The following is a 57,671-nucleotide window of genomic DNA, read 5'->3' as shown; positions in this document are numbered from 1 at the left end:
GGCCCCCCGCCGATGCTTCGCGGGCGCCTCGCGCGAGTACAGATGTCAACTTCAGGTTGACACTCCCGGGACTGTCAACCTAAGGTTGACACATGACGACGAATCCACCCGGCAAGGCATCCGTGCGTCTCGACGACCTCATCGAGGCCATCAAGAAGGTGCACAGCGACGCGCTCGACCAGCTCCAGGACGCGGTGATCGCGGCCGACCACCTGGGCGACGTGGCCGACCATCTGATCGGGCACTTCGTGGACCAGGCACGACGTTCGGGGGCTTCCTGGACGGACATCGGCAGGAGCATGGGCGTCACCCGGCAGGCCGCGCAGAAGCGGTTCGTGCCGAAGGCGGAGGTGGACCTCGACCCCAGCCAGGGGTTCGGCCGCTACACGCCCCGCGCCCGGAACGCGGTCATGGCCGCGCACAACGAGGCGAAGGCCGCGGGCAACACGGAGGGGCTCCCCGAGCACCTCGTCCTCGGCCTCCTCTCCGAGCCCGAGGGGCTCGCCGCGAAGGCGGTCACCATGCAGGGCGTAACCCTGGACGCCGTCCGCGAGGCCGCGACCGCGGCGCTCCCGCCGGCGGCCGACGAGGTCCCGGAACTCATCCCGTACGGCCCCGCCGCCAAGAAGGTCCTGGAGCTCACCTTCCGCGAGGCCCTCCGCCTCGGCCACAACTACGTCGGCACCGAACACATCCTCCTGGCCCTCCTGGAGTACGAGAACGGCAGCGGCGTCCTCAGCGGCATCGGCATCGACAAGACAGCGGCGGAGGCTTACCTCGCGCGCGTGTTGGAGGTCATCGCGGTGGGGGGACAGCAGCAGGACCAGCAGAAGAATCCGCAGGCGGATCAGTAGGCTCGGGAGATACGGACCCGAGCCACCGCCAAGCCCCGCACGTCGCGTCCGCGGCCATTGTCAGACCCTCCTGCGAGACTCGGAAGCATGACCGAGCGTTGGGCTCTCGCTCCGGCCGAGGACGGTGGTGCGGAGATCGCCGCCCTCGGCCCGGACGGGCTGCCCACGGGACCGGTCCGCCGGGAGGCGGACCTCGCGGAGGCCGTGCGGACGCGGCCGGACGTGAGCCGGTGGGTGTGGCGGTCGACGGCCGATGTCTACCCGCGACTGCTCGCCACGGGGGTGCGAGTGGAGCGGTGTTATGACGTGGAGGCCGCCGAGACCCTGCTGCTCGGACACGAGGGGCGGCTCGGCGAGCCCCGGTCGGCGGCCGCCGCGCTGGCGAGACTGCGCGGCGGCCCCGTGCCGCCGGACCCGCCGCAGCGTTCCGCCGAACCCGGTTCGCAGTCCTCCCTCTTCGAACCGCGCCCGGTGCACCTGCCGCTGTCGGATCTCCTCACGGTCTACGCCGACCAGCAGCGCCGCCACGACACGACCGCCCACCCGGAGCGGATGCGGCTGCTGACGGCCGCCGAGTCCGCGGGGATGCTGGTCGCCGCCGAGATGAACCAGTCGGGGCTGCCGTGGAGCGCGGACGTCCACCGGGGCGTGCTGCACGAACTGCTCGGCGAGCGGTACACCGGAGGCGGTGAGCCCCGGCGCCTCGCCGAGCTCACCGAGGAGGTGTCCGCCGCCTTCGGAAGACGGGTCAGACCCGATCTGCCGGCCGACGTCGTCAAGGCGTTCGCGCAGGCCGGGATCAAGGTCAAGTCCACCCGGCGGTGGGAGATCGAGTCGATCGACCATCCGGCCGTGAAGCCGCTGATCGAGCACAAGAAGCTGTACCGGATCTGGGTCGCCCACGGCTGGTCCTGGCTCCAGGACTGGGTGCGCGACGGGCGGTTCCGGCCCGAGTACCTGCCGGGCGGGACGGTCACCGGACGCTGGGTGACGAACGGCGGCGGCGCCCTCCAGATCCCCAAGGTGATCCGGCGTGCCGTCGTCGCCGACCCCGGCTGGCGGCTGGTCGTCGCCGACGCCGACCAGATGGAACCCCGCGTCCTCGCGGCCATCTCCCGCGACCCCGGTCTGATGGAGGTCGCGGGCCGCGAGAGCGACCTCTACCAGTCGGTGTCGGACCGGGCCTTCTCCGGCGACCGCGCGCAGGCCAAACTCGCCGTGCTCGGCGCCGTCTACGGCCAGACGTCCGGCGACGGGCTGAAGAACCTCGCCCTGCTCCGCCGCCGTTTCCCCAAGGCGGTGGCCTACGTCGACGACGCGGCCCGCGCGGGCGAGGAGGGGCGCCTCGTGCGCACCTGGCTGGGGCGGACCTGCCCTCCGGTGGCCGGGGCCGGCGACGACAGCGGGGAGGAGGCGGGCATCCCGCAGGACGAACCCGTCGACACCGCCGTCGACCAGGGCTGGGTGCCGGGCTACGCCTCCTCCGACTCCCGCGCCCGCGGCCGGTTCGCGCGCAACTTCGTCGTGCAGGGCAGCGCCGCCGACTGGGCCCTGCTGGTGCTGGCTGCCCTGCGCCGCACCTGCTCCCAGCTCGCCGCCGAGCTGGTCTTCTTCCAGCACGACGAGGTGATCGTGCACTGCCCCGCCGAGGAGGCCGACACCGTCGTGGCCGCCATCCGCGACGCGGCCGAGCTCGCGGGCCGCCTCACCTTCGGGGAGACGCCGGTGCGGTTTCCGTTCACGACGGCGGTCGTGCAGTGCTACGCGGACGCCAAGTAGCGCGTCCACGCGGCCTCCCGCGGCCTCCCGCGGCTTCGCCGCAAACGCCCTGCGGGACGGCACAGGAGGTCGGCGTCGCAGTCGGCGTCGGCGTCGGCGTCGGCGTCGACCCAGCGCCCTTCGGCAAGACGGTCGGCGTCGGCATCGGCGGCGTCGGCGGGCGCTACTTCGACAGCAGCTTCCGGAGTTCGCCCGCTACTGGGCTGTCCGTCTCCTCCAGGGCCTCCAGCGCCGACGTCCACTCCTGGTACGCCGCTTCGGCGTCGCCGCGTTCCCGCAGGAGCAGGCCTCGCTGGTGGCGGGCGAGGCCTCCCGTGTAGCGGTCGACGCGACGGTCGGCGCGGCACCGCAGCAGATCGCACTCGCGCGCGGCCCGTTCCCAGTGGCCGACGCCGCGCAGGGCGCGCACCAGGCCGAGCCGGGTCTGTGACTCGCCGTGCCAGTCGCCGTGGCCGCCCAGGATGCGCAGGCTCTCCTCGAAGTGCGGTACGGCGGCGGCCGGTTCGCCGAGCGTGAGGTGGGCGTAGCCGATGTTGCAGTGCGCGGAGTGCCGGATGATCACGTCCTGCACGGCCTCGCCGATGGCGAGGCTGCGCTTGTGCTGGTCGATGGCGGCCCGGGGATCAGTGTGCTCGTACAGGTTGCCGAGGTGGCTGTAGGTGATGGCCTTCATGTGCGGGTCGCCCAACTCCCGCGAGAACGTGAGACTTTGGAGCAGGGCCTCACTGGACTCGGCATAACGGCCGAGGCTTTCGAGGAGCATGCCCCGGTTGTTCAGCCCCCGTCGCATGCAGGACGGCACCCCGAGGCGGCACCAGATCGCGAGCGCCTCGTCGTTCAGGGTGAGGGCCTCGCCCACACGGCCCGTCAGGAAGTGCAGGCCCCCGAGGTCGCCGAGCGCGAACGCCTCCGCGGCCTCGTCACCGAGGAGCCGAGCCGATTCGAGCGCGGCCCGCTGGAGGACCTCCAACTCGGCCACGCGGCCACTGCGTTGGACGTACGGGTTGAGCTTGCGGGCCAGCAGGGGAACGTACGGCGAGGTCCGCGCGTACCGCTCCGCCAACGCAACCACGTTCGCCAGCTCCGTGTCGCCCCAGGCGAAGGCCTCCCGCCCGGAGCAGAACGGGGGCGTGGCCGCGACGTCGGCGGTGTGCCCGGCCGGCTGCGAGGTGGTCGGCCTGCCGCGGTCCTCCCGGTCGAGACCGGGTTCGAGGACCGCCTCCAGGGAACGGGCGGCGACACCTGCGTACCAGCGCAGGGCCCGCTCGGCGACGACCGCGTCATGACCGAGGGGCACGGAATCGCCATGACTGCCCGGAACGGCCGGACCGCCGCTGCCGGAGACCGGGGCGACCTCACCTCGGGAGGCGGCTCCGGCGGCCGGAGCGCCCGCGTTCGCGCGCGCGCCTGTGCCCACTCCCACTCCCGCTGTCGCGAGGACACACTCCGCCGCGCCCGCTATCTCCCGGGCGAAATCCCGTACGAGGTCGTGCGGCGCGTAGCGGCCATAGGCGGTCTCCTCCAGGAGGGCGACATCGACGAGGCGGTCGAGCGCGGCCTCGGCGCGGCGTTCGTCGGTGCCGGTGAGCCGGGCGAGGAGGGCGGCTCCGTAGGCGGGCAGGTCGAGCGCGCCGATACGGCACAGGGCGAGCGCCGCGTCCCGGTCGGCCTCACGCTCGGAGGCGCGCAGCGCGTCGTGCGCGACGGCGAGCGAACGGCGCACGCTCAGGTCGTCGTACTCCAGGTGATGCAACCGTCCTTCCGTGGCGGCCAGTTGACCGGCCAGAACGTCGGGGGTCAGGGCGCGGCGGGCGGCCAGGCGGGCCGCGACCACCCGGAGGGCGAGGGGCAGTCGGCCGGTCAGTTCGACGAGAGGGTGCCCGCCGTCGAGTCCGTCCCGGCGGCCGGAGACCGCGCGCAGCAGGGCCGCGCTGTCCTCGTCCGTCAGCGGGGTCAGCGGGAAACGGTCGGCGCCGTCCAGGGCGGTGAGCGGCGAGCGGCTCGTCACGATCACCGCGCAGCCCGCGCCCGCCGGCAGCAACGGCCGCACCTGGGCGGCGTGCGCCGCGTCGTCCAGCACCATGAGGGTGCGGGTGGGCGCGAGCATCGAGCGGAGCAACGCCGCCGCCGCGTCCGGGTGTTCGGGGATGCTCCGGGGTTCCGCGCCCAGGTCGCGCAGCAGCGCGGCGAGCGCCTGACCGGCGGTGAGCGGGGTCATGCCGGGGGTGGCGCCGTGCAGGTTGACGTAGAGCTGACCGTCGGTGAATCGTTCCCTCAGCCCGTGGGCGACGTGCAGCGCGAGCGCGCTCTTGCCGACGCCGGCCATCCCGCTGATCACCGCGACGCGGGGCATCCCGGCGGCGGGGTCGCCACCGGCAGGCCGGCCGTGCGAACCGTCCCGCGTGCCGTCGGCTGACCCGCCGGCGGCCGACCCGGTGGCTGATCCGGCAACCGTCCCGGCGATCGTCACGTCACCGGACGCGTCATCGGACGCCCCTCTGGACACGCCCGCGGACGTGCCTGCCGACATGCCCGCGGACCAGACTGCGGACGTGCCCGCGGACCGGACTGCGGATGGTGTGGCGACAGGCCCGGCGTCCTGGCGCGCCGGGGCCTCCGCACGCGTCAGGCGAACGGGGTGTTCCGGGTCCAGGATCTGGCGCAGCCGGTCGCGGGCGTCTTCGCGACCGGTGAAGTACGCCGGGGGCGGAGGGAGTTGGGCGGGGCGAGGCGGCGAAGACGCGGCCCGGTCGGCTCGGTCGCTCCGGCCTTCGGCGCCTACCCGGGTCCCGCCCCCACCCATGACTCGATCGCCTGCACGCGCCACACCCAGAGCCCGGTCGCCGGCACGCGCCCCGCCCAGGGCCCGACCACCGGCACGCGCCCCGCCCGGGGTCCAGTCGTTGTCCCGCAGGATCTCCAGGTGGGCCCTGCGCACCGCCGGGCCCGGCTCGATGCCGAGTTCGTCGAGCAGGCGGGCCCGCAGGTCGCGGTGGACGGCGAGGGCCTCGGCCTGGCGTCCTGTGCGGTGCAGGACGAGCATCAGAAGCCGGTGGAACGACTCGCGGAGCGGATGCTCGGCCGTGCGGGCGGCCAGCTCCGGTGCCAGCCGGTCGAGCCGGGAGGCCGTCGGGGCGAGGCACAGCTCCGCCTCGTACCGCCACTCCAGGACGAGCAGCCGGGCCTCCTCCAGACGCTGGACGAAGGCGTGTCCGCCGGTCTCGGGCGGCAGGCCGCTCAGCGGGGTGCCACGCCACAGCGCGAGCGCGGCGGTGGACTCGCTCAGCGCCCGCTCCCAGTCGCGCTCGGCGTGCGCGTCGCGCGCGACGGTGGCGTGCCGCTCGAAGACACGGACGTCCAACTCGCCCTCGCCGACCCGCAGGACGTAGCCCGGCGGTACGGCGCGCAGCCGTTCCGGATCGTCGAGGAGGCGGCGCAGCCGGGTCACATGGTTCTGCAGGGACGCCTGGGCGGAGGCGGGTGGCGCCCCGCCCCACAGCGCGTCCTTGAGCACGTCGACGGAGACGACCCGGCCCGGTTCGAGGAGCAGCGCGGCCAGCAGGGCGCGCGTCTTGCCGCTGCCGATCGAGCCGACCCCGCCGTCGGCGCCGTACAGGACCGGCGGCCCCAGCAGCCCGAACCGCAGCCCGTTCCGCATCTCGCCGCCCCACTGCCTTTCCGCCCGGCCGCTCCGGCCGCGCACCACGGCGGTTTCCCGCCCTCTCGGGGCGAGTTCACGCCGATCGACTGATCGTTCCCGTGGGAACCGTTGGCCTCATGTTAGCGATCCGTTGGCGCGGCCTGATCTGATCAGCACATCGGATCTGGCCCGACGGTGCGCGCGTACTACGCGTAACTCGGGGGAGTGTCGCCGCCGCGGCCGGATCCGGGGACGTGAGAGGCCCCGGTCGCGAGGTGATCGACCGGGGCCTCCGTCCGTACAGGAACCACAGGAGCCACAGGCGCCGCCAGGGCCTGTGAGCCGGGGTTCAGATGACCGGCGGGCGTCCGAGACGGGTCAGCCGCCACACGGTCCGCCAGCGCATCGGGCGCCGCTCTCCGCCGGACTGCCGCAGCCCCTCCGCGAATCCGCCGAACCAGGCCCTCAGCCCGCCGGCCGACCGCGTCCGCAGCAGTGTGAGCACGATCCAGATCCCCAGGTGCAGCGGGATCAGCGCCAGGGGCAGCCGACGGCGGGTGAGCCAGACCCGGTTGCGGGCGGTCACGCGGTAGTAGATGGCGTGCCGGGCGGGCGAGGTCTTCGGGTGCTGGAGGAGCAGTTCGGGCTCGTACAGCACGGTCCAGCCGGCGTCTATGGCCCGCCAGGCGAGGTCGGTCTCCTCGTGCGCGAAGAAGAACTCGGCGGGCCAGTCCCCGGTCTCGGCGAGCATCGGCATGGACAGCGCGTGACCGCCTCCGAGGAAGCCGGTGACCGGTCCGCCGCGCATCGGGTCCTTGGCCCCGACCCGCGGTACATGGCGGCGCTGCGTCTCCCCGTGCTCGTCGGCGATGCGGAAGCCGACGATGCCGAGCCGCGGCCGGGCCGCGTACAGGTCACGCACCTTGCGCAGCACGTCGCCGTCGATGAGGAGCCCGTCGTCATCGAGCTCGACGACCACGTCCACGTCCCCGAACTCACGGAGCCGGCTCAGACCGACATTCCGGCCACCGGGGCAACCGAGGTTGTCGTCCAGTTCGATGGCCGTCACCTCGCCCGGCAGGCCGAGGCGTTCGGCGAACTCCGGCAGTGGGCAGCCGTTGCCGACGATCACTATCCGGGTGGGCGCCACGTCCTGCTTGGCCACGGAAGTGAGCAGTGCGTCGACCTCGACGGGCCGATTGCCCATGGTCACCACGGCAACGGCGATCCGTGGCCCCTCCTCCGCCTGTGACACGACACCCACCCCATCCCGGCCGACAACTGTGCCGCGATGCTAGCCGTTCACCGGAATTCCCCCTCACGTACTCCGCCGTGTCCGTCGCGCGTACGTCCTGGTCTACGCCCATACGTCCATGATCAGGAGCGCCGATTCTCCTTGCGACGGACGAATTTCAGTCCCGACCAGTCCTCTCCCAGGGCCGCCACCTTCACGTCGACGACGCCGAGGGGCAGGAAGAGGTCCCGCAGATCGTTCTCCGTGATGTCGCTGCGGTGCCCGGCCGCTCGGCGGGGCCAGGCGATCCAGAGCATGGCCTCGTCGGACAGGTCCGTGACCAGCCCGGCCGCCTGTGTCACCAGTTCGGCGCGCTCCCGGAAGAAGGCGACGGTGACGTCCGCCCCCTTCGGGCCACCGTCCCCGACCTCGCAGTCCTCGGGCAGCCCGGGAATCTCCCAGCCCCGCGGCCCGTGGGCCAGCCGTACCCGGTGCCCCTCCTTGATGCCGATCTTCCGGGCGAGCGGAGTATCGGAGTCCCCGCCGCCCGCCACGCTGGATCCCGTCATCCCCGCAGGATGACACCGCGCGGGCCGCCCGGACACGGGACAGCGGGAAGCGCCGGCCCGTGCGGTGGAGCCCGCGGCTCGGCGCCCGCGGCTCGACCGCGGAGTGGAACCCGCGGCTCGACTACCGGTTGTCGGCGAGCGGGTTCATGCTGGTGGGAGCGGCCCGGTGCCCCCGGACTTCCCCGGCGACCCCCGGGGATGCCCGAGGCCTCCCGAGCCGGGGACAGCGGGCGCCCGGTCCACCGTCGGCGGGCGCCACCAGGTTCCGGAGGGCGCCATGAGCTCACCATCCGTCCCGCCACCCGCACCGCTCCCTCCGCTGGGGCCGGGGGCCACGGACAAGGGCCTCAAGGGCGGCGCCCTGGGCCTGTTCTCCAGCACGGTGATCGGACTGGCCTCCACCGCGCCCGCCTACAGCCTCGCCGCCACCCTCGGCGTCATCGTCGGAATCGTGGGCTTCCAGTCACCGATCGTGATCGTGCTGGCGTTCGTCCCGATGTTCCTGATCGCCTACGGCTACAAGGAGCTCAACCGGGCCGACCCCGACTGCGGCACCACGTTCACCTGGGCGGCCAGGGCCTTCGGCCCCCGTACCGGCTGGCTGGGCGGGTGGGGCATCGTCGCGGCCGACATCATCGTGATGGCCAACCTGGCCCAGATCGCCGGCGCGTACGGCTTCCAGCTCGTCGGCGCGGACGGGCTGGCGCAGAACACGTTCTGGGTCACCGTGGTCGGCGTCCTGTGGATCGCCGTGATGACCCTGATCTGCTACATCGGCATCGAGCTCTCGGCCAACCTGCAGAAGGCGCTGCTCTCCATCGAGATCGTGGTGCTGTGTCTGCTGGCGGTCACCGCTCTGGTCAAGGTGTACGGCGGTACGGCGCCGAACGTCTCGTCGGAGATCTCGTGGTCGTGGTTCAACCCCTTCGAGATCAACTCCTTCGACGACCTGACCAAGAGCATCCTCGCCGGTGTGTTCATCTACTGGGGCTGGGACACCGCGGTGTCCGTGAACGAGGAGACCGTCGACCGCGACCGCACCCCGGGCCGCGCCGCCGTCATCTCCACCGTCATCCTGCTGCTCGTCTACGTCATGGTCACCACGTCCGCGCAGGCGTTCGCCGGAGTGGGTCAGCACGGCATCGGCCTGGGCAACCCGGACAACTCCGGAGACGTCCTCTCCAGTCTCGGCGCCGAGGTCTTCGGTACCGGGAGCTGGGGCACGGTCGCCACCAAGCTCCTGATCGTGATGGTGCTGACCTCCGCGGCGGCCTCCACCCAGACGACCATCCTCCCGACGGCCCGCACCACCCTGTCGATGGCCGCCTTCAAGGCCATTCCGCAGCGCTTCGCCCGCATCCACCCCCGGTTCCTCACGCCGACCTGGTCCACCGTGGGCATGGGCCTGGCCTCGATCGCCTTCTACGTGATGCTGACCCGGGTGAGCGAGAACGTACTGGCCGACTCCATCGGCTCGGTCGGACTGATGATCGCCTTCTACTACGGTCTCACCGGCTTCGCCTGCGTCTGGTACTACCGCAGGGTGCTCACCCGCAGCCCGCGCGACCTCTGGACACGCGGGATCATGCCGGGCCTGGGTGGCGCCATGCTCCTCTACTTCTTCATCAACGCCTGCATCGTGTACGCCGCCGCCGACTACGGCAGCACTTCGTGGACCCTGCCGTTCCCGCCGCACTGGCAGCTCGGCGGCGTCTTCGTCACCGGCATCGGCGCACTCCTCGTCGGAGCCGTCCTGATGTTCCTGTACAGCGCGTTCCGGCCGAGCTACTTCCGCAAGGAGACGATCGCGGTCTCGTCCCACGACCCGAGCGGCCACTGACCCCCACATGGCGGAACCGCCGGCCTCCAGGAGGCGGGCGGTCGCGGGGGACGGTCCGGGAAAGCGGTGAACCGTCCCGGTGGCGCGGAGGAAGAGGCCACGGGGACGGTGTTCCGGAGGGGCGGCGTCAGGCCGGTGCGCCCACCGCGACGTCCGGCGAGCCGTCGGGCCGTACCTCGCCGTCCTCGTCGACGTCCGGCGGAATGGTCGACAGCGCGCTCGCGTGCAGGTCCTTCGTACGCAGCATGGTGAATCCGACGAGCGCGGCGATGAACCCGAGGATCGCGCTCAGGGTCATGGCGCCGTGGAAAGCGCTCATGAACGCGTCCTGCCCGGTGGCCAGCACCTTGTCGCGCAGGGGCCCCGCGGCCTTGGCGACGGCGTCGAGGGAGCCGGCGCCGATGCCGTGCGCGGCCTGCTCGGCGGCGTCGTTCCCCATCTGCTTGCCGACGGCGGAGGAGGTGAAGTCCAGGGACACTCTGTGCTGGAAGTACGCGCCGACGCCCGCGATACCGACCGCGATACCGACCTGCTGGAAGGTCTCGTTGATGCCGGAGGCGACACCGGCCTTGGCGGGTTCCGTGACGCCGATGGCCAGCGCGGCCCTGGCCGGGTTGAAGGCGCCCATGCCGAAGCCCGCGATGACCAGCGCCGGGACGAGCACGGTCCAGGACGAGTCGGCCTTGGTCAGGTTCAGGAACAGGATGCCGACGCCCATGACCAGGGTCGAACCGCCCAGCAGCACCCGGAAGGGGACCTTGCCGATGAGGCCGCCGCCGAGGGCGCCGGCCACGAACATCGCGCCCGTCAGCGGCAGGAACCGCAGACCCGTGCCCCAGGCGTCCACGTGCAGCGTGTTCTCCAGGTAGCTGGTCTCGAAGAACACCGACGGCAGGGCTCCGGCGTTGCCGATCATGGCGACGAGGGAGACGCCCACGAAGGTGGGGCTCCGGAAGAACGCGGGGTCGATCAGCGCCCGCTCGCCCAGCCGCCGCTCGATGACCACGAAGAGAGCCAGGAAGAGCACGCTGCCGGCGTACAGGCCGAGCGTGGTGCCGCTGGTCCAGCCCTCGACGGGCCCGCGGATGGTGGCGAAGACCAGTGCTCCGAGCGCGACGCCGAAGGTGGCGAGACCGGCCCAGTCGGTGGGGTGGGCCCGCCTGTTGAGCGACTCGCGGACGCGCAGCGCGCCGACGAGGAGGGCGATCACACCGACCGGCACGTTGACGTAGAAGATCCAGCGCCAGGACAGCGCGTTGATCAGCGAGCCGCCGATGAGCGGGCCGGTGGCGACGGCGAGACCGACGGCGGCACCGAACGCGGTGAAGGCGGTCGCCCGCTCCTTGCCGTGGAACTCGTGGCTGAGCATGGCCGGGCCTACCGCGAACATGATGGCGGCGCCGACGCCCTGGATGGCACGGAACCAGCTCAGTTGCCCGGCTCCGTCGGCCAGACCACAGGCCAGGGAGGCGGCGGTGAAGACGGCGAAGCCGACCTGGAAGACCCTCTTGCGGCCGATCCGGTCGGCGAGCGAGCCCGCGGCCACCAGGAAGATCGCCAGCGTGAGGGCGTAGGCGTCGAACACCCACTGCAGGTCGGCGAAGCTGCTTCCCAGGGAGCGGTGGATCTGCGGGAGCGCGATCGACACCACGCTCAGATCGAGCATCAGCATGAACGAGCCCAACGCGACGATCCCGAGTGTCCACCACCTCGCGGGCGATAACGCGCGTTCTACGGACATGCGAGAACCTTTCAATCAACGGGACTCTAGATGATGGAAATCTAGATGATTGGAAAGTCATGCGTCAACGGTCGTGACGGTCAGTAGCAACCAACGGGTTGATCCACCGTTGGCCAACCATCAGCTGTGAGCCGATCACCTGGAGTGACGGTCGCGGGCACAGCGAAAGCCCGCGGCGCCGTTCATGGCGGTGCCGCGGGCTTCTTCGAGGATGTGCGCGTCAGTCGGAACGCGTGCGTCAGTCGGAGCAGACGGACGCGGGCCAGCGGCCCGCCATCAGCACGCCGAGCATCTTGCGCAGCGCCTCGCGCTCATCCTCCGCGAGTACGCCGAAGAAGGCCGACTCGACCTCCGTGGCCACCCGGTCGGCCGTCGCGAGCGCCTCGCGTCCGGACTCGGTGAGGATCAGGTTGTAGCGCCGCCGGTCGGCCGGGTTGCGCCGGCGCTCGACATGCTGGTTGCGCTCCATCTCGTCGATCACGGTGACGACCGTGGTGGGATCGAGGTTGAGCAGCCGGCTCAGGTCCTGCTGGGAGAGTTCGGGGCCGTCGGCGAGTGCGGCCAGCACGAAGAAGTCGCGGATGCGCATACCGACCGCACTCAGCGCCTTCTCCACATCCTCCACCAGCACCAGCCCCGCCTTGTGCAGCAGATAGCCGGGACGCTCGGCGATGAGGAAGTCCTTCCGGGGGTTCACCCCGTACCGCTCGGCGCTGCCGCTGCCGCTGCGCACCATGAGCCGACTCCTTCGATCGTGGCAAGTCTCCACCATCGAAGATACAACGATCCCCCGACGAGGAACCCACCCACAGGGGGAATCCCCCGGCCCCGGCGCCGTCCCCAACAGGTTCCAGGCCGAAGGGAATTCACCCGTCTCGAATCGGCACAGTGGTCAATCCCTGGATTGGGGGCACTGTCGGGGGTGAGCTCCACGGGGACGTTGGCTGCATGACGATCCATCACCCCCGCACCAACAGCTCACGGAACTCCCTGCCCCTCGCGGTCGCCCCACCCCGGATGGGGGCGGCGACGACCGCAGCTGATTCAGGGCGACTCAGTGGTCTCAGCCGTCGCTCCGGTGGAAGGTGACGCTGCGGGGGGCTCCTCATGCCGCTTGACCCACGCCTCCCAAAGGCCCGGCGGAACCTTCGTCGTCAAGCCTCCGCCCGTGGTGAACGCGAGTCCCTGGCTGTACCCACCACCGCCACAGCCGTCGGACTGACGGGCGAGCTTCACGTCGGCGGTCGCGTCGATGACGGGGCCGGTGGCGCCCTTGCGGGTGACCCGGAAACGGACCGGGGCGGTGTCCGGATCCACGTCGTCCGGCAGCGGGAGGTGCACCTTCGTGATGTCCTCCTGCGGCAGCTTCCCCTTCACGCACTCGCCTCGCCTGCACAGCTCGTAGGAGGCGCCGGCGAGGTTGCCGTATCCCCCGTGCGGGAACATCAAGCCGACACCGGACACGACGCCCACCCCAGCGCAGGGCACAGGGCGGGTGCACGCGGACACAGCCGCGAACAGGCCGAGCACGACGAGCACCACACGCAGCCGTACGGCCGGTCTCACCATCTGTCGACCCTCCCAAGAGCGCCTGCTCGGCACTGAGTACAGCTACGGGAAGCATCCTGCTGCACCGTCAGACACCGCCGCCCGTGAGCGGTCGTAGGGTGGTGCGGAACCGTCCCGGTCGGTCCCGGCGGATCAGTTCCGGGTCGATACGGCGGCCCACCAGTGGCAGTGAGCCCACCACGGCCATCGCCACCACGCCTGCCGTGGCGAGCGCGGAAGAGGCCCAGCACCAGATCACCGGCCGCTCCTCACGTATCGCTCACGCGAGTCCGTCCAGGGCGCCTCAACCGGTTCACCAGGATGCGAGCCGGAGGGAGGCGGAGCCCCTGGCAGCGCGTAGCCGCGCCGCCGCGAAAGTGAAGGGCGCCCCGGATGTCCCCGGGGCGCCCTTCGTGGTGGCCGTCAGAAAAGGCTGCTCAGCGCACGTCCACGTAGTCGTGGTAGCTCTCGGCGTCCACGTAGGAGCCGGACGCGAGGTAGACCCCGACCCAGGTGCCGTCCTGCTTCGCGGTGAAGCGGGCGGTGAAGTGGCCGTGCGAGTCGGCCTTGACGGAGCCCAATTCCGTCCAGGACTTCTTGCCCTTGGCCTGGAAGAGGATGTAGACGCGCTGTTTGCCGAACGCCACCCACTTCGTGCCGCTCAGCCGCTGCAAGGTGCCGGTGGTCGTCACGGTGTGGCCCTTGCGCACCGGCTCGGGGCCGGCGTTGAAGCCGGTGATCCGGGTGGCGGTGCGGTTGAAGTGTACGGAGTTGGAGTAGCCGGACTGGTAGTCCGACGACCCCGTGGAGTACAGCCGCCAGTAGCCCTTCGGCACCGACACGTGCCCGTCGAGGTCGAAGGTGCCGTCGGACTTCGTGGTGAACCAGCCGAGCGACTTCCAGCTGGTCTTGCCGTCGGCCGATTGCTGGAGGTACAGCTTCCGGTTCGGCGGCACCTTGCCGTTGCTGGCGCTCATGCTTCCCTGGATGTGCAGGTTGGAGTACTCGTCAATCCAGCTCGAACAGAAGCAGATGTTCGTCTTGTTGATGACGTCGACCTTGAACTGCGCGTGCGAGGCGGTCAGATACGGGTCGGCCAGGTAGCTGTCGCGACTGGTCTCGACCGTGTATGTGCCGTCGTCGTACGGCATGTACGGGTCGGTGAGCGTGAAGCGCCCGCCGACACCGCTGGTCGCCGTGGCGTAGTAGCCCATGTCGAGCGCGACACCCTTGGCCGGGCGCCAGGTGCCGTCGTACAGATACTCCACGACACCGGACGAGGACGCCTTGGCGCCGAACTTGATCTGCACGCTGGAATGGTCCAGCCGGATCCGGCTCGGGCTGACCACGACCGGCAGGGTCTTCGCATCGACGAGCACATAGGTGTTCGTGCCGTCGGGGTTGGCGATCCAGAAAGAGAGGGAGACCGGCACGGACGTGGCGTTGTCGCCGTTCAACTTCGGTGCCACGTCGATCGCGTAGCTGCCGTCGGCGGCGGTGACGGCGCTGTAGGCGTTCTCGGCCACCACGCTCAGCGTCTTGCCGGCCAGCGGCGAGGTGTCGCCGGTGATCGGGTCGAAGAGCGAGATGCGGCCGCCGAGTGTGACGTGCTTGTGCTCCACGTCCAGTACTGCGGGGCTGATGCTGCGATCGGCGAAGACCGGCTTCGGCTCGACGTCCACAGTGGTGGCGTGCGCCGACGAGGTGCTGTCGGCGTCACTGTCCTGGGCGCTGACCGTCACGTCGTAGCTGCCGTACGACGGCAGTTGCGACATGCGAGGCGAGCGCCAGACGCCGTCCTGGGGCGTACCGGAGACGAGCGTGAAGCCGGTGACCGCAACGGTCACCGGGTTCGCGCCGCGCAGCTCGGTCAGGTCGGCGGACACCTCGGTGATCGCCGAATCGGAGGAGACGGCGACCGTCAGGAAGCCGGCGTCTGAAGGGTCGGAGCCGACGTTGCCGAACACCGGGGCGCCGGTGCCGTCGGCAGACGCGCTGCCGCTCGGGTCGGGCGCCGGGTCGCCGGAGGGCTGGGTGGACGGGGTCGGACCGGCGGGAGTCGCGGTGTCCGACGGTTCACCGATGGATGGGCTGGACGGAATCGGGGTGTCCGAAGGAGTGGCGGACGGGGCGCTGCTGGGCGTGTCCGCCGACGTCGGACCAGCCGTCGGATTCGTGGCCGCGGTGGCCGCCGGGTCCTGCCCGGGCGTGCCGCCGTCGGCCGCGTACGCCAGCGCCGGCGCGGCGAGGAGCGCGGCGCCGAGGGCGGCGGACACTGCCGCCGACACCAAAGAGCGTGTTCTCACTGCTGGATTGCCCCCACGGGAATGGCGCGGCCACGCTGCCCCGAATATCCGGAGGCCGGCCGCGCTCTTTTGTACGGTTGCCGTGAACATGACGCAACGCATCGGACTCTACCGGTCCCCCCGACAGGGGAGCGAGCGGGTTTACGGAACTGGTCTAAGACCTCAACCACCCCTGCCTACAAGGCTGTTGTCGGCAATCGCCGGGTCAGTGATCTCCGCGTCCGGTTGGGGGGAGCTACTGGCGGAAGCGGACATCGGAGACCGATGCCTCTACGACGGAAGCCGCCACACGGCGGGCACGATCCTGAACGAGCCGGGGGTGGACATGCCGACCATCATGAAGATCCTTCGGCACACCCAGATCAGCCGGACCCGCGCTACGTCAAGGGGCGCTCGCGCCTCTCGAAGGACGCCATACGCCGCATGGGGAGATGCCTTCCTCCCCGCCCCGAAACCGGCGCCTGAGCCCGCGGCTGAGACCAGAACTGAGACTGGCGACCGCCGCGCGGCCCGCGCACGCGCCCGTCGCCGCATCCGGAAAAAGCAAAAGCCCCAGGTCACGGCGAGTGAGTCCTGAGGCTTCCACAGAGCCGCCTTCGGGATTCGAACCCGAGACCTACGCATTACGAGTGCGTTGCTCTGGCCATCTGAGCTAAGGCGGCGCGCTGCTCACACCTATGGTGCGATCAGCAACGTCGGTAAGTCTACACAGTTTCCGGGGGTGCTCCGCACACGCCTCGGGGCATGCGCTCCAGGGGTGGGCGGAAGGGCTATGAGCAGCGCTTTCCCTTCTCGGGAGGGGTGCCCTGGAGGAGGTAGCGGTTGATCGTGGAGTCGATGCAGGTGCTGCCTCGGCCGTAGGCGGTGTGGCCGTCACCGACGTACGTGAGGAGGGTCCCGGAGGAGAGCTGGGAGGCGAGGGACTGGGCCCAGGGGTACGGGGTCGCCGGGTCGCGTGTGGTGCCGACGACGAGGATCGGGGCCGCGCCCTTCGCCTCGATGCGGTGGGGTTCGCCGGTGTTCTTCACGGGCCAGTAAGCGCAGTTCAGGGAGGCCCAGGCCAGGCCCTCGCCGAAGACGGGGGACGCCTTCTCGAAGGCGGGGAGTGCCTGCTCCACCTGGTCCGGGCCGGAGAAGGCGGCCGGCAGGTCGAGGCAGTTCACGGCGGCGTTGGCGGACATCAGATTCGCGTACTGACCGTCGGCGCCCCGCTCGTAGTAGCTGTCGGAGAGGGCCAGCAGGCCCGCGCCGTCGTTCTTCTTCATCGCGGAGGTGAGCGCGTCGCGCAGCTGCGGCCAGGCCGTCTCGTCGTACATCGCCGCGATCACCCCGATCGTCGCGAGCGCCTCTCCGACCTTGCGCCCGTCCGGGTCGCCCGCCGGGATGGGCTCCTTGTCCAGTTGCTGGAAGAACGCCTTCAGGTTCCGGCCCACCTGATCCGGGCTCGTCCCGGCGTCGCCGAGCGGGCAGTCGCTGTGCCGCACACAGTCCTTCGCGAAGGACTGGAACGCCGTCTCGAACCCCGCCGTCTGCTCCTCGTTCAGCTTGCGCGAGGTGAGGGACGGGTCCAGCGCGCCGTCCAGAACGAGCCGCCCCACCCGGTCCGGGTAGAGGCCCGCGTACGTCGCCCCGAGGAACGTCCCGTACGACGCCCCCACATAGGACAGCTTCTGGTCGCCAAGCACGGCCCGCAGGATGTCCATGTCACGGGCCGCCTCGACCGTGGAGACGTGCCGGAGCAGCTCGGGCGAGTGCGCGCCGCAGCCCTCGGCGAACTTCTTGTACGCCTCGACGAGCCGATCCGTCTCCCGACCGTCGTCCGGCGTGGTGTCCGTCTGCGTGAACGCGTCCATCGCGCGGCCGTTGAGGCACTCGACCGGTTCGCTGCGGGCCACTCCCCGCGGGTCGACCGCGACCATGTCGTAGCGGGCGCGGACCTGCGCCGGATAGCCGATTCCTGCGTACGACTGGAGATAGTCGACCGCCGAACCGCCCGGGCCGCCCGGGTTGACCAGCAGCGAACCGAGGCGCTTGCCCGGTCCCGTGGCCTTCTTGCGGGAGACCGCCAGCCTGACGTCGCCCGAGCCCGGCTTCGCGTAGTCGAGCGGCGCCTTCATCGTGGCGCACTCGAACCCGGGGACACCGCAGCTGCGCCAGTTCAGCTTCTGCTGGTAGTACGGCGACAGCGCCGCCGGTGTGGCGCTCGGCAGCGCGGTGAGCGCCGCCTCGGTCGTCGCGGCCGCCTTCGTGGAACTCCCGGAGGAGCAGGCGGAGATGAGCAGCGCCGCGGCGGCCAGCAGCACGCCGCTCGCACGGAGGGGTCGGGTCGGCCGAGAGGTGCGCCTCATGTGCATCTCGCGAGCGTAACCTTGCGCGATCAATCGATCACCTCCAGTCGCAGAAGCGGCTCGTACGAGTGACTCGGTCAACGCGTCGCCGGACGCGTCGCCCCCTGACCGGGCCACCGCCAGCTCGGCCGCACACCCTCGCCGGGCCGCTCACCGCGGCACCCCGAAAGCAAGCGGGACGCGGGCGGGCGCAAGGGGGTCAGCCCGCTCGGAGCGCCATCGTCATCGCCTCCACGGCGAGCAGCGGGGCGACGTTGCGGTCGAGTGCCTCCCGGCAGGCGGCGATCGCGTCGATGCGGCGCAAGGTCGACTCCGGCGAACTGCCACGGGCCAGCCGCTCCAGCGTGTCCCCCGCCTCCACGTTGGCGATGGCCAGGCGGGAGCCGAGCTGAAGGGCGAGCACGTCGCGGTAGAAGCCGGTGAGGTCGATCAGGGCCAGATCCAGGCTGTCGCGCTGCGTACGCGTTCTTCGGCGCTTCTGCCGGTCCTCCAGCTCCTTCATGACGCCCGCCGTGCCACGCGGCATCCGGCCGCCCTGAACCGCGCCGAGCGCCGTCTTCAGGTCCTCGGTCTCCTTGACGTCGACTTCCTCGGCGAGCTGTTTCGCGTCCTCCGAAGCCGTGTCGATCAGCTCCTGGGCCGCCTTGAGACAGCCGCCGATGTCGTCGATCCGCAGCGGGAGCTTGAGGACGGCGGCGCGGCGCTGCCGGGCGCTCGGGTCCGTGGCGAGGCGGCGGGCCCGCCCGATGTGGCCCTGCGTCGCGCGCGCGGCGGCCGCCGCGACGTCGGGCTCGATGCCGTCACGGCGTACGAGGATGTCGGCGACCGCTTCCACCGGCGGGGTGCGCAGCGTGAGCAGCCGGCAGCGGGAGCGGATGGTGGGCAGCACGTCCTCGATGGACGGCGCGCAGAGCAGCCAGACCGTGCGGGGAGCGGGCTCCTCGACGGCCTTCAGCAGGACGTTGCCCGCGCCCTCCGTGAGACGGTCCGCGTCCTCCAGGACGATGACCTGCCAGCGGCCGACGGCGGGGGAAAGCTGGGCGCGACGGACCAGGTCGCGGGTCTCCTTGACGCCGATGGAGAGCAGGTCGGTGCGGACGATCTGCACATCGGCATGCGTCCCGACCAGGCTCGTATGACAGCCGTCGCAGAACCCGCAGCCGGGGATTCCGCCGAGAGCACGGTCGGGGCTCACACACTGCAACGCGGCCGCGAACGCGCGCGCCGCCGTGGACCGGCCCGAGCCGGGCGGGCCCGTGAACAGCCAGGCGTGCGTCATCTTGGACGCCTCGGGGAGCGGGGCCTTCGCTGCGACCGCGGTGACAAGGGCGTCGGCGTCCCGGGCAGCGGCGGCGAGCTGCTCGCTCACCTTCTCCTGGCCCACCAGGTCGTCCCACACAGGCATGGGCTCCGCCCTTCCGTCGCATTTTGTCTCGCGTCGTCCATTGTGCGGGTCGCCACTGACAATCGGGCCCACCCGCCCGTTCACCGGACGCGGGCGCCGCCGGCCGCGAGTCGCCGGACACGGCTGCCGGCTGCTCGACACAGGCCGCCGGCGGAGCAAGGTTCTGCCCCGCCGCGCCCAGCTCGCCCGTCTAGCCCGTCGGCGAGGACTAGCGTCGCCGCCCGCCGCGGCCCTGTCCGTGTCCCTCGTCCCAGTCGTCCTCGTCCTCGCGCGGGCCCAGCAGTTCGTCCGCCAGGGTCGGAAGGTCGTCGAGCGGGGTCTCCTCGGCCCAGTCGGGGCGGGGCCTGCGGCGCGGGGCACCCGTCTCGTCCACCTGCGGCAGTTCCCGCGTGCGGTCGACGGGGCCCTCGGGCCCGGCCGCCGACCGCTCGCGCTCGTCGCGGAAGAAGCCCCGGGGCATCCGGTCCGCGGGATCTCCGGACGACGCGTCGGCCCTGGCCCCCGCACCCCCGTCCCGTACCGGAGGAAGGACAGCCGTCTCGTCGGCCGCACCCGGACCCGGGGAGACGGACGGCAGCACCGCCGTCTCGTCCGCAGCCCCGCCCGGAACCGGCGGCTTCGGCAGCGTGGCCGTGTCCTCGGCGTCCGAGCGGGACGCCGGGCGCGTACCCGCGCGGCCCTCACCCGGTCGTACGGGCGGAAGCACGGCGGTCTCGTCGGCCACCGGGTTGGTGACGACCGGCGTGGGGAGAGTCGTCTCGTTGTCCGGTACGGAAGCCGCCGCGGCCCATGAAGGCACAGAGGCGGACGTAGAAGCGGAAGCGGACGGAGCAGGTGACGGCGACGGAGACGGAGATGCCGAGGCCGTCGAGGACTCACCGGCATCGCGTCCCGACCCGGCGCCGGTCCCCGAACCGGTCGGGGCTCCGGCCCTCGGACCGGCCCCGGTACCCGTCCCGGCGCTCGACACCGCGGCCTCGGCCGAAGCCGCCGCGGCCGCCGAAGCGGCGGCCGCCTCCGCGGCGATCCGCCGGGCCTCCTCGGCGCGCAGCAGCGCTTCCTCGGCCTTGCGCTGCTTCTCCAGACGGCGTGCCTCGGCCTCGGCGCGCAGCCGCGCCTCCTCCTCGGCCTGCCTGCGCACGCGCTCCTGCTCCACGGCGCGGGCCTCTTCCTCGGCGAGAAGCCGGACCCGCTCCTCCTCGGCGCGGCGGCGGGCCTCCTCGGCGCGCTGCCGGGCCTCCTCCGCCTGGCGCTCCGCCTCGCGCCGCTGGGCCTCTTCCAGCTCGCGCTGCTTGCGCTCCTCCTCCTCGGCGCGCAGTTTCGCGAGCTGCGCCTGGCGCTCGCGCTCCAGACGCTCCTCCTCCGCCTTGCGGGCGGCCTCTTCCTCGGCCTTGCGCCGGGCTTCCTCCTCGGCCGCCCTGCGCGCCTCCTCCTGGGCCTTCACCTCGGCCTCGGAGAGCGGCAGCATCACGTCGAGCCGGTGCCGTACGACCGTGGTGACGGCCTCGGGCTCCTGCGCGGCGTCGACGACCAGGTAGCGGCTCGGGTCGGCGGCGGCGAGCGTCAGGAAACCGGACCGCACGCGCGTGTGGAACTCGACCGGCTCCGACTCCAGCCGGTCGGGCGCCTCGGTGAAGCGCTCGCGGGCGGCTTCCGGCGACACGTCCAGCAGGACCGTCAGATGCGGTACGAGCCCGTCCGTCGCCCACCGGTTGATCCGGGCGATCTCCGTCGGGGACAGGTCACGGCCCGCGCCCTGGTAGGCCACGGAGGAGTCGATGTAGCGGTCGGAGATGACGACGGCGCCGCGCTCCAGAGCGGGACGCACCACCGTGTCGACGTGCTCCGCGCGGTCGGCGGCGTACAGCAGGGCCTCCGCGCGGTGCGAGAGTCCCGCGGACGACACGTCGAGCAGGATCGAGCGCAGCCGCTTGCCGACCGGCGTGGCGCCCGGCTCACGGGTCACCACGACCTCGTGGCCCTTGCCCCGGATCCAGTCGGCGAGGGCCTGCGCCTGAGTGGACTTGCCTGCCCCGTCGCCGCCCTCCAGAGCGATGAAGAAGCCGCTCGTCGCGGGCACCTGCTCCGGGTCGTCACCGCCGCGCAGCGCGTCCAGCAGGTCCTTGCGCAGCGGCACCCCGGAACGGTCGTCGGCCTTGGCGAGCACCACGGCGGCGACAGGCAGCAGAAGCGCGCCGACCAGCATCAGGGTGAAGGCGGCGCCGCCGTGCGCGAACACGAACTTGCCGCTTTCCAGGCGGTGCGGGCCGATCGCGGCGGCCACCAGCGGCGCCACGATCGCGCCGACCGCCACGAAGACCCGTACGACCGCGTGGAGGTGTTCCGTCGTGCGGGCTCGGCGGTAGTCCTCGGCCTCCTGGTCGAGGAGCGCGTGCCCGGTGTTGGCGGCGACACCCGCGCCGACACCGGCGAAGGCCACGATCAGCAGTACGGCGGTGACGTCCGGGACGAGGCCGGCGACCAGCAGCGCGACCCCGGTGAAGGCGATCGCGAGCGCGAGCAGCCTGCGCCGCGACAGCGACGGGAGCAGTGCGGGGGCCGTGCGGATGCCGACGACGACGCCGCCGGTCAGGGCCAGCACCAGCAGGCCGTACAGCACGGGTCCGCCACCCAGGTCGATGGCGTCCAGCACGGAGACGGCGACGGCCGCCGAGATCGCCCCGGCGACGGCCGCGCAGGCCGGCACCAGGAGTGGAATCGCGCCGGTGCGGCCCTTGTCGATGCCGGTGCCCGTCTTCGGGCGGCGCAGTCCTTCGAGCGGCGACCGCGCGCGCGGGGTGCGGGCGTCGGGCAGTTCGAGGAAGGTGATCACCGACAGGGAGGCCGCGAACAGTCCGGCCGCGACGTACGAGGCGAGCGCCGCCTGGTGCTGGTCGAACCAGTCGATCCCGGCGCCCAGCAGGTTGCTGACGAGGGAGACGACGACCAGGGTGACGGCCGCGATCGGCACCGCGACGAACGCCGTACGCAGGGACAGCCTCCGCAGCGCGTCCATGTGGTCCGGCAGCGGGCGCACCGTGGCGCCCTCCGGCGGGGGCGCGGGCAGCAGCGCGGGCGCCGCGCTCTCCCGGCACACGGTCCAGAACCGCTCGGCGACTCCGGACACGAAGACGATGACCAGCAGGACGGCGAGCGCGTTGTCCGGGGTCCAGTCGATGAACAGCGGCGCGACGATGAGGAGCGCGGCCCGCAGGCCGTCGGCTCCGAGCATGGTCCAGCGCCGGTCGAGGATCCCGTCGGGGGAGGTCAGCGAGCTCAGGGGCCCGAGGAGCACGGCTCCGAAGAGCAGCGTCGCGAGGACGCGCGCTCCGAAGACGGCCGCCACGGCGAGGGCGGCCCCGCGGGCGCCACCGCCGAAGGAACCCTCGGAGATCGCCGCCTGGAGGGTGAGGACGACCAGGACGAGAAGGGCCAGCGCGTCGGCGACACCTCCCACGAGGTGGGCGCTCCACAATCGCTTCAACTGCGGTTGACGCAGCAGGGCGCGGACGGCACGCTCACGTGAATCCGCGACCAAGGCGTCGTCGGGGGCCCAGTTCTGGACCGTTGGCTGCTCGGCTCGCGTCATCCTGCCAGCCTATCCGGACCCACTGACTCCCCGAAGGGGTGCCCGAACATACGGACGCCCCCACACCAAATGGTGTAGGGACGTCCACTTCTCCGACATGGGAGGACTCAGCCTTCGGAGGCCGCCGTCTTCTTCGCGGCGGTCTTCTTGGCGGGCGCCTTCTTGGCAGCCGTCTTCGAAGCCGTCGTCTTGGCGGCCGCCTTCTTGGCCGGTGCCTTCTTGGCGGGCGCCTTCTTGGCAGCCGCCTTCTTCGCGGTCTTCTTGGCCGGACCCTTGGCACGCTTCTCGGCGAGCAGCTCGTAGCCGCGCTCCGGCGTGATCTCCTCGACGCTGTCGTCCGAACGCAGCGTCGCGTTGGTCTCGCCATCGGTCACGTAAGCCCCGAAACGGCCGTCCTTGACCACGACCGGCTTCCCGCTGACCGGGTCCTCGCCGAGCTCCTTCAGCGGCGGCTTGGCAGCCGCACGGCCCCGCTGCTTGGGCTGGGAGTAGATCTCCAGAGCCTCTTCCAGCGTGATGGTGAAGAGCTGGTCCTCGGCGGTGAGCGAGCGCGAGTCCGTGCCCTTCTTCAGATACGGCCCGTAGCGCCCGTTCTGCGCGGTGATCTCGACGCCCTCGGCGTCCTTGCCGACGACGCGCGGCAGGGACATCAGCTTGAGGGCGTCGTCCAGGGTCACCGTGTCGACCGCCATCGACTTGAACAGCGAGGCGGTACGCGGCTTGACGGCGTTCTTGCCCGTCTTGGGGGTGCCCTCGGGGAGCACCTCGGTGACGTACGGGCCGTACCGGCCGTCCCTGGCGATGATCTGGTGGCCCGTGTGCGGGTCGGCGCCGAGCTCGAAGTCACCGCTCGGCTTGGCGAGCAGTTCCTCGGCGAGTTCGACCGTCAGCTCGTCCGGCGCCAGGTCCTCTTGCACGTCGGCGCGCTGGTGGTTCTCGGAGTCCTTCTCGCCGCGCTCGACGTACGGGCCGTAGCGGCCGACGCGCAGCACGATGTCGTTGCCGACCGGGAAGGAGGACACCTCGCGGGCGTCGATGGCGCCCAGGTCGGTGACGAGCTCCTTGAGGCCGCCCAGGTGGTCGCCGTCGCCGTTGCCCGCGTCGGCGGCACCGGCCGCGTCGCCCTCGCCGAAGTAGAAACGCCGCAGCCACGGCACGGCCTGCGCCTCACCGCGGGCGATGCGGTCGAGGTCGTCCTCCATCCTGGCGGTGAAGTCGTAGTCGACGAGCCGCCCGAAGTGCTTCTCCAGGAGGTTGACCACGGCGAACGACAAGAAGGAGGGCACCAGGGCCGTCCCCTTCTTGAAGACGTAACCGCGGTCGAGGATCGTGCCGATGATCGACGCGTACGTCGACGGGCGGCCGATCTCGCGCTCTTCGAGCTCCTTGACCAGGGACGCCTCGGTGTAGCGGGCCGGCGCCTTGGTGGCGTGGCCGTCGACCGTGATCTCCTCGGCGGACAGCGGGTCACCCTCGCCGACCTGCGGGAGGCGTCGCTCGCGGTCGTCGAGCTCGGCGTTCGGGTCGTCCGCGCCCTCGACGTACGCCTTCAGGAAGCCGTGGAAGGTGATCGTCTTGCCGGACGCGCTGAACTCGGCGTCACGGCCGTCGGCGGCCCGGCCCGCGATCTTCACGGTGACGGAGTTGCCGACAGCGTCCTTCATCTGGGAGGCGACGGTCCGCTTCCAGATCAGCTCGTACAGCCTGAACTGGTCGCCGGTCAGTCCTGTCTCCGCGGGGGTGCGGAAACGATCGCCCGAGGGGCGGATCGCCTCGTGCGCCTCCTGCGCGTTCTTGACCTTCCCGGCGTACGTACGCGGCTGCGCCGGCAGGTAGTCGGCGCCGTACAGCTGCGTGACCTGGGCGCGGGCGGCCGTGATCGCCGTCTCGGACAGGGTCGTGGAGTCCGTACGCATGTAGGTGATGAAGCCGTTCTCGTACAGCTTCTGGGCCACCTGCATGGTCGCCTTCGCTCCGAAGCCGAGCTTGCGCGAGGCCTCCTGCTGGAGCGTCGTCGTGCGGAACGGCGCGTACGGCGAGCGGCGGTAGGGCTTGGACTCGACCGAGCGGACCGCGAAGCTCGTGTCCTGGAGGGCGGCGGCGAGCGCACGGGCGTTCGTCTCGTCCAGGTGGAGCGTGTTCGCGCCCTTGATCTGGCCCAGCGAGTCGAAGTCACGGCCCTGCGCGACGCGCTTGCCGTCGACCGCGGTGAGGCGGGCGACCAGGTTGGACGGGTCGCTCGCGTCGCCGGTGCGGCCGGTGCCGAAGGTGCCGGTCAGGTCCCAGTACTCGGCGGAACGGAAGGCGATGCGCTCGCGCTCCCGCTCGACGACGAGCCGGGTCGCCACGGACTGGACGCGGCCCGCCGACAGACGCGGCATGACCTTCTTCCAGAGGACCGGCGAGACCTCGTAGCCGTAGAGACGGTCGAGGATGCGGCGGGTCTCCTGGGCGTCGACCATGCGCTTGTTCAGTTCGCGCGGGTTGGCGACGGCGCTGCGGATCGCGTCCTTGGTGATCTCGTGGAAGACCATGCGGTGGACGGGAACCTTGGGCTTGAGGACCTCGAGGAGGTGCCACGCGATGGCCTCGCCCTCGCGGTCCTCATCGGTGGCGAGGAAGAGCTCGTCGGAATCCTTCAGGAGATCCTTGAGCTTCTTTACCTGGGCCTTCTTGTCGGCGTTGACCACATAGATCGGCTGGAAGTCGTTGTCGACGTCCACGCCGAGGCGGCGGACCTCACCGGTGTACTTCTCCGGCACCTCCGCGGCACCGTTCGGAAGGTCACGGATGTGCCCGACGCTCGCTTCGACGACATAGCCGGGGCCGAGATAGCCCTTGATCGTCTTCGCCTTGGCAGGCGACTCGACGATGACGAGTCGGCGGCCGCCGTGTGCGGTGTCGCTGGTCGGGGACAACTTCGCTCTTCTCTCCGGTCGACGCGGAATCTCCTCGGGGCTTGATTCCCGAGGGGTCGGGTCATGCTGACGCTGCGGAGTGTGACGGTACATCCCGCCCCCGTGTCAAACGGGAAAAGCCCGCAACGGCCACTCGAACGGTAACCCGACTACCGCCATTCCTGCCGCCCGGAGTGTCGACCAGCTCTTTCGGGCCCATCCGGAGGGTAACTTCCCGGTTACCGAAGTGGCTGTCTCACGCGCGGTCTCACACGCGCGTGAAGCACCACATTCCGAGCGCCAGCGCTCCACTTCCGGCGACGCTCGCGAGGGTCGCCGATGCGACGCGGTTCACACCGTGGGCGACCGGCTCGCCCTGCCGCACCCGCACCACTGTCCAGGCCAGGATTCCTCCTCCGAACAGGGCGAACACCACCCCCGCGAAGATCGCCGGTCCGCTTTCCATGGCTCTGTCCTCCCGCCCCGAGTTCTCAGGCTCGGGAGGCTGACACGCCCCGGCAGCGGCCGTACGAACCCACGGTGAACGCCGGGCAACCAGCACCCCATGGGGCGCCCACACCACACCTGCCACCCTCATCCACCCCGCAGTCCGCCCCTCATCGGCGTGGCCCGCGGCGCGCCCGACTGTGGCGAATCCGTCGCTCCCGTCCCCTCGTGGCCCGGCCGGCCGGCTGAACGCCTTCACCTCCCGCTCCCGGTCGTCCGGTCCACCTCGAACCTGCCGACACGACGATTTCCTCGCAGCCGATCATCTACTTCTCGCCTCTTTCCGCAGTCCACTTCCCGCGGCTCAAGTCGGTCTTCATAACCATGTCCATATCCGTCTGCCGTGCTGCGGCGGCAATGCCGAAGGGGCCTGGATGGGGAGGTTCACCGCGGTGAACCTCCCCGGCCGGGTGTGATGGCGGAAGGTGCTGAGGATCCAGAGCGCGACGAAGGCGGTGGTTACGGATGCGGATGCGGCTGCGGCTGCGGCTGCGGCTGCGGAGGAGGCTCTGGCTATTGCGGGGCCGTGTCAGGGGCTACGGCGGTGGCGGTGGCGGTGAGCCGGGGTCGCCAGGCTCCGACGGACGCGCGGCGCCACAGTCGCCGGGCCGAGGGGTCTGCGCGGCCGGGATGGCCGGGATCGCCGGAAGCGTTCTCCGCCCATCGGATGTTGGCCGGATTCCCCTCCCGGTGGACGTGCCGATCCGGTGCCCGGCGGGGCGCGGTCGCGGGGCGAGCCGATCTCCGCGGAGTGAGCGAGCGCCGGAGCCTCGCTCGGCGGACGCCCGCACCCCGGACTCCGGATCGGCACGGCGACATCCGCCCGCGCCGCGTCGGACCACTCCTGGCGGGCGATGTCTTCCGGAGGAGCCACCCGGCGGAAACGGCGCGCAGGACCGCAGGACCGGACCGCTGGGCCCGACCGCGGGCCCGCAGGACCGAACCGCAGGACCGCCGGACCGGACCGCAGGACCGCCGGACCGGACCGCAGGACCGGAAGGTCAGTCACGCCGTAGGTGCCGCAGGCCTGAGGAGCCGCCGACCTCGCCCCGCCCCTACCCCAGCGCAAGCTCAGCCCCGCCTCACTCCACTCCGCCCCCGGCATCACCCGGCTACTCGACCGGCTCCAGGAATCCCTGCTCGACCAGCAGGCGGATCTGTGCGGGCGTCCGGTCGCGCAGCAAGACCGGGTCCTCGCCGACCAGTTGGGCGATGGCGTCGAGAATCCGTCCCGCGCTCAACGTGCCGTCGCACACGCCGGCGAAGCCCGCGCCGACCGTGTCCACCTTGGTGGCCCGGCGCATTCCGCGGTGCTGACGCAGCACCACATGCTCCGGGTCCTCGGCGCCGGGCAGTCCGACCTGCTCCTGCACGACCTCCGCCACAAGTCTGAAGTGACCGGCGAGCAGGCCCGCGTCGTCGTGCCGCCGCAGATAGTCGACGCGGTCGAAGTGCTCGCGCACGGCCTCGCCGAGCGGCTGCTCGACGGAGTGAGGCCACTCCTCGACCGTGATCGAGGGTTCGGTCGCCGCCGTCCTGCGCAGCGTGATCCATCCGAAGCCGACGGCCTTCACCTTGCGCGCCTCGAACTCGTCGAGCCAAGCGTCGTACCGCGCCTGGTAGTCCGCCGGATCGCCGCGGTGGTCACCCGCGTCGCGCAGCCACAACTCCGCGTACTGCGTGACGTCCTGCACCTCGCGCTGCAGGATCCACGCGTCGCAGCCGCGCGGCACCCAGGAACGCAGCCGGTCCTGCCAGTCCTCGCCTTCCACGTGCTGCCAGTTGGCCAGGAACTGGGCGTACCCCCCTTCGTTCAGCCGGTCCCCCGACTCCTGAACGAGGGTGCGGCACAGATCGTCCCCGCCCATTCCGCCGTCGCGGTACGTCAGCCGGGCGCCCGGCGAGATCACGAAGGGCGGGTTCGAGACGATCAGGTCGTACGTTTCGTCGGCGCGGACCGGCTCGAAGAGGGAGCCTTGGCGCAGGTCGGCGGCCGGGGCGCCGGAGAGCGCGAGAGTGAGCGCGGTGACGTGCAGCGCGCGGGGGTTCAGGTCGGTCGCCGTCACGCGCGTGGCGTGCTGCGCGACGTGCAGGGCCTGGATTCCGGATCCCGTACCGAGGTCGAGCGCGGAGTCGACGGGCGTACGCACGGTGATGCCGGCGAGCGTCGTGGAGGCGCCTCCCACACCGAGGACGACACCTTCCTCCCGGCTGCCGATGCCGCCCGCGCCGCCGACGGCGCATCCGAGGTCGGACACGATGAACCAGTCCTCACCGCCGGGCCCGCCGTAGGGCCGGATGTCGACGCTCGCCGCGACCTCGTCCCCGCCCGTCCGGGTCAGCCAGCCGCTTTCCAGGGCGTCCTCGACGGGCAACACGTCCGCCACGCGCGCGTGGGGCACGGGCTGCTGCAGCAGGAACAGCCGTACGAGCGTCTCCAGCGGTGTGTCCCCACGGGTCGCCCGGAGGGCGGGCACGGTCTCACTGCGCGCCAGAGCCGCGTACGCGGGGGCGCCGAGCAGGTCGAGGAGTCCGTCCGCGGTGAAGGAGGCGTCGAGCAGGGCGCTCCGCAGCCGGGCGGCGATGTCGGCGCGATCGGACGAGGGCAACGGTGACAGGCTGGTGTGACTCACGCCTCCCATTGTGTCCGCTATCGCCCACCGGCACCCACACCTGTGGACAACGCACCACCTGTGGACAGCGCATCAGCCACGGGCGCCGCGTGTTGGACGGGGCATGCCGAGAGCCCGGCACGCACGCGCGCCGGGCTCTCATTCGGTCGTACGGGCGAACACCACCCTGAGGACTCCTCGTGAAGACTCGGCTCCGGGCCGCCACCGAGAGGTCCCCGGCGACTCAGCCCGCGGCCGCCTTCGGGGATCCGGACGCCGACTTGCAGCTCTCCTGCTGCGCCATCGCCTTGCCCACGTCGCCCTCCTCCAACTGCTTCAGGGCGTCGTTCCCGCTCTGGCTCAGTTTGGCGAGCTGGGTCGCGATGCCCTTCAGGCCGTCGGCGAACTTGGCCTGGTCCTTGGTGTCGAGTTTGTCGACCTGCTTCTTCAGGGCGGCGTACGACGCGGAGATGCCGTTGAGTTCGTTGACCGCGTTGGTCTGCTTCGTCTGGCCACCGTCGACGTTCGGCGGTCCCGCGTTGTCGACGGCGGTGCCGATCGCCTTGTAGGCGTCGGACATGTCCTGGAAGGCCTGTGCGTCCGTGCTCTGAACGGCATCCGGCGTGCTGTTGTCCGAGGTCTGCTTCTGGATCGCGGCGTTCGCGTCCTCGATCTTCTGCGCCTGCGGCTTCACCGCGTCACAGACCTGCTTGGCCCAGGAGTTCAGCTTGTCGTTGCCGCTGTTGCCGCTGCTGCCGCATCCCGACAGCGCGAGCACCAGTACCGCACCGCCGGACAGTGCGGCCGCGAGCTTCTTGTTCACCGGTTTGGTCCCTTCCATGGCTCTCGGCCCCGGAACTTACACGCCATGTGGGCGGCACCCCCAAGGCGGATGTCCGCTAAGACACTTATTGAAGCCATTTGCACCAAGCGAGAGAAGGCTCACGACGACGGTGTGAACACACACAGGGCGGGCGCACGGCGCGTCAACACGCGCCATCCACCCGCCCGTTGGCCCACTCCCTGACCAGGCACGGAAGTCCGTGCCGCGTCAGGCGCAGAACCTGTGAGCTATGAAACCACCGCCGGATCGGCCGACTTGGCGACCCCTTCCTCGTTGTCTTCCTCGTCACCCATGACGATCCCGCGCCGCTTGGAGATGTACACGGCACTCACGATCACGACGAGCGCGAAGATGGCGATGAACACCCGTACGCCGACACTCTTGTCGTCGCCGTACGAGAATTTGACGATCGCCGGAGCGATCAGCAGTGACACCAGGTTCATGACCTTCAACAGCGGGTTGATCGCGGGGCCCGCCGTGTCCTTGAAGGGGTCACCGACCGTGTCGCCGATCACCGTCGCGGCGTGGGCCTCACTGCCCTTGCCGCCGTGGTGGCCGTCCTCGACCAGCTTCTTGGCGTTGTCCCACGCGCCGCCGGAGTTGGCGAGGAAGACCGCCATCAGCGTGCCGGTGCCGATCGCGCCGGCGAGGAACGAACCGAGCGCGCCGACGCCGAGGGTGAACCCGATCGCGATCGGCGTGAGCACCGCGAGCAGCCCTGGTGTGGCGAGTTCGCGCAGCGCGTCCTTGGTGCAGATGTCGACGACGCGCCCGTACTCGGGCTTCTCGGAGTAGTCCATGATCCCGGGGTGCTCGCGGAACTGCCGCCGTACCTCGTAGACCACCGCCCCGGCGGACCGCGACACCGCGTTGATCGCCAGCCCCGAGAAGAGGAAGACGACCGCGGCGCCCGCGATGAGACCCACCAGGTTGTTGGGCTGCGAGATGTCCATCATCAGGTTCAGCGGCGCGCCGGGGCCCGAGACCTTCTCGCCCACGTCGCTCGCGGCCGTGGTGATCGCGTCACGGTACGAGCCGAAGAGGGCCGAGGCCGCGAGGACGGCGGTGGCGATGGCGATGCCCTTGGTGATGGCCTTGGTGGTGTTGCCGACGGCGTCCAGGTCGGTGAGCACCTGCGCGCCCGCGCCCTCGACGTCACCGGACATCTCGGCGATGCCCTGCGCGTTGTCGGAGACGGGACCGAAGGTGTCCATCGCGACGATGACACCGACCGTGGTGAGCAGGCCCGTTCCGGCGAGCGCCACCGCGAACAGCGCCAGCATGATCGACGTACCGCCCAACAGGAACGCCCCGTACACACCGAGGCCGATCAACAGGGCGGTGTAGACGGCCGATTCGAGACCGATGGAGATACCGGCGAGGACGACGGTGGCCGCGCCGGTCAGTGAACTCTTGCCGATGTCCCGGACGGGACGACGGGTGGTCTCGGTGAAGTAGCCGGTCAACTGCTGGATGAGCGCGGCCAGCACGATGCCGATCGCGACGGCGACGACCGCGAGGACCCGCGGATCACCGCCCTTGGCCTTGATCGCCGCGTCCGTGACACCGTCCAGTTCGGCGTAGGTCCCCGGAAGGTAGGCGTAGACGGCCAGGGCGACCAGCACGAGCGAGATCACCGCGGAGATGAAGAACCCGCGGTTGATCGCGGACATGCCGCTGCGGTCGGAGCGCCGGGGCGCCACCGCGAAGATGCCGATCATCGCGGTGAGTACGCCGATCGCGGGCACGATCAGCGGGAACGCGAGCCCGGCGTCGCCGAACGCCACCTTGCCGAGGATCAGCGCGGCGACGAGCGTGACGGCGTACGACTCGAAGAGGTCGGCGGCCATGCCTGCGCAGTCGCCGACGTTGTCGCCCACGTTGTCGGCGATGGTCGCGGCATTGCGCGGATCGTCCTCCGGAATGCCCTGCTCGACCTTGCCGACCAGGTCGGCGCCGACGTCGGCGGCCTTGGTGAAGATGCCGCCGCCGACTCGCATGAACATGGCGATCAGTGCCGCGCCGAGACCGAAGCCCTCCAGGACCTTCGGCGCGTCGGCCGCGTACACGAGCACCACACAGGAGGCGCCCAGCAGACCGAGCCCCACCGTGAACATGCCGACGACGCCACCGGTGCGGAAAGCGATCTTCATGGCTTTGTGCGAGACGGCGGTGAGATCCTTTTCGGGCTCACCCTCCGCCGGGGTCGCTTCCCGTGCGGCGGCGGCCACGCGGACATTGCTCCGTACGGCGAGCCACATACCGATATAGCCGGTGGTCGCCGAGAACACCGCGCCGATCAAGAAGAAGATCGACCGTCCGGCGCGCTGATTCCAGTCGTCCGCGGGCAGCAGCATGAGCAGGAAGAACACCACGGCGGCGAATACGCCGAGCGTGCGCATCTGGCGTCCCAGGTAGGCATTCGCGCCCTCCTGGATCGCCTTCGCGATCTCCTTCATGCTGTCGGTGCCCTCGCCGGCCGCGAGAACCTGGCGCACCAGGATCCCGGCGACCGCGAGCGCCGCCACGGCGACGACCGCGATGACCATCACGATGAGACGGTTGCCGTCCGTCAGGACCGCGGCTGCGAAGGTTGTGGGGTGGTCAAACTGCTGAGGGGTAGAAAGCCCCGCCATTCGTCCTCCTTGACGCTTGGGCTGAGCTCAAGATGTGGACGGATTCTAGGTACCGGAACCTGATCAAAACAGTGCGCGGTAAGCGGAATTAGCCGCCACTTGCTCTTCAGTGAATGATCGACAGGCGCCCACGGACCCAAATGCAGTAATGCCCCAGAAGCGTTGACGCTTGATCCAATTATCGCGCGATTGATCGTGAATCAATTCACGAAACGCCGTGCACGATCACCATATGGACGAGCGCGAGATCCCGGACATGCCGAAGGGCCCCACCGAGTAGGGCCCTTCGGGGCAGAAAAAGAGGGGCGGTTGTCAGGAAAGAGCCACGGCCGGCGGCGTAGTGGGCCAGCTCATCCTGATCAGTCCGCCGTGCTCTCCGGCGATGACTTCCACGTCGTCGACGAGGCCGCTGATGACCGCGAGGCCCATCTCGTCCTCCTCGGTCTCCGCGTCCGAGCCACCTGAGGCGGCGCCGGACGCCGCCCCTCCGGGCACCGAACCCGGTGCCTCGTCACCGACCTCGATGGAGAACTGCTTCTCCTCCTCGATCAGCGTCACCTGCACCGGCGCCGAGATGCCGCCGCTCTGGTGCAGTCCCACGGCACGAGTACAGGCCTCGCCGACGGCGAGTCTGACCTCGTCGAGGACGGCCTCGTCCACTCCGGCCCTGCGCGCCACCGCTGCCGCCACCAGTCGGGCGGTCCTGACGTGCTCGGGCAGCGCGCTGAAGCGGAGTTCAACGGTGGCCATGCATCCCCCTCTGAACTACGGGCGTGCTGTACTACGGGCGTGCTACCAGGGGACCGGGCCGTGGGCCCGGACCCCCACTTCTGCGAAGCCCGGGCCCACGACCCGGGAGACCGGTGGTCAGTCGGTCGCGTTGACCGCCTCCTCCACCGAGGTGTGAATCGGGAACACCTTGGTGAGACCAGTAATACGGAAGATCTTCAGAATGCGCTCCTGGTTGCAGACCAGACGCAGCGAGCCCTCATGGGCCCGGACGCGCTTCAGGCCGCCCACCAGCACGCCGAGACCGGTGGAGTCGAGGAAGTCCACGCCCTCCATGTCGACGACGAGGTGGAAGCTGCCGTCGTTCACCAGCTCGACCAGCTGCTCCCGCAGCTTGGGCGCGGTATATACATCGATTTCGCCGCCGACCTCGACGACCGTACGGTCGCCATTAGGGCCGGACACATTGCGAGTCGACAGGGACAGGTCCACGGATCCTCCAGCACCTTGCTATCGAGCGGTCGCCCCATGGGACACCTCGGCAGAGCCCCCGGGACGGTTCGCCAGCCGCGATGGCATTCAATCACTTACCGGCAGGCGTGCACGACGCCTTGGGCCCATTGTCCGTCACGCCAGTGACACACTCGATGCCGATGGCCAAGAATCACCGATCCGATCGATCCTCGGCGGACACCGCTTCCCGCCCCTCGCCGAGCACTGTCCTGGACCGGCTCGCCTCGGGGCCGAGCCGGGCTTCGCGCATCACTCATACGGAGCACTTGCCCCCGCGAGCGGGTCGCCATGCCGTCTGGCCGGACCGGATCCGTTCGGAGGTCATCGCCGCGGTGCAGGCGGCGGGCATCGAACACCCCTGGGCCCACCAGGCACGCGTCGCCGAGCACGCCCTGGACGGCGAGTCGGTGATCGTCGCCACCGGCACCGCCTCCGGCAAGTCCCTGGCGTACCTCGCCCCGGTCCTGACGGCCCTCCTGGAGGGCTCCGAGGCCCCGAACGGCCGGGGCGCCACCGCCCTCTACCTGGCCCCCACCAAGGCCCTTGCAGCCGACCAGCGCCGCTCGGTGAAGGAACTTTCACAACCGCTGGGCAATGCCGTACGCCCAGCCGTGTACGACGGCGACACACCCTTCGAGGAACGCGAATGGGTACGCCAGTACGCCAACTACGTCCTGACCAACCCCGACATGCTGCACCGCGGGATATTGCCCTCCCACCCCCGCTGGGCCTCCTTCCTGCGCGCCCTGCGCTATGTCGTGATCGACGAGTGCCACACCTACCGAGGCGTCTTCGGCTCCCACGTCGCCCAGGTGCTGCGCCGTCTGCGCCGCATCTGCGCCCGCTACGGCGCGTCTCCCGTCTTCCTGCTGGCCTCCGCGACCGCCGCCGAACCCTCGGTCGCGGCGCGCCGCCTGACCGGCCTCCCGGTCGTCGAGGTCGCCGACGACGCCTCCCCGCGAGGGGAACTCGTGTTCGCCCTGTGGGAGCCCCCGCTGACCGAACTGCACGGCGAGAAAGGTGCACCCGTCCGGCGTACCGCCACCGCCGAAACGGCCGATCTGCTGACCGACCTCACCGTCCAGGGCATGCGCTCGATCGCCTTCGTACGGTCCCGGCGTGGCGCCGAGCTGATCGCGGTGATCGCCCAGGAACGCCTCGCCGAGATCGACCGCTCACTGGCCCGGCGCGTCGCCGCCTATCGCGGCGGCTACCTCCCCGAGGAACGCCGCGCCCTGGAGAGCGCGCTGCACTCCGGGGAACTCCTCGGCCTCGCCGCCACCACCGCCCTCGAACTCGGCGTCGACATCTCCGGCCTCGACGCCGTCGTCATCTCCGGCTACCCGGGCACCCGCGCCTCCCTCTGGCAACAGGCCGGCCGCGCCGGCCGCTCCGGGGAGGGCGCTCTGGCGATCCTGGTCGCCCGCGACGACCCACTGGACACCTTCCTCGTCCATCACCCCGAGGCCCTGTTCGACCAACCGGTGGAATCCACGGTCCTCGACCCCGACAACCCGTACGTCCTAGCCCCGCACCTGTGCGCCGCCGCCTCCGAGATCCCGCTCACGGACGACGACCTGGAGCTCTTCGGCCCCGCCACCGCCGGTCTGCTGCCACAGCTGGAGGCCGCGAAGCTGCTGCGCCGCCGGGCCACGGCCTGGCACTGGACGCGCCGGGAGCGGGCCGTCGACCTGACCGACATCCGTGGGGGTGGCGGGAGCCCGGTGCAGGTCGTCGAGTCCGGGACCGGGCGCCTGCTCGGCACGGTCGACGAGGGCGCCGCGCACACCACGGTCCACGAGGGCGCGGTCCATCTGCACCAGGGCCGTACGTACCTGGTGCGCAAGCTGGACCTGGAGGACTCCGTCGCCCTGGTCGAGGAGGCCAGCCCGCCGTATTCGACGGTCGCCCGCGACACCACGTCCATCGCCGTCCTCGAGACCGACGTCGAAGTCCCCTGGGGCGACGGCCGGTTGTGCTACGGCTCCGTCGAAGTCACCAATCAAGTCGTCTCCTTCCTGCGTCGGCGTGTCATCACGGGTGAGGTGCTCGGCGAAACGAAACTCGACCTCCCTCCTCGTACGCTCCGTACACGTGCCGTCTGGTGGACGGTCACCGAGGACCAGCTGGACGCGGCCCGGATCAACCCGGAGATCCTCGGCGGCGCCCTGCACGCCGCCGAGCACGCGTCGATCGGCATGCTGCCGCTCTTCGCCACCTGCGACCGCTGGGACATCGGCGGCGTCTCCGTCCCCCTCCACCCGGACACGCTCCTGCCCACCGTCTTCGTGTACGACGGCCACCCGGGCGGCGCCGGATTCGCCGAGCGCGCCTTCCACACGGCCCGCTCCTGGCTCACGGCCACCCGCCAGGCCATCGCCTCCTGCGAGTGCGACGCCGGCTGCCCCTCCTGCATCCAGTCCCCCAAGTGCGGCAACGGGAACGACCCACTGCACAAGCGAGGCGCCGTACGCCTGCTCACGGAACTGCTGCGGGCGGCACCGGAGGATTGAGGCACTGAGAGGTCAGAACCGGATGCGTGGGGCCGGGGGCCGGACGGGTTACGGCGAAGACCGTGGGTGCCCAGGGCCGGACGAGTGAAAGTCAGGAACGTGGGGCCGAACGAGTGAAAGACGGGCGGGTCAGAGCCGAACGGGTGAACCCGGGTGCGGGAGGCAGCGTGCGCCCTGAAGGTCCCCAGGGGCTTGCAGTGCCCGCTGGATCCGGCGGACCCACTGTTCCCGCAGGACCGTCTGGACCCGCAGGACCCGCCCTCGATCGGACCTCCGCGACGAGTGGTCCGGATCCGGACGCCGCCGTCACGTCCGAGATCTGGCCCTCGACCCCGCACCGCACGAGCCGCGCGCTCTGCGCTCGGGCCACTCGGTCCGCGCGGGCACAGGCCACCGCGCCGCCGTCGCTCCAGTGATCCGCCGCGGCGAGTGCCGCCAAGTCCGCCGCCCCCGCCGCCCGGTGCCGCACCACCACGGCCTGCCCCATCGCCAGCACCGCTCCGAAGACGGCACACAGCACAGCGATCGCGCCCACAGTCCAGACGGTGGCCGATCCTCTGTCGGAGGCCGCGCGCCACCGTGCACGCCGGCTACTCACTACGGATGACCACACCCATCGCCTGCTCCGTCGGCGGCTCCAACTCCTCCTCATCTTCCGTCCACCCCCACAACCGTCTCTCCCACCGTCTCCTCCGCCAGCGCCACCGCCTCGTCGGTCAGCTCAAGGGACAGCGCGGCGGGACCCGGCGTCCTCGCGCCGACACTCACCCTGACCAGGTCGGCCTCCCGGCTCACGGTGACCCTCGCGCCGGGCGGGGCCGCCCGGCGGGCCGTCGCCAGGACCGTTTCCGGCGCGTCCTGGCGCGCCGCCGACCGGGCGCCCGCCCTCGCCGCGTCCACGCACTGGATCTGCGCGGACGCGGCGAGCAGGGCCCAGACCAACGCCATGCCGACGAGTACCAGCGAGGGCAGCACAACGGCGGCCTCAGCGGTGACGAATCCGTCGTCCTGACGCCGGAGCGGGCCTGTCTTCAACAGGGCCGCCCTCAGGCCCCGTTCACATCTGGACATTGAGCGCCCGTCCCACGATGCCCTGCAGTTCCTCACCGACCTGCCCGCTCGTCACCACCTTGTAGAGCGCGGCCGCGAACGCCACCGCAGCGATGACACCCACCGCGTACTCGGACGTGACCATTCCCGCGTCCCTCCGCGCCGCGACCGACGCGAGCATCCGGGCCCGCATCCGCACACACCGTTGCCCTCGCCCGAGAACTCGTACCGTCCTGCGCATTTCAACCTCCGTAAAGTTCAGCCCTGTTGGCCATTTCGCCCCACTTGTCGTTCACCGCTCTCCGCTCGCCGCTGCCGCCGTCCGTCACCCACCACCTCCTCGCAGCAACCCGCCGGCCAGCCCGATCACCACAGGCAGCACACCGATCGCGAGGAAGGCGGGCAGAAAACACAGCCCCACGGGCGCGGTGACCATGACGGCCGCCCGGCGTGCCCGCGCTGTCGCGGCGCGCCCCCACTCGGCACGGGCCTCCGCCGCGAGCCGGCCGACCGGCACAGCCGCCGGTACGCCCGACTCACCCGCCCGCTGCAGCAGTCGCGCCAGCCCCTGGGCGCCCGGTATCGATGCCAACCTCCGCCACGCGTCGCCCGGTTCACCGCCGAGCCGTACCTCCGCCGCACCGCGGGCCAGCCGCTCACCCACCGGTCCGCCCAGTGCCTCGCCGACAGCCTGAGCAGCCGCCACGGGGCTCGCCCCCGCCGCGATACAGGCGGCCACCAAGTCGGCGGCCAGCGGCAGTTGGCGGGCCGCCAGCGTCACGTCGTACTCCTCCGCCGGTGTCGGATTCCGCCGCTGCCGCCAGCGCCGGACCCCGAACCCGGCCGCCAGCCCCACCAGAACCCCGGCGAGACCGCCGATCAGGACCCAGCCGGCGCACACCACGCCCAGCAAGGGCAGCCACCGACGGCCGTGGCTCCGTACCTCGTGGGCCCGTACCGCGTATCGCCGCGGCGATGGCGCCGACTCCGGGAGCAGCAACTCGGCCAGTCGCCCGCGCACTCTTCTCGCGCGCCGCACCGCCCTGAGCCAGCGGGCCGGGGAGCCGACCAGGAGCACTCCGCACACAAGTACCCCCAGCCTGTGGACAACTTCCGCGCTCACACCGCCTCCGCCCCTCGTACGATCCGCAGCGCCCACCACAGCCCCACGCCCTCCAACGCCCCGCCGACCAGCAGACAGCCGAGCCCGGGACCGGTGTGCAACAGCACGTGCAGCGGGTCCGCGCCGAGCGCGGTTCCGAGCAGGAGACCGAGGACCGGCAGGCCCGCGAGCATCGAGGCCGTCGAACGTGATCCGGCCAACTGGGCGCGCATGTCAGCTCTTTGATCGCGCTCGGCTCGCAGCGCGGCCTCCAGCCGGTCCAGGCCCGCCGCGAGTCCCGCACCCCGGTCCACGGCCACGCGCCAGCACGCGGCGAGTCCCACCAGTCCGTCGGCGCCGGGCTGCCGCGCCGCCTCGGTGAGCGCACCCGGCACGTCCCCGCCGAATCTCGCCGCGGCCAGCACCACAGGCTGTGCGTCACCGAGACCGTCCGAGTCGCGTGCCGCCCCGAGCAGTGCCTCGCCGGGCTGACGTCCGGCCCGCACCTCACCGGCGAGGGCGCCGCACAGGGCGATCACCGCGTCGCCGCGTCGTTCCCGCTCGCGCCGAACCTCTCCCGCTCGCCTCACCCGCCCCAGCAGGGGCATTCCGGCGGCCCCGAGGAGAAGCGGCAGTACCGAGGCGCCCAGCACCGCGATCACCGATCCCGCCACCAGCGACCAGGCTTCGGGCCGCAGCCGCCCACGCAGCCGTCGCCAGTCGACAAGGACCCGCTCCCACGCGGGCGGCCCGGTCGCCACCCCACCGCCCGCGAGCAGCACCCTCGCTCTGCGCACCCCCGAGCCGCGCCCGCCGATCAGCCAGGCCGCGATCCCCGCACACGCCACGGCCGCTCCCGCGGGCGCGTCCGCCATCTCACCGATCCCCATCCCGCTCTCCGTTCGCGTCCCGACGTCCGGCCCCTGTCGCGGTTCCGGCGTCCTTTCCGTCCGAAGGACTTCTCGCACTCCGCCTCTCTGGAGGAACTCCCTCTGTCCCGAGGCGAGCCGGCCCTCGATGTCCCTGGCTCCCGTTTCTGAGCAGCTCCCGCAGCCGCTCCCACCCCCGCTCGTACGCGAAGGCGTCCTCGCCCCACCGCAGCGCCGGCACCGTCACCACCAGCCCCGACGGGTCGCGTTCCAGCACATGCACCTCGGCGATCCGACGCCGTCCGGCCCGGTCCCGTACGAGATGCAGGACCACGGACAGTGCCGCCGCCAGTTGGCTGTGCAGGGCGGCCCGGTCGAGCCCGGCCGCCGTGCCCAGTGCCTCCAGCCGGGCCGGGACCTGCGCCGCCGCGTTGGCATGGAGAGTTCCTGAGCCACCCTCATGTCCCGTGTTGAGTGCGGCCAGCAGCGAGACGACCTCGGGTCCGCGCACCTCGCCGACCACCAGCCGGTCCGGTCTCATCCGCAGGGCCTGCCGGACGAGATCCTGGAGCGAGACGAGGCCGACGCCCTCCTGGTTGGCGGGCCGCCCCTCCAGGCGCACCACATGCGGATGATCGGGCCGCAGCTCAGCCGAGTCCTCGGCGAGCACGATCCGCTCCCCGGGACCCACCAGCCCCAGTAACGCGCTCAGCAAGGTCGTCTTGCCGGAGCCCGTGCCTCCACTGATGAGGAAGGACAACCGGGCGTCCAGCAGCGCTCTGAGCACCCGGTCCCCGCCGGGTGGCACCGTCCCCGCGGCCACCAGTTCGTCGAGGGTGAAAGCGCGCGGCCGTACGACGCGCAGGGAGAGGCAGGTGGAGCCGACGGCGACCGGTGGCAGCACCGCGTGCAGACGGGTTCCGTCCGGCAGTCTGGCGTCCACCCAGGGGCGGGCGTCGTCGAGCCTTCTGCCGGCCACCGCCGCGAGGCGCTGTGCGAGACGTCGTACGGCTGCCGCGTCCGGAAAGGACACGGAGGTCAGCTCCAGGCCGCCGCCGCGGTCCACCCATACCCGGTCGGGCGCCGACACCAGCACGTCGGTCACCGACGGGTCGGCGAGCAGTGGTTCCAGCGGTCCGCTGCCGACCAGTTCGGAGCGCAACCGCTCGGCCGCGCCGAGGACTTCGGCGTCCCCGAGCACCCGGCCCTGCTCACGCAGTGCCTGCGCCACGCGCGCGGGGGTCGGCTCGGATCCGCTCTCGGCCAGCCATTGCCGCACACCGTCCAGCAGCCCCGCGCGTCCGTCCGGGCCGCCGCCGGGCCCGCCCCACGCCTCCGTGCCCCCGGACAGGAAGCCTCCGGATGATCCGCCCCGCGGTTCCGTCCGCCCGGAGGGGTAGTGCCGGGGCCCGTCCCGCGCGCCCGCACGACCGGACGGGTCCGGCCCGGGTCCGTCCCGCGCATCCGTCCGTCCGGACGAATAGCGCCCGGGTCCGTCCCGTGTGTCCGTCCGCGCGGGCGAGCGGTCCTCGCGTGTGTCCTGGGGCGTCGGTGCCGTTCGGCTGTCGAATCCCGCGCCGCGGCCCACTCCTGGGGTCGTTTCCCAGCTCATACGCCCCCTCCTTCGACCGGAACCCGCTCCCAGAAGGCCGCGCAGAACCGGGCCAGAGGCCCCTTCGCCGCACTCCCCGGTGGCGGCCCGCCGTCCAACGGGAAGGACTCGGCCGGCAGTTGGCCCACGAGGGGCAGGTCGAGCAGACGCGCGACCTCACGGTCGTCGAGACCCGGCGCGTGGGGTCCGCGGACCACGACCCGCAGATCGCGCAGGACCATGCCGACCGCGCACGCCACCCGTCCGGCCGCCGCGACCGAGCGCAGGTCGGCGGGGACCACCAGCAGCCCCAGATCGAGCTGGGCGAGGATCTCGGCGACACCCTCATCGATGCGGCGGGGCAGGTCGACGACCACCGCACCACCGCGCCGTCTGGCGGCGGCCAGGACCGCTCGTACCGCTTGCGGTGGAATGGTGACCGCGTCGCTCCGGTCCCAGCTCAGGACCCGCAGCGCGTGCAGTTCGGGCAGGGACTCCTCCAGGGCGCCGCCGCCGACCCTGCCGCGGGATGCGGCGAACGCCGGCCAGCGCAGTCCCTCGGCCGCCTCTCCACCCAGGAGTACGTCGAGTCCGCCGCCGAGAGGGTCCGCGTCCACGAGCAGGGTGCGCTTCCCCTCACGCGCCGAGGTGAGGGCCAGCGCGCAGGCCAGCGTGGACGCACCGGCCCCGCCGCGGCCTCCGAGCACGCCGACGGTGAGAGCGGGGCGGCCGACTCCTTCGGCCACGTCGGCGATGCGGTCGACGAGCCATTGCTCGCCGTCCGGCAGCACCAGGACATGGTCGGCGCCGATCTCGACGGCCCGCCGCCAGACTCCGGAATCGTCCTGGTCCCGGCCGACCAGCACCACGCCCCTTCTCCGCGCGGCCCCCCGTACACGCCGTACGGCGTCGTCGCCGACAAGCACGAGAGGTGCCGCCTCCCAACTGCCCCTGCGTTCCGGAATCCCGTGATGGACCTCGGGCCGCGCGCCCGCCGCCGCGCACAGGCGCAGCAGGTCGTCGAGGAGGTCGACGTCCTCGGTGACGATCAATGGTCCGCCCTGCCGCCCCTCGGCGGTGGGCGGCCGGTCATGGGTGATGGCTCCCGCCACGATCTCCAGCCCCCTTCGCTGCTTCTTGCGCGGGGCCCTCCAGGACCCCGCGATTCCCGCTCGTGTGAAGAACCGGCAAGCGGCCTCCATATGAACGGCCGATACGACCCGGCCAAACGCGTCCGACAAACGGAACGCGGCCATGAACTGGCCGCGAACGGAGCGCGTGGGAATCACGGTGCAGGGATCCCGGAAATCATGTGGATCTTGGTCGAAAACTGTGGACAACTCGGCGGCTGTGAATATCGCCTTCACGCCTACCGGTGAACGCTCAACGGCTTCCGCAGAGCATCCCAATGGCTACACACAGTGACGAATCGCGAGGACGCGAAGAGCGCGGAATCAACGGTGCCGAGACGACTCCGGGGCCGCGCAGAAGAGGGAAAAACCCATCCGGACATGCGACGACCCCCGCCGGGGGGGAGAGCGGGGGTCGTCCCCACGGCCGACTCGGGGGGGGAGGAGTCGGACCGGGTTAGCACGGTCGCGAACGATCCGTGACTTCCATGGTGTACCCGAGAGCCCTCTCAGGCAAACCCACGCGCCTCACCTTACGCCGAATGGTGGGCCCTATGCTCAGCCTCGTGGAAAACCACTCCTTGCCCCGTACAGCGGCCTTCTTCGACCTGGACAAGACGGTCATTGCGAAGTCGAGCACGCTCACCTTCAGCAAGTCGTTCTACCAAGGCGGCCTGATCAACCGCAGGGCGGCGTTGCGCACCGCATACATCCAGTTCGTGTTCCTGGCGGGCGGCGCCGACCACGACCAGATGGAGCGGATGCGCAAGTACCTCTCCTCGATGTGCCGGGGCTGGAACGTCCAGCAGGTCAAGGAAATCGTCGCCGAGACACTGCACGACCTCATCGACCCGATCATCTACGACGAGGCGGCGTCGCTCATCGAGCAGCACCACAAGGCCGGTCGCGACGTCGTGATCGTGTCCACGTCCGGCGCCGAGGTCGTCGAGCCGATCGGCGAACTGCTCGGCGCGGACCGCGTGGTGGCGACCCGCATGGTCGTCGGCGAGGACGGCTGCTTCACCGGCGAGGTGGAGTACTACGCGTACGGGCCGACGAAGGCCGAGGCGATCAAGGAGCTGGCCGCGTCCGAGGGCTACGACCTGCCCCGCTGTTACGCCTACAGCGACTCGGCGACCGATCTGCCGATGCTGGAGTCCGTCGGGCATCCGCACGCGGTGAATCCGGACCGGACACTGCGCCGCGAGGCGGTCGCCCGAGCGTGGCCGATTCTGGACTTCCACCGTCCGGTCCGGCTGAAGCAGCGACTGCCCGGCCTGTCCGTGCCTCCCCGGCCGGCACTCGTCGCGGCGGCCGCAATAGGAGCCGCGGCGGCCACTGCGGGGCTTGTCTGGTACGCCAGTCGGCGCCGCGCGACGGTGGCGTAAACCGTCACGCGTGCGCGTGCGGCAAATTGAAGTCCATTTCTCGCCCTTTTGAACCTAAAAGTAAAGAAGTGCGGCCAGGGGTTCCGCTTCCTCCGGACCTGGAGTACAAAGGGTTTAACGGCCCGCGAGACCAAGGACATCCGAGAGGATCACCTTCAAACGCAACCAGGCCCCACGGACCGAGCATGAACATCGAGCACCCACGCGACGTCGACCCGTCGATTACGGGCCAGCCGCACCAGGTGACGGGCAGAAGTTCCCGACCTGATGGGCAATATCTCGAGGACGCTTGGTAACCCGGTGAACATGCCAGCGGCGGTACGAGAACTCGTACCGCCGCAACCCTGTCCGGGGAACCGGGTTTCCCTTTACGCAGCGCCGCGCTGAAGCGCCTCGCAGACCGCTGCGGACTCCCTGGCGCCCAGCTCGACGGCCCTGCCGCAGTGGGCGATCCAGGCGGCCATGCCGTCCGGGGTGCCGGAGACGTAACCGTCCAGTGCCGCGAGATAGGCAGCGCGGCCGAGTTCCGCGTGGCCGACCTCGGCGGGGCAGATGGACTTCGGGTCGAGACCGCTGCCGATCAGGACGATGCGTTCCGCCGCGCGCGCGACCAGTCCGTTGTGGGAGGCGAAGGGGCGCAGGGCGATCAGTTCACCGTGGACGACGGCCGCCGTGACCAGGGCAGGGGCCGAGCCGCCCGCGATGATCAGCCGGGACAGGCCTTCGAGGCGCCCGGCGACCTCGTCCGCGTCGGGCAGCGGCACCTCCACCAGGGGCTCGTCCACCTTCTCCCCGCTCTGCCGCGGTCGGCCCACAGCGTCGCCCCGATCGGCCGCCGCCACCAAGTGCAGCCGGGCCAGCACGCGCAAGGGCGACTGTCGCCAGATGGACAGGAGTTGGCCCGCCTCGGCGGTCAGCCGCAGGGCGGCGCCGACCGTACGCGCCTCGTCCTCCGCGCTGAAGTCGGTACGCCGGCGCACCTCTTCGAGGGCCCAGTCGGCACCGGACAGCGCCGCGGAACCGCGTGCCCCGCGCAGCGCCGCCTCGGACGTGATCTCGTTGCTGCGACGCCGCATGATCCGGTGTCCGTAGACCCGGTCCACGGCCTTGCGGACGGACTCCACGGAATCGGCCACCCCGGGAAGCGAACCCAGGGCCGCGAGCGGATCAGCGGTCGCACCTGTCGTACTCATGAGTACGACATTACGCACCCAGGGCCCGCGCCCCACGAAGGAGTGGTCTTCTTCACGCGGCGCAAGCACCGAAAGCGACAGTCCTACTACCCTTGGTGAACATGAAAATTGCTTTCGTCGGGAAGGGCGGCAGTGGCAAGACCACCCTGTCGTCGCTCTTCATCCGCCACCTCGCCGCCTCGGGGGCACCTGTCGTCGCCGTGGACGCCGACATCAACCAGCATCTGGGGGCCGCGCTCGGGCTCGAGGAGACGGAGGCCGCCGCACTCCCCGCCATGGGCGAGCGGCTGCCGCTCATCAAGGACTACCTGCGCGGCTCCAATCCGCGCATCGCGTCCGCCGAGACGATGATCAAGACGACTCCGCCCGGCGAGGGCTCCCGGCTGCTGCGGGTCGGTGAGACCAATCCGGTGTACGACGCCTGCGCCCGGCCGGTGGAACTCGACGGCGGCACCATCCGTTTGATGGTCACCGGCCCGTTCACCGAGGCCGATGTGGGGGTGGCTTGCTACCACTCCAAGACCGGTGCAGTGGAGCTCTGCCTGAACCATCTCGTCGACGGCCGGAGCGAGTACGTCGTCGTCGACATGACGGCGGGCTCCGATTCCTTCGCGTCCGGCTTGTTCACCCGCTTCGACATCACGTTCCTCGTCGCCGAGCCGACCCGGAAGGGAGTCTCCGTCTATCGCCAGTACAAGGAGTACGCCCGCGACTTCGGCGTCGCCCTGAAGGTCGTCGGCAACAAGGTGCAGGGCCAGGACGACCTCGACTTCCTGCGGGCGGAAGTCGGGGACGACCTCCTGGTCACGGTCGGGCACTCGGACTGGGTGCGTGCCATGGAGAAGGGCCGCCCGCCCCGGTTCGAGTTCCTGGAGGAGGTCAACCGGCTCTCGCTGCACGCCTTGCAGACCTCGGCCGACGCCATGTACGAGCTGCGCGACTGGGAGCGGTACACGCGCCAGATGGTGCAGTTCCACCTGAAGAACGCCGTCAACTGGGGCAACGCCAAGACCGGGGCGGACCTCACCGAACAGGTCGACCCCGGTTTCGTCCTCGGCGAGAGTCCGATGGCCACCGCGTGAGCGGCCGGCCGGCCCGAAGCACCACTGCGGCCTGAGCGACAGGGCGGCCCGGGGTATCGCTACGGCTTGACCGCCGGCGCCCCGGGGACTCCCTTCGGGGCCGGGGCCGGGCGGCCGGAGAGGAAGGACGCCCAGCCCTGCTTCGGCACCTCGCCGACCTCAAGGCCACGGAGCTTGTCGAGTGTGGCCGGGTCCTGGGCGTCGAGCCAGTCGGCGAGCTGCCGGAAGGAGACACAGCGCACCTCGGCCTTGGTGCAGACGCGCTCGACGACCTCGTCGACGGCGCGCATGTAGTTGCCGCCGTTCCAGGACTCGAAGTGGTTGCCGATGATCAGCGGCGCGCGGTTGCCGCCGTAGGCGCGGTCGAAGCCCTTGAGCAGGCCGTCACGCATCTGGTCGCCCCAGAGCTCCTGCTTGCCGGGGTCGCCCTGCGTCCGTGTGCCCGACTGGTTGACCATGAAGTTGTAGTCCATGGTGAGCTGCTCGTAGGAGTGTCCGGGAAAGGGCACGAGCTGCATCGACAGGTCCCACAACCCCTCCTTCTTCCTCGGCCAGAGCTGGTCGTCGACGCCGCTGGTGTCGTAGCGGAAGCCCAGCTGGCGGGCCGCCTTCATGAAGTTCTGCCGGCCCTCCAGACAAGGGGTGCGGGCGCCGATGAGTTCCTTGTCGTAGTCGAAGGGCAGCGACGCCGCGCCCTTCAGGCCCGTGTTGGTCTTCCATGACTTCACGAACGACTTCGCCTGGGAGATCTCGCTCTTCCAGTCCGCGACCGACCACTGGCCGACCCCGCCCTCCGTACCGCAGAAGTGGCCGTTGAAGTGGGTGCCGATCTCGTTGCCCTCCAGCCACGCGCCGCGCAGCTGCTTCACGGTGTCCTCGATGCCCTGCTGGTCGTTGAAGCCGATCTCCGAGCTCCCGGGCGAATGCTGCGGAGGCCGGTACAGGTCGCGCTTGTCCTCCGGCAGCATGTACACACCACTCAGGAAGTAGGTCATCGTCGCCTTGTTGACCTTGGAGAGCTTCCGGAAGTGGGAGAAGAGCTTCTGGCTGTCCTCGCCGGCGCCGTCCCAGGAGAAGACCACGAACTGCGGGGGCTTCTGACCCGGCTTCAACCGTTCGGGCCGCGGCAGATGCGGCTGAGCCCCGGTGTACGAGGTGGAACCGTCGCCGATCAGACGGACCGCGGCCTTCGGTGCCGGAGCCCCCGCCGCCGCCTTCTCCGCGCCGTGCGCGCCTTCCTGGGAAGCGGTGGCACCGCCCGCGCAGCCGGCGAGCGCCGGAGCGCAGGCCACGGCTAGTGCTACACCCGCGGCGATCCTCTGGGTGGCGGCCATGTTCCGCCCTCCTTTTCCTCGGTCGGGCAACGCCGATTAGGGCGCTATCGCGGTTATGTGCAGCTATGCGCCGACAGCGTCGCCAAGGTTTCACGGGACAGAGAAGGAATAAATACGACAAGCCGATCAAAAGCCCACTTCACTCAAGAGGGTGAATTGATGCCCCGTTTGCCCCTATTTTCGACATCAACCCTTTACTCTGCATTACGATCTGTTTACCGAGCGTTGAAAATCCCGCCGCTGTACGCCGTGACCCACGGCCGCGACCCGCCCTCCGCCGCTTCGGACGGGGGATCACCTGTTCCGCGACCGCGCTGCCCCGGAGGAGACGGGAACCCATGTCTGCCTGCGTCCCCACCCGCGCCGCCGACCCGACTCGGCCCGCGCATGTCCGCCAGCCCCACAGCCCCCCGCCGACCCCGCCCCGACGTTTCCGTGTCGCGGGCGCCGATCTGTCGGCCTCGATCGCGGTCTTCCTGATCGCCCTCCCCCTGTCCCTCGGCATCGCCCTCGCCACCGGCGCGCCGCTCCAGGCCGGCCTGGTCGCCGCTGCCGCCGGCGGGCTCGTCGCGGGACGCCTGGGCGGCTCTCCGCTCCAGGTGAGCGGACCCGCGGCCGGGCTCACGGTCGTCACAGCCGACCTCATCCACCACTACGGCTGGCGGGCGACCTGCGCCATCACCGTGTTCGCGGGAATCGTCCAACTCGGCCTCGGCTGCCTGCGCGTGGCCCGTACGGCCCTGGCCGTCAGCCCCGCGATCGTGCACGGCATGCTCGCCGGAATCGGCGTCACCATCGCCGTCGCCCAGCTGCACATCGTGCTGGGAGGCATTCCGCAGAGCTCCGTGCTGGACAACCTCATCGCGCTGCCGGACCAGGTGGCGCGCACGCACCCCGCGGCGGTGTCGATGAGCGTGCTGACACTGGCGCTGCTGTTCGCCTGGCCGCGCATTCCCGGGCGGACCGGGCGGGTGCTGCGCAAGGTCCCCGCCGCGCTGGTCGCCGTAGCCGGCGCCACCGTGACCGCCTCGCTCGCCGGACTGACGCTGCCCAGGGTCGGCCTGCCGTCCTGGAGCAGCCACGCGCTGGCCGGGCTGCCCGAAGGTCCGGTGCTCGGCATCGCCGCCGCCGTCCTCACCGTGACGCTGGTGTGCAGCGTGCAGTCGCTGCTCGGAGCCGTCGCGGTCGACAAGCTGGTGAGCCGCCGGCCGGAACTCCAGGCACGCGTGGGCCGTTCCCGCCTCGACCGGGAACTGCTCGGACAGGGCGCCGCCAATGTCGTCTCCGGCGCGCTCGGCGGACTGCCCGTGGCCGGGGTCGCCGTGCGCAGTTCCGCGAATGTGCAAGCGGGTGCCGTCAGCCGGAACTCCACGATGCTGCACGGCGTTTTCGTAGTAATTGCCGCGCTGTTGATGGTCCCGATCCTGGAGCTGATCCCCCTCGCATCGCTCGCCGCCCTGGTGATGGCCGTCGGCATCCAGATGGTGTCCCTGCACCACATCCGCGCGGTCACTCGCCACCGCGAGGTGCTGGTGTACGCCGTCACCACACTCGGCGTCGTGTTCCTCGGAGTTCTCGAGGGCGTGGCACTGGGGGTCGCCGTGGCCGTCGGTGTCGCCCTGCACCGTCTCGGGCGTACCCGCATCACCCACGAAGAGAAGGGAGGAGTCCATTACGTACATGTACGAGGCCAGTTGACGTTCCTGGCGGTGCCTCGGCTCAGCCGCGCGCTGCATCTCGTGCCCCGAGGGGCGGACGCCGTCGTGGAGTTGGACGGTTCGTTCATGGACCACGCGGCGTACGAGTCACTGCAGGACTGGCAGAGCGCGCACGTCGCCCAGGGCGGCACGGTCGATGTCGCCGGACGGACCGGAACGCGGATCGCCGAGCCCGCGAACTCCCGACACTGCCGCTGCCGGCCCTGGACACCCTGGCGGAACCACCAGTGCGACGCCTCCGCCGAACCGGGGTCCTCGTCCTCGGGCGTCCTGTCGAGCGGGCAGCACGAAGGAACCGGCGAGGCCAGACCGAGCGGGAACCAACTGGCGCGCGGCATCAGCGCGTTCCAGCGCAACACCGCACCCCTGGTGCGGGATGAACTGGCCCGGCTCGCACGGGAAGGGCAACAGCCGTCCCAGCTGTTCCTGACCTGTGCCGACTCCCGGCTCGTCACCTCGATGATCACATCCAGTGGTCCGGGCGACCTCTTCGTCGTACGGAATGTGGGCAACCTCGTGCCGTTGCCCGGAAAGGAGAGCGGGGACGACTCAGTGGCCGCGGCCATCGAATACGCGGTGGACGTGCTGAAGGTGCGGTCCATCACGGTGTGCGGGCACTCCGGGTGCGGAGCCATGCAGGCCCTGTTGGCGTCGGAGCCCGGAGGAGCGCTCACGCCGCTCAAGCGGTGGCTGCGGCACGGGCAGCCGAGCCTGGACCGGATGGCCGCCGACGGCAGACCGTGGGCACGGCTCGCCGGACGGGCGGCAGCCGACACGGTGGAACAGCTCTGTCTGACCAACGTGGTGCAGCAGTTGGAACACCTGCGGGCACACGAGTCCGTGGCGCGGGCCCTGCGGGAGGGCGCGCTCGAACTGCACGGGATGTACTTCCACGTCGGGGAGGCCCAGGCGTATCTGCTGACCGACGCCGACGGGGCCGAACTGTTCGATCACGTGCGCGCGTTCGATCATGTGGACGTGGCGGAGGAGCTGCGGCATCCGGCGTGATCGAGCGGTGGGGGGGGGGGGGGGGGGGGGGGGGGGGGGGACAAGGCCCTACCCCCCCCCCCCCCCTCCCCTATCCCCTTTTGGGGGGGGGGGGGGGGAGGGGGGGGGAGGGGGTGGGGGGTTGGGGGGGGGGGGGGGGGGGGGGGGGGTTGTGTGGGGGGGGCCCCCCCACCACATACGACCTCCGCTGTCGGTGCTCCGGCCCCTGTGGCGAGGTGAGGGGCGTCGACACGCCCGGTCGTGGAATGGGATGCGGGGGTGTCACGGCACCGAATGCGGAGGGACCCGGGAACGAGACGCGGGGGTTCCGGGGTGCGGGGCGGCGGGCTGGCGCGAAGCGCCGGGCTACCGGGCGACGCGGCGGCGGGTGCGGCGGGCTGCCCGGCCGCGGAGGTACGGACGCCGGACTGCCGACGTCCAGAGCTCTCGGACTCCCGATGCGTCAGACTCCCGGGCCACCAGGTGACCGCGTGACCGGATGCCAGGTGACCGCGTGCCCCAGTGCCCCAGTGCCAGGGTGCGAGGACGCCGGACCACCGGGCCGCCCGGCTCCCAGCTCCCGGCTCCCAGCTCCCAGCTCCCAGCTCCCAGCTCCCAGCCGAGTCTCGATGGGGTGCGGTTCCCGCCCGTGGCGGGGGGCCTCGGCCTGTCCCCTGAGCCGTCCCCGTGGGCGTAGTCGAATGTGAACCCTGGGGCCGGAACGTACGTGCCCCAGGGGGCAGACTCGTGTGGGCTCGTGTGGTCTCGTGAGGGGCGCCGGGACCGTAGCGCGGGGCAAGGACGTGCCGCGCGGACCCAGGGCCCGGACCAGCGACACAAGATAGGTCTAAACCAATTTTGGGTCGGGCCTTGTCACCGAGCCCCCCGGTCTGATGAGCTGTGGCCTGGGACACAACGGACACCCTGGGAAAGGGAGATGTCGTGAGCAACGAAAGCCTGGCCAACCTGCTGAAGGAAGAGCGCAGGTTCGCGCCGCCCGCCGACCTGGCGGCGAACGCCAATGTCACCGCGGAGGCGTATGAGCAGGCCAAGGCTGACAGGCTCGGCTTCTGGGCCGAGCAGGCCCGCCGGCTGACCTGGGCCACCGAGCCGACCGAGACACTGGACTGGTCCAATCCGCCGTTCGCGAAGTGGTTCGCCGACGGAAAACTGAACGTCGCGTACAACTGTGTGGACCGGCACGTGGAGGCCGGGAACGGCGACCGCGTCGCCATCCACTTCGAGGGTGAGCCGGGCGACAGCCGGGCCATCACCTACGCCGAGCTCAAGGACGAGGTGTCGCGGGCCGCGAACGCCCTCACCGAGCTGGGTATCGGCAAGGGCGACCGGGTCGCCGTCTATCTGCCGATGATCCCCGAGGCCGTCGTCGCGATGCTGGCCTGTGCCCGTATCGGCGCCGCGCACTCGGTGGTCTTCGGCGGGTTCTCGGCGGAGGCGATCGCCACCCGCATCCAGGACGCCGACGCCAAGCTGGTCATCACCTCCGACGGCGGCTACCGGCGCGGGAAACCGTCCGCGCTCAAGCCCGCCGTCGACGAGGCGGTGAGCCGGGTCGACGGGGTCGACAAGGTGCTGGTGGTGCGCCGTACCGGCGAGGACGTCGCCTGGACCGAGGGCCGCGATGTGTGGTGGCACGACATCGTCGGACGGCAGTCGGCCGAGCACACGCCGGAGGCGTTCGACGCCGAGCACCCGCTGTTCATCCTCTACACGTCCGGTACCACCGGGAAGCCGAAGGGCATCCTGCACACCTCGGGCGGCTACCTCACCCAGGCCTCGTACACCCACAACGCCGTCTTCGACCTCAAGCCGGAGACCGACGTCTACTGGTGCACGGCCGACATCGGCTGGGTCACCGGGCACTCGTACATCACGTACGGACCGCTCTCGAACGGCGCGACACAGGTCATGTACGAGGGGACCCCGGACACGCCGCACCAGGGCCGGTTCTGGGAGATCGTCCAGAAGTACGGGGTGACGATCCTGTACACCGCGCCCACGGCGATCCGCACCTTCATGAAGTGGGGCGACGACATCCCCGCGAAGTTCGACCTGTCGTCCCTGCGGATCCTCGGGTCGGTCGGCGAGCCGATCAACCCCGAGGCGTGGATCTGGTACCGCAAGCACATCGGCGGGGACCGTACGCCGATCGTCGACACCTGGTGGCAGACCGAGACCGGCGCCATGATGATCTCGCCGCTGCCCGGAGTCACCGAGACGAAGCCGGGATCGGCACAGCGGGCACTGCCCGGCATCGCGGCGACCGTGGTCGACGACGAGGCGAACGAGGTCCCCGACGGCGGTGGCGGCTACCTCGTGCTGACCGAGCCGTGGCCGTCCATGCTGCGCACCATCTGGGGCGACGACCAGCGGTTCCTCGACACGTACTGGTCGCGCTTCGAGGGGAAGTACTTCGCCGGCGACGGGGCCAAGAAGGACGACGACGGCGACATCTGGCTGCTCGGCCGCGTCGACGACGTGATGCTCGTGTCCGGGCACAACATCTCCACCACCGAGGTCGAATCCGCCCTCGTCTCCCACCCGGCGGTCGCCGAGGCGGCGGTCGTGGGCGCGGCGGACGAGACCACCGGGCAGGCGATCGTGGCCTTCGTCATCCTGCGCGGGACGGCCTCCGCCGAGGATCCCGGACTGGTGGCGGACCTGCGCAACCACGTGGGCACCACCCTCGGCCCGATCGCCAAGCCGAAGCGGGTCCTGCCGGTGGCCGAGCTGCCCAAGACCCGGTCCGGGAAGATCATGCGCCGCCTGCTGCGCGACGTGGCCGAGAACCGCGAACTCGGTGACGTCACGACGCTCACCGACTCCACGGTGATGGACCTGATCCAGGCCAAGCTGCCGGCCGCGCCCAGCGAGGACTGAGGCGGGCCCATCCCGTCGGCCCGGCCCTGAGGGGTGCGGGAGCACCCCGTGCTCCCGCACCCCTCAGTCGGTCCCGCAGCCAGACGTCAGTCGGTCCGGCACTCTGACCCGGTCCCGCACCCCGCACCCCTGACGCAGCCCCCTCGCACAGTTCTTCCAGGGACTCCGGGACGCCCCCTCGGCCCAACCAGCACGCCCCGCGCCTGGTTTGGTCGTAATGTGAAGATCCCGGACCGGGCCGGCCGCGTCTTAGGTAGAGTAAGCAAAGCGTCAAAAGCGCGACAAGATCGTTCATGGTGTGCCGGGAAGTCTGGTCGGCGAGTGCTCAGTCCTGCCTGCTCGACCGGAGGTCCTCCTCGTGTCCGCGCCCCCCAGCACCACCCCCCGCAAGTTCTTCGGCCGGATGTCCCTGCCCGAGCGGAACTTCGTGGCGGACGCGCTGCGCACCGAGACCGTGGGCGGAGTGCTGCTGCTGATCGCGGCGGTCGCGGCGCTGGTCTGGGCGAACACCCTGCCGGACAGCTACGAGACCGTCTCGCACTACCACTTCGGGCCGGCGGCGCTCGGGCTCGACCTGTCCGTGGAGCACTGGGCGGCCGACGGCCTGCTCGCCGTGTTCTTCTTCGTCGCCGGGATCGAACTGAAGCGCGAGCTGGTGGCCGGGGACCTGCGGGACCCGAAGGCCGCGGTACTGCCGGTGGTCGCCGCGGTCTGCGGCATGGCCGTTCCCGCGGCCGTCTACGTCCTGACCAACGTGCTGGGCGGTGGCTCGCTCCAAGGCTGGGCCGTCCCCACCGCCACCGACATCGCCTTCGCGCTCGCCGTCCTCGCCGTCATCGGGACGTCGTTGCCGTCCGCCCTGCGCGCCTTCCTGCTCACCCTCGCCGTCGTCGACGACCTGTTCGCGATCCTGATCATCGCGGTCTTCTTCACCGACTCCATCAACCTCGCGGCGCTCGGCGGGGCGGTCGTGGGCCTCGGCGTCTTCTGGCTGCTGCTGCGCAAGGACGTACACGGCTGGTACGTGTACGTCCCGCTCGCGCTGGTCATCTGGGGTCTGATGTACAACAGCGGCATCCACGCCACCATCGCCGGTGTCGCGATGGGCCTGATGCTGCGCTGCCATCTGCTCGAAGGCGAGCAGCACTCTCCCGGCGAGCACATCGAGCACCTGGTGCGCCCGGTGTCGGCGGGACTCGCGGTGCCGCTGTTCGCCCTGTTCAGTGCGGGCGTCTCGATCTCCGGCGGAGCGGTCCACGACGTGTTCACCCGGCCCGAGACACTCGGCGTGGTGCTCGGACTCGTCGTCGGCAAGGCGCTCGGCATCTTCGGCGGTACGTGGCTGACGGCCCGGTTCACCAGGGCCTCGCTCAGTGACGAACTGGAATGGGCCGACGTCGCCGCCGTGGCCACCCTCGCCGGCATCGGATTCACCGTCTCGCTGCTCATCGGCGAACTCGCCTTCGCAGGCAATACGAGCCTCACCGACGAGACCAAGGCCGCCGTCCTGATCGGCTCGTTCATCGCGGCCGTGCTCGCCACGGCGCTGCTGAAGATACGCAACGTCAAGTACCGCGCGCTGTGCCAGGCCGAGGAACGCGACGAGGACCTCGACGGCATCCCCGACATCTACGAGGAGGACAAGCCGGAGTACCACCTGCGCATGGCCGCCATCTACGAACGGAAGGCCGCGGAACACCGCAGGCTTGCCGAAGTGGCGGGTGGGGCAGGCGCCGGGAACGACGGTCCGGCATGATCTGACAGGACCGTACAAACGCATGCAGAAGAGGGAGACAGCGATGAGCGCACCCGACGGCAGCCCGGTCGGCGCCGAACGCAGTATCGGCGAGCTGGTCGCCTCGGCGACGACCGAGATGTCCGCACTGGTGCACGACGAAATCGCACTGGCGAAGGCTCAGCTCAAGCAGGACGTCAAGCGCGGCGCGGTCAGCGGCGGCGCTTTCGGGGCGGCCGGCGCTGTGCTGATCTTCTCCCTGCCGATGCTCAGTTTCGCTCTCGCGTACGGCATCCGGACCTGGAGCGACTGGAATCTCGCGATCTGCTTCCTGCTGTCGTTCGCGGCGAACGTGCTGGTAGCGGCCGTACTCGCGCTGATCGGCGTGATCTTCGCGAAGAAGGTCAAGAAGAGCCAGGGCCCGCAGATGGTGGCCGCCTCCGTGAAGGAGACGGCGGGTGTTCTGCCGAACGCCAAGCCGCACCCCCGGCCCGAACCGGTCGAGGACGTCGTCAAGGCTGTGGCACGCTCATCCTCATGACGGACCCCGCCACACCTTCGGCGCAACCCACCTCGGTCGTACGGATCGACCTTCCCGGCGGACAAAAAGTGACGCACCGGGATGTGGCCGCCAACGGCGCGCGCTTCCACATCGCCGAACTCGGCGACGGGCCGCTCGTCCTGCTGCTGCACGGCTTCCCGCAGTTCTGGTGGACCTGGCGACACCAGCTCGTCGCGCTCGCCGACGCCGGGTTCCGGGCCGTGGCCATGGACCTGCGGGGCGTCGGGGGCAGCGACCGCACCCCGCGCGGCTACGACCCCGCCAACCTCGCGCTCGACATCACCGGGGTCGTACGGTCCCTCGGCGAGCCCGACGCCGCGCTCGTCGGGCACGACATCGGCGGCTATCTGGCGTGGACGGCGGCCGCCATGCGGCCCAAGCTGGTCCGCCGGCTCGCGGTGTCGTCCATGCCGCATCCGCGGCGCTGGCGTTCCGCCATGCTCTCCGACGTCAAGCAGACGGCGGCCGGCTCGTACATCTGGGGATTCCAGCGGCCCTGGATCCCGGAGCGCCAACTCCTCGCCGACAACGGCGCCCTGGTGGGCCGTCTGGTACGCGACTGGTCGGGCCCGCGGCAGCCGGACGAGGACACCCTGGAGACGTACCGTCGGGCCATGCGCATCCCGTCGACTGCGCACTGCTCCATCGAGCCGTACCGGTGGATGGTGCGGTCCATGGCTCGCCCCGACGGCATCCAGTTCAACCGGCGCATGAAGCGGCCGGTGCGGGTGCCGACGCTGCATCTGCACGGCTCACTCGACCCGGTGATGCGGACGCGGAGCGCGGCGGGCTCCGGGGAGTACGTCGAAGCGCCGTACCGCTGGCGGCTGTTCGACGGGCTCGGCCACTTCCCGCACGAAGAGGATCCGGTCGCCTTCTCCACCGAACTGATCAATTGGCTGAAGGATCCGGAACCCGACCGGTGACGATCCGGAACCCGGCCGGGACCCCGGCGGTCACCCTTGCGTGACCGCCCGGACGCGCCCGGTGCCGTGCCCGGAATGCGGACCGCGAACACCTGTCCTACGAACAGCCAATTGCCTGGCGCATAGGCCAATTGAAGGGCTGGGGCGAGGTTATCGACCTTGGGGCAGGGGCAGACGTCGGGGTATGGGCTGGACGCACGACTACAGTGACACAGCACGCAATCGCCGCTCGGCCTCGGGTCTGAGCTCCCATCAGAGGGGCACCCCGCAGCCGACGGGCACGGATCCCCGCGTGGGGATTCCGCACATTCTGCGCCGCCGGGCCCGCTGGGTCTCCGTGCGGCTGCGCCATCCACGCGGCTGAGGCCCCGCCCGCCGGTCAGAGCGCGCAGCTGTCGCTGTCCACCTGCTGGTTGGCCGTACGCCCCTTGGCGATGTCCGGCCGGACCTCGTCCGCGGTGAGCGCGTAGCCGGTTTCGGCGTCGTCGAGCGACTTCGCGAAGACCACGCCGTAGACCTTGCCGTCGGGGGTCAACAGCGGTCCGCCGGAGTTGCCCTGACGGACCGTCGCATACAGCGAGTAGACGTCACGGCGCACCGTCTTGCGGTGGTAGATGTCCGGGCCGTTGGCCGTGATGCGGCCCCGTACGCGCGCGGGCTGCACGTCGTACGAGCCGTTCTGCGGGAAGCCCGCGACGATCGCGCTGTCGCCACTGCTCGCGTCCTTGGCGCTGAACCGCAGCGCGGGCGCCTTCAGGTTCGGTACGTCGAGTACGGCGATGTCGCGCTCCCAGTCGTACAGGACGACCTTGGCGTCGTACTTCTTGCCCTCGCCGCCTATCTGGACGGTGGGTTCGTCGACTCCGCCGACCACGTGCGCGTTGGTCATCACGCGGCGGTCACCGAAGACGAAACCGGTTCCTTCGAGGACCTTGCCGCAACTCTGGGCCGTGCCCATGACCTTGACGATGGAGTTCTGCGAACGGGTGGCGACGGGGCTGCCGGCGAGCTGTGGGTCGGGCGGCTTGACCTCTGTGATGGGCTCGTTGGCGAACGGGCTGAAGACCTGCGGGAAGCCGTTCTGCGCGAGGACCGAGGAGAAGTCGGCGAACCAGGTGTTGGCCTGGGCGGGCAGCGCGCGGGACACACCGAGCAGCACCTTGGAGTTGCGGACCTCCTTGCCGAGCGTGGGCAGTGTCGTACCGGCGAGGGCCGAGCCGATCAGCCAGGCGACGAGCAGCATCGCCACGACGTTCACGAGGGCGCCGCCGGTCGCGTCCAGGGCTCTGGCCGGGGACCAAGTGATGTACCGGCGCAGCTTGTTGCCGAGGTGCGTGGTGAGGGCCTGGCCGACGGAGGCGCAGACGATCACGACGACCACGGCGACGACGGCGACGGTCGTACTCACCTTGCTGTCGTCGGTCGTCCAGCTCCAGATGACCGGGAGCAGATAGACGGCGACGAGTCCACCACCCAGGAAACCGATCACCGACAGGATGCCGACGACGAAGCCCTGGCGATAGCCCACGATCGCGAACCACACGGCGGCGACCAGCAACAGGATGTCCAGCACATTCACGAAGGTCACCTTGTCACGCGCGCCAGTCGAGCGGGACCTGCTTCTCGCGGTCCCACGGGCGCTCCCAGCCCGCGAAATGCAGGATCTTGTCGATCACTCCGGCCGTGAAACCCCAGACCAGGGCCGATTCGACCAGGAATGCCGGACCTCGGTGACCGCTGGGGTGCACGGTGGTCGCGCGGTTGGCCGGATCCGTGAGATCCACCACGGGGACCGTGAAGACCCGGGCCGTCTCGCCCGGGTCGACGACGCCGACGGGCGTCGGGCGGCGCCACCACCCGAGGACCGGGGTGACCACGAAGCCGCTGACCGGGATGTACAGCTTGGGCAGCACGCCGAAGAGCTGGACGCCGCTCGGATCGAGGCCGGTCTCCTCCTCGGCCTCCCGCAGGGCGGCCCGCAGCGGCCCGTCGGCCTTCG

At 70.8% G+C, this 57,671-nt stretch carries 41 protein-coding genes, 1 tRNA gene and 1 pseudogene (1 of these 43 only partly in view); 13 read left to right on the top strand and 30 right to left on the bottom strand.

Translation table 11 applies throughout. The features are described 5' to 3' along the window. Positions 1 to 92 precede the first annotated feature (92 nt). Positions 93 to 854, top strand: coding sequence for a Clp protease N-terminal domain-containing protein (locus ACZ6KY_RS26275; protein ID WP_469312734.1), 762 nt, complete (start codon positions 93 to 95; stop codon positions 852 to 854). Between the two features lie 87 nt (positions 855 to 941). Then, the gene (locus ACZ6KY_RS26270; RefSeq protein WP_469312733.1) at positions 942 to 2,633 is read left to right on the top strand and encodes a bifunctional 3'-5' exonuclease/DNA polymerase; all 1,692 of its coding nucleotides are present in this window, start codon (positions 942 to 944) and stop codon (positions 2,631 to 2,633) included. A 163-nt stretch (positions 2,634 to 2,796) separates the two neighbouring features. On the opposite strand, the gene ACZ6KY_RS26265 is transcribed toward ACZ6KY_RS26270, so the two are convergent. The 3 genes from ACZ6KY_RS26265 to ACZ6KY_RS26255 form a co-directional block, all read right to left on the bottom strand. Beyond that, the gene (locus ACZ6KY_RS26265) at positions 2,797 to 6,291 is read right to left on the bottom strand and encodes an AfsR/SARP family transcriptional regulator (protein WP_469312732.1); all 3,495 of its coding nucleotides are present in this window, start codon (positions 6,289 to 6,291) and stop codon (positions 2,797 to 2,799) included. A gap of 331 nt (positions 6,292 to 6,622) precedes the next feature. Next, positions 6,623 to 7,480, bottom strand: coding sequence for a glycosyltransferase family 2 protein (locus tag ACZ6KY_RS26260; RefSeq protein WP_469312747.1), 858 nt, complete (start codon positions 7,478 to 7,480; stop codon positions 6,623 to 6,625). A gap of 170 nt (positions 7,481 to 7,650) precedes the next feature. After that, positions 7,651 to 8,076: a DUF3052 domain-containing protein gene (locus tag ACZ6KY_RS26255; protein ID WP_469312731.1), complete on the bottom strand. Its 426-nt coding sequence runs from the start codon at positions 8,074 to 8,076 to the stop codon at positions 7,651 to 7,653. Positions 8,077 to 8,353: 277 nt separating this feature from the next. On the opposite strand from ACZ6KY_RS26255, the gene ACZ6KY_RS26250 reads away from it, so the two are divergent. After that, positions 8,354 to 9,916, top strand: coding sequence for an APC family permease (locus tag ACZ6KY_RS26250; RefSeq protein WP_469312730.1), 1,563 nt, complete (start codon positions 8,354 to 8,356; stop codon positions 9,914 to 9,916). 127 nt (positions 9,917 to 10,043) lie between these two features. Here ACZ6KY_RS26250 and ACZ6KY_RS26245 read toward each other — a convergent pair whose 3' ends face one another. The 5 genes from ACZ6KY_RS26245 to ACZ6KY_RS26225 form a co-directional block, all read right to left on the bottom strand. Continuing rightward, on the bottom strand, positions 10,044 to 11,657 hold the full coding sequence (locus ACZ6KY_RS26245; RefSeq protein WP_469312729.1) for an MFS transporter: 1,614 nt from the start codon (positions 11,655 to 11,657) through the stop codon (positions 10,044 to 10,046). A gap of 238 nt (positions 11,658 to 11,895) precedes the next feature. Further along, the gene (locus ACZ6KY_RS26240; protein WP_469312728.1) at positions 11,896 to 12,393 is read right to left on the bottom strand and encodes a MarR family winged helix-turn-helix transcriptional regulator; all 498 of its coding nucleotides are present in this window, start codon (positions 12,391 to 12,393) and stop codon (positions 11,896 to 11,898) included. A gap of 308 nt (positions 12,394 to 12,701) precedes the next feature. Further along, entirely contained in the window at positions 12,702 to 13,226 is a 525-nt protein-coding gene (locus tag ACZ6KY_RS26235; protein WP_469312727.1) for a hypothetical protein, read from the bottom strand. Between the two features lie 67 nt (positions 13,227 to 13,293). Beyond that, positions 13,294 to 13,464, bottom strand: coding sequence for a hypothetical protein (locus ACZ6KY_RS26230; protein ID WP_469312726.1), 171 nt, complete (start codon positions 13,462 to 13,464; stop codon positions 13,294 to 13,296). Between the two features lie 178 nt (positions 13,465 to 13,642). Continuing rightward, the gene (locus ACZ6KY_RS26225) at positions 13,643 to 15,493 is read right to left on the bottom strand and encodes a hypothetical protein (protein WP_469312725.1); all 1,851 of its coding nucleotides are present in this window, start codon (positions 15,491 to 15,493) and stop codon (positions 13,643 to 13,645) included. 250 nt (positions 15,494 to 15,743) lie between these two features. Between ACZ6KY_RS26225 and ACZ6KY_RS26220 the strand changes: the two are divergent. Next, a pseudogene (locus ACZ6KY_RS26220) lies at positions 15,744 to 16,088 on the top strand (tyrosine-type recombinase/integrase); the annotation flags it as partial. Positions 16,089 to 16,099: 11 nt separating this feature from the next. Here the strand turns inward: ACZ6KY_RS26220 and ACZ6KY_RS26215 are convergent. From ACZ6KY_RS26215 to bldG, 11 genes are all read right to left on the bottom strand, one after another. Further along, positions 16,100 to 16,173: transfer RNA gene (locus ACZ6KY_RS26215), tRNA-Thr, on the bottom strand. Between the two features lie 108 nt (positions 16,174 to 16,281). Next, a complete protein-coding gene (locus ACZ6KY_RS26210; protein ID WP_469312724.1) occupies positions 16,282 to 17,865 on the bottom strand; it encodes an alpha/beta hydrolase in 1,584 nt (527 codons plus the stop codon). A 193-nt stretch (positions 17,866 to 18,058) separates the two neighbouring features. Next, positions 18,059 to 19,264 carry a DNA polymerase III subunit delta' gene (locus tag ACZ6KY_RS26205; RefSeq protein WP_261704718.1) on the bottom strand — a complete coding sequence of 402 codons (1,206 nt, stop codon included), beginning with the start codon at positions 19,262 to 19,264 and terminating at the stop codon, positions 18,059 to 18,061. Positions 19,265 to 19,472: 208 nt separating this feature from the next. Further along, entirely contained in the window at positions 19,473 to 22,853 is a 3,381-nt protein-coding gene (tmk, locus tag ACZ6KY_RS26200; RefSeq protein WP_469312723.1) for a dTMP kinase, read from the bottom strand. Between the two features lie 107 nt (positions 22,854 to 22,960). Beyond that, positions 22,961 to 25,771 (bottom strand): type I DNA topoisomerase, encoded by a 2,811-nt coding sequence (topA, locus tag ACZ6KY_RS26195; RefSeq protein ID WP_469312722.1) that lies wholly within the window; start codon positions 25,769 to 25,771, stop codon positions 22,961 to 22,963. Between the two features lie 247 nt (positions 25,772 to 26,018). Beyond that, positions 26,019 to 26,216, bottom strand: coding sequence for a hypothetical protein (locus tag ACZ6KY_RS26190; RefSeq protein ID WP_401328398.1), 198 nt, complete (start codon positions 26,214 to 26,216; stop codon positions 26,019 to 26,021). Positions 26,217 to 27,369: 1,153 nt separating this feature from the next. Continuing rightward, the gene (locus ACZ6KY_RS26185) at positions 27,370 to 28,899 is read right to left on the bottom strand and encodes a DUF7059 domain-containing protein (protein ID WP_469312721.1); all 1,530 of its coding nucleotides are present in this window, start codon (positions 28,897 to 28,899) and stop codon (positions 27,370 to 27,372) included. Between the two features lie 214 nt (positions 28,900 to 29,113). Then, a complete protein-coding gene (locus tag ACZ6KY_RS26180; protein WP_469312720.1) occupies positions 29,114 to 29,710 on the bottom strand; it encodes a small secreted protein in 597 nt (198 codons plus the stop codon). A gap of 230 nt (positions 29,711 to 29,940) precedes the next feature. Then, on the bottom strand, positions 29,941 to 32,349 hold the full coding sequence (locus tag ACZ6KY_RS26175) for a sodium-translocating pyrophosphatase (RefSeq protein ID WP_469312719.1): 2,409 nt from the start codon (positions 32,347 to 32,349) through the stop codon (positions 29,941 to 29,943). 312 nt (positions 32,350 to 32,661) lie between these two features. Beyond that, on the bottom strand, positions 32,662 to 33,099 hold the full coding sequence (locus ACZ6KY_RS26170; RefSeq protein WP_469312718.1) for an ATP-binding protein: 438 nt from the start codon (positions 33,097 to 33,099) through the stop codon (positions 32,662 to 32,664). A gap of 117 nt (positions 33,100 to 33,216) precedes the next feature. Continuing rightward, complete coding sequence (bldG, locus tag ACZ6KY_RS26165) at positions 33,217 to 33,570, bottom strand: anti-sigma factor antagonist BldG (RefSeq protein WP_028799135.1); 354 nt, start codon at positions 33,568 to 33,570, stop codon at positions 33,217 to 33,219. Between the two features lie 80 nt (positions 33,571 to 33,650). On the opposite strand from bldG, the gene ACZ6KY_RS26160 reads away from it, so the two are divergent. After that, the gene (locus tag ACZ6KY_RS26160) at positions 33,651 to 36,104 is read left to right on the top strand and encodes a DEAD/DEAH box helicase (RefSeq protein WP_469312717.1); all 2,454 of its coding nucleotides are present in this window, start codon (positions 33,651 to 33,653) and stop codon (positions 36,102 to 36,104) included. A 91-nt stretch (positions 36,105 to 36,195) separates the two neighbouring features. On the opposite strand, the gene ACZ6KY_RS26155 is transcribed toward ACZ6KY_RS26160, so the two are convergent. From ACZ6KY_RS26155 to ssd, 7 genes are all read right to left on the bottom strand, one after another. Continuing rightward, the gene (locus tag ACZ6KY_RS26155; protein ID WP_469312716.1) at positions 36,196 to 36,702 is read right to left on the bottom strand and encodes an Rv3654c family TadE-like protein; all 507 of its coding nucleotides are present in this window, start codon (positions 36,700 to 36,702) and stop codon (positions 36,196 to 36,198) included. Positions 36,703 to 36,752: 50 nt separating this feature from the next. Beyond that, a complete protein-coding gene (locus ACZ6KY_RS26150) occupies positions 36,753 to 37,175 on the bottom strand; it encodes a TadE family type IV pilus minor pilin (protein WP_469312715.1) in 423 nt (140 codons plus the stop codon). Next, positions 37,162 to 37,299, bottom strand: coding sequence for a DUF4244 domain-containing protein (locus ACZ6KY_RS26145; protein ID WP_382783924.1), 138 nt, complete (start codon positions 37,297 to 37,299; stop codon positions 37,162 to 37,164). Before ACZ6KY_RS26145 ends, ACZ6KY_RS26150 begins: the two co-directional genes overlap by 14 nt. Positions 37,300 to 37,479: 180 nt before the next feature. Next, entirely contained in the window at positions 37,480 to 38,277 is a 798-nt protein-coding gene (locus ACZ6KY_RS26140; protein WP_469312714.1) for a type II secretion system F family protein, read from the bottom strand. Continuing rightward, a complete protein-coding gene (locus ACZ6KY_RS26135; protein ID WP_469312713.1) occupies positions 38,274 to 39,146 on the bottom strand; it encodes a type II secretion system F family protein in 873 nt (290 codons plus the stop codon). The genes ACZ6KY_RS26140 and ACZ6KY_RS26135 overlap by 4 nt, the downstream gene beginning before the upstream one ends. Then, positions 39,133 to 40,476 (bottom strand): TadA family conjugal transfer-associated ATPase, encoded by a 1,344-nt coding sequence (locus tag ACZ6KY_RS26130; protein ID WP_469312746.1) that lies wholly within the window; start codon positions 40,474 to 40,476, stop codon positions 39,133 to 39,135. Before ACZ6KY_RS26130 ends, ACZ6KY_RS26135 begins: the two co-directional genes overlap by 14 nt. 257 nt (positions 40,477 to 40,733) lie before the next feature. Then, positions 40,734 to 41,828 carry a septum site-determining protein Ssd gene (gene ssd, locus ACZ6KY_RS26125; protein WP_469312712.1) on the bottom strand — a complete coding sequence of 365 codons (1,095 nt, stop codon included), beginning with the start codon at positions 41,826 to 41,828 and terminating at the stop codon, positions 40,734 to 40,736. 572 nt (positions 41,829 to 42,400) lie between these two features. On the opposite strand from ssd, the gene ACZ6KY_RS26120 reads away from it, so the two are divergent. After that, positions 42,401 to 43,234, top strand: coding sequence for an HAD family hydrolase (locus ACZ6KY_RS26120; RefSeq protein ID WP_469312711.1), 834 nt, complete (start codon positions 42,401 to 42,403; stop codon positions 43,232 to 43,234). Between the two features lie 368 nt (positions 43,235 to 43,602). Here ACZ6KY_RS26120 and ACZ6KY_RS26115 read toward each other — a convergent pair whose 3' ends face one another. Beyond that, positions 43,603 to 44,427, bottom strand: a complete 825-nt coding sequence (locus ACZ6KY_RS26115) for a Fic family protein (protein ID WP_469312710.1) — start codon at positions 44,425 to 44,427, stop codon at positions 43,603 to 43,605. A 101-nt stretch (positions 44,428 to 44,528) separates the two neighbouring features. Between ACZ6KY_RS26115 and ACZ6KY_RS26110 the strand changes: the two genes are divergently transcribed. Then, positions 44,529 to 45,509, top strand: coding sequence for an ATP-binding protein (locus ACZ6KY_RS26110; protein WP_469312709.1), 981 nt, complete (start codon positions 44,529 to 44,531; stop codon positions 45,507 to 45,509). A 59-nt stretch (positions 45,510 to 45,568) separates the two neighbouring features. Here ACZ6KY_RS26110 and ACZ6KY_RS26105 read toward each other — a convergent pair whose 3' ends face one another. Then, positions 45,569 to 46,843, bottom strand: a complete 1,275-nt coding sequence (locus tag ACZ6KY_RS26105; protein WP_469312708.1) for a polysaccharide deacetylase family protein — start codon at positions 46,841 to 46,843, stop codon at positions 45,569 to 45,571. A gap of 338 nt (positions 46,844 to 47,181) precedes the next feature. Here ACZ6KY_RS26105 and ACZ6KY_RS26100 point away from each other — a divergent pair, with 338 nt between their 5' ends. The 6 genes from ACZ6KY_RS26100 (at position 47,182) to ACZ6KY_RS26075 (ending at position 56,036) form a co-directional block, all read left to right on the top strand. After that, positions 47,182 to 49,569: a SulP family inorganic anion transporter gene (locus ACZ6KY_RS26100; protein WP_469312707.1), complete on the top strand. Its 2,388-nt coding sequence runs from the start codon at positions 47,182 to 47,184 to the stop codon at positions 49,567 to 49,569. 879 nt (positions 49,570 to 50,448) lie between these two features. After that, the gene (acs, locus tag ACZ6KY_RS26095; RefSeq protein ID WP_469312706.1) at positions 50,449 to 52,449 is read left to right on the top strand and encodes an acetate--CoA ligase; all 2,001 of its coding nucleotides are present in this window, start codon (positions 50,449 to 50,451) and stop codon (positions 52,447 to 52,449) included. 403 nt (positions 52,450 to 52,852) lie between these two features. Further along, the gene (gene nhaA, locus ACZ6KY_RS26090; RefSeq protein ID WP_469312745.1) at positions 52,853 to 54,205 is read left to right on the top strand and encodes a Na+/H+ antiporter NhaA; all 1,353 of its coding nucleotides are present in this window, start codon (positions 52,853 to 52,855) and stop codon (positions 54,203 to 54,205) included. A gap of 43 nt (positions 54,206 to 54,248) precedes the next feature. Then, positions 54,249 to 54,725 carry a phage holin family protein gene (locus tag ACZ6KY_RS26085; RefSeq protein ID WP_469312705.1) on the top strand — a complete coding sequence of 159 codons (477 nt, stop codon included), beginning with the start codon at positions 54,249 to 54,251 and terminating at the stop codon, positions 54,723 to 54,725. Then, complete coding sequence (locus ACZ6KY_RS26080) at positions 54,722 to 55,672, top strand: alpha/beta fold hydrolase (protein ID WP_469312704.1); 951 nt, start codon at positions 54,722 to 54,724, stop codon at positions 55,670 to 55,672. Before ACZ6KY_RS26085 ends, ACZ6KY_RS26080 begins: the two co-directional genes overlap by 4 nt. A gap of 184 nt (positions 55,673 to 55,856) precedes the next feature. Next, positions 55,857 to 56,036, top strand: coding sequence for a hypothetical protein (locus ACZ6KY_RS26075; RefSeq protein ID WP_469312703.1), 180 nt, complete (start codon positions 55,857 to 55,859; stop codon positions 56,034 to 56,036). A gap of 15 nt (positions 56,037 to 56,051) precedes the next feature. Here the strand turns inward: ACZ6KY_RS26075 and ACZ6KY_RS26070 are convergent, their stop codons facing one another. Together ACZ6KY_RS26070 and ACZ6KY_RS26065 are read right to left on the bottom strand one after the other, a co-directional pair. Beyond that, positions 56,052 to 57,251: a MarP family serine protease gene (locus ACZ6KY_RS26070; RefSeq protein ID WP_469312702.1), complete on the bottom strand. Its 1,200-nt coding sequence runs from the start codon at positions 57,249 to 57,251 to the stop codon at positions 56,052 to 56,054. Between the two features lie 13 nt (positions 57,252 to 57,264). Beyond that, positions 57,265 to 57,671, bottom strand: partial view of an NUDIX hydrolase gene (locus ACZ6KY_RS26065; RefSeq protein WP_469312701.1) — the 3' portion only. It continues 304 nt past the right edge of the window; the window shows 407 of its 711 coding nt (coding positions 305-711); the start codon falls outside the window, past its right edge; it ends in the stop codon at positions 57,265 to 57,267.

It is taken from the genome of Streptomyces sp. NPDC042002 (assembly GCF_055588305.1).
The sequence above is the reverse complement of the archived record's forward strand: the minus strand, read 5'-3'. Positions and strand labels throughout refer to the sequence as shown.

What these genes read in the sequence shown, in the direction of transcription:
- ACZ6KY_RS26105 (WP_469312708.1), bottom strand. Translation starts at nt 46,843, where the DNA reads ATGGCCGCCACCCAGAGGATCGCCGCGGGTGTAGCACTAGCCGTGGCC.
- ACZ6KY_RS26110 (WP_469312709.1), top strand. Translation starts at nt 44,529, where the DNA reads ATGAAAATTGCTTTCGTCGGGAAGGGCGGCAGTGGCAAGACCACCCTG.
- ACZ6KY_RS26185 (WP_469312721.1), bottom strand. Translation starts at nt 28,899, where the DNA reads ATGGGAGGCGTGAGTCACACCAGCCTGTCACCGTTGCCCTCGTCCGAT.
- ACZ6KY_RS26075 (WP_469312703.1), top strand. Translation starts at nt 55,857, where the DNA reads ATGGGCTGGACGCACGACTACAGTGACACAGCACGCAATCGCCGCTCG.
- ACZ6KY_RS26260 (WP_469312747.1), bottom strand. Translation starts at nt 7,480, where the DNA reads ATGGGCAATCGGCCCGTCGAGGTCGACGCACTGCTCACTTCCGTGGCC.
- tmk (WP_469312723.1), bottom strand. Translation starts at nt 22,853, where the DNA reads ATGACGCGAGCCGAGCAGCCAACGGTCCAGAACTGGGCCCCCGACGAC.
- ACZ6KY_RS26265 (WP_469312732.1), bottom strand. Translation starts at nt 6,291, where the DNA reads ATGCGGAACGGGCTGCGGTTCGGGCTGCTGGGGCCGCCGGTCCTGTAC.
- ACZ6KY_RS26210 (WP_469312724.1), bottom strand. Translation starts at nt 17,865, where the DNA reads ATGCACATGAGGCGCACCTCTCGGCCGACCCGACCCCTCCGTGCGAGC.
- ACZ6KY_RS26085 (WP_469312705.1), top strand. Translation starts at nt 54,249, where the DNA reads ATGAGCGCACCCGACGGCAGCCCGGTCGGCGCCGAACGCAGTATCGGC.
- ACZ6KY_RS26160 (WP_469312717.1), top strand. Translation starts at nt 33,651, where the DNA reads ATGGCATTCAATCACTTACCGGCAGGCGTGCACGACGCCTTGGGCCCA.
- ACZ6KY_RS26115 (WP_469312710.1), bottom strand. Translation starts at nt 44,427, where the DNA reads ATGAGTACGACAGGTGCGACCGCTGATCCGCTCGCGGCCCTGGGTTCG.
- ACZ6KY_RS26190 (WP_401328398.1), bottom strand. Translation starts at nt 26,216, where the DNA reads ATGGAAAGCGGACCGGCGATCTTCGCGGGGGTGGTGTTCGCCCTGTTC.
- ACZ6KY_RS26175 (WP_469312719.1), bottom strand. Translation starts at nt 32,349, where the DNA reads ATGGCGGGGCTTTCTACCCCTCAGCAGTTTGACCACCCCACAACCTTC.
- ACZ6KY_RS26120 (WP_469312711.1), top strand. Translation starts at nt 42,401, where the DNA reads ATGCTCAGCCTCGTGGAAAACCACTCCTTGCCCCGTACAGCGGCCTTC.
- ACZ6KY_RS26150 (WP_469312715.1), bottom strand. Translation starts at nt 37,175, where the DNA reads ATGTCCAGATGTGAACGGGGCCTGAGGGCGGCCCTGTTGAAGACAGGC.
- ACZ6KY_RS26170 (WP_469312718.1), bottom strand. Translation starts at nt 33,099, where the DNA reads ATGGCCACCGTTGAACTCCGCTTCAGCGCGCTGCCCGAGCACGTCAGG.
- ACZ6KY_RS26245 (WP_469312729.1), bottom strand. Translation starts at nt 11,657, where the DNA reads ATGTCCGTAGAACGCGCGTTATCGCCCGCGAGGTGGTGGACACTCGGG.
- ACZ6KY_RS26275 (WP_469312734.1), top strand. Translation starts at nt 93, where the DNA reads ATGACGACGAATCCACCCGGCAAGGCATCCGTGCGTCTCGACGACCTC.
- ACZ6KY_RS26205 (WP_261704718.1), bottom strand. Translation starts at nt 19,264, where the DNA reads ATGCCTGTGTGGGACGACCTGGTGGGCCAGGAGAAGGTGAGCGAGCAG.
- ACZ6KY_RS26145 (WP_382783924.1), bottom strand. Translation starts at nt 37,299, where the DNA reads ATGGTCACGTCCGAGTACGCGGTGGGTGTCATCGCTGCGGTGGCGTTC.
- ACZ6KY_RS26235 (WP_469312727.1), bottom strand. Translation starts at nt 13,226, where the DNA reads ATGGTGAGACCGGCCGTACGGCTGCGTGTGGTGCTCGTCGTGCTCGGC.
- ACZ6KY_RS26100 (WP_469312707.1), top strand. Translation starts at nt 47,182, where the DNA reads ATGTCTGCCTGCGTCCCCACCCGCGCCGCCGACCCGACTCGGCCCGCG.
- ACZ6KY_RS26250 (WP_469312730.1), top strand. Translation starts at nt 8,354, where the DNA reads ATGAGCTCACCATCCGTCCCGCCACCCGCACCGCTCCCTCCGCTGGGG.
- ACZ6KY_RS26080 (WP_469312704.1), top strand. Translation starts at nt 54,722, where the DNA reads ATGACGGACCCCGCCACACCTTCGGCGCAACCCACCTCGGTCGTACGG.
- ACZ6KY_RS26240 (WP_469312728.1), bottom strand. Translation starts at nt 12,393, where the DNA reads ATGGTGCGCAGCGGCAGCGGCAGCGCCGAGCGGTACGGGGTGAACCCC.
- nhaA (WP_469312745.1), top strand. Translation starts at nt 52,853, where the DNA reads ATGTCCCTGCCCGAGCGGAACTTCGTGGCGGACGCGCTGCGCACCGAG.
- ACZ6KY_RS26255 (WP_469312731.1), bottom strand. Translation starts at nt 8,076, where the DNA reads ATGACGGGATCCAGCGTGGCGGGCGGCGGGGACTCCGATACTCCGCTC.
- ACZ6KY_RS26270 (WP_469312733.1), top strand. Translation starts at nt 942, where the DNA reads ATGACCGAGCGTTGGGCTCTCGCTCCGGCCGAGGACGGTGGTGCGGAG.
- ACZ6KY_RS26180 (WP_469312720.1), bottom strand. Translation starts at nt 29,710, where the DNA reads ATGGAAGGGACCAAACCGGTGAACAAGAAGCTCGCGGCCGCACTGTCC.
- ACZ6KY_RS26135 (WP_469312713.1), bottom strand. Translation starts at nt 39,146, where the DNA reads ATGGGGATCGGTGAGATGGCGGACGCGCCCGCGGGAGCGGCCGTGGCG.